This is a genomic window from Gilliamella sp. W8123 (assembly GCF_016101085.1).
Classification (GTDB): Bacteria; Pseudomonadota; Gammaproteobacteria; order Enterobacterales; family Orbaceae; genus Gilliamella; species Gilliamella apis.
In genome coordinates this window covers 172,489-230,159 of record NZ_JACFRE010000005.1, presented here as the reverse complement: position 1 = coordinate 230,159, position 57,671 = coordinate 172,489, and the positions used below count along the sequence as shown (strand labels likewise).

Below are 57,671 nucleotides of genomic sequence, written 5' to 3'. Positions count from 1 at the left end.
CTGATGAAACTGCGCGAATTATTGATGAAGAAGTTAAAAAAATTATCGATCGTAACTTTGAACGAGCACGTAAAATTTTAACTGAAAATATGGACGTACTTCATGCAATGAAAGATGCATTAATGAAATACGAAACCATTGGCGCAAAACAAGTTGCTGATTTGATTGCTCGTAGACCAATTACTGCTCCAGAAGATTGGAGTGAAAGTGATGAACAAGCAGCAAAAGAGATACCAAATGAGGGATCAGATATACCACCTCAATCAGAAAATTAATTACGACTAAATCTAAAACGCGCTTCGGCGCGTTTTTTATCATCCAACCGCAATTAATTTTGTGAAATAATAAACCAGTACTAACAATCATACTTCAGCATTACAACAGTGCAATTAGCATTAAAAATATTAATAAAATAAGGCCTAAAATCATGGAAATTCGTTTTCAAAATCACGTAATGGATCTCTCTTTTCCTCAAGTAATGGGAATTGTTAATATGACGCCAGATTCTTTTTCTGACGGCGGTAATTACAACAATCTTGATGATGCTATGCGGCGAGTTGATAATATGATTCAAGCTGGGGCAACCTTTATTGATGTTGGCGGAGAATCAACTCGATCTGGTGCTGCTGATGTTTCAACCAGTGAAGAACTTGATCGAGTTATACCGCTAGTGGAAAAAATTGCTCGCTATTTTGACGTTTGGATTTCAGTTGATACATCAAAACCAGAAGTCATCACAGAAGCCGCCAAAGCTGGTGCACATTTAATTAATGATATTCGGGCATTAACTTTACCTGGAGCATTAAAAGCAGCACAACAAACTGAATTACCAGTATGTATTATGCATATGCAAGGTGATCCCAAAACGATGCAAAATGCACCTCATTACCAACAAGATATCTATCAAGAAGTCGATTCATTTTTTGCAGAACATATCCAACGATGTGTAACTGCTGGCATTGCTCGGGAAAAAATCATCCTTGATCCAGGCTTCGGGTTTGGTAAAACGTTAGCCCATAACTATCGTCTATTGGCTACACTGGAAAAATTCCATCACTTCAATTTGCCAATTTTGGTTGGCATGTCAAGAAAATCGATGGTCGGGCAAGTGCTAAATGTTCCCCCTAAAGAACGTGTATTAGGTAGTGTTTCTTGTGCAGTTATTGCAGCAATGAAAGGAGCGCAAATTATCCGTGTTCATGATGTCAAAGAAACCTTCGATGCCATGCGAATAGTGCAAGCCACATTAGCAGAACAAAATCTATAAATTAGCTGGTATAGATGTAAAAAATATTAAGGAGTCTATACCATTAACTTGCAAATAATATGTTTGTTTTACTACTAGCAATCGAACAACCTTAAAGGTAGGTAAATGCCTACCTTACCTATATTACAATAGTAATTCTCTTCCGAATGGCGCTGGCAAATTAAATTCAATAATTTAAAAAATTGAGAATAATCTTGTAAAAAATATTGAGGAGTCTATACCACCATTTTACTTTTTTAAGAAGCTACACTTTTACAATTTAAGATATATCGTTTAAAGCAATTAATATCCGCGATGAAAGTTAAATAATGATGGTAAAGGTGTTTTTAACTAACCAAAATCGCTATAAATATAAACAATCCTATATAATTATTATTCATAAACGCTTTAAAACAATTTTTTCTATCACGGTCTTTGATTAACCATTGTTGATAGATAAATAGCAATAAGGCGATGATTAAACCAATATAATAAAATTGCTGAAAATGATTATTTATACCGATCAATGTCAGGCAAACTAAGGTTATGATTTGCAGTAATCCAATAATAAACTTGTCATAGTCACCAAATAGGATAGCTGTGGATTTGATACCTATTTTAAGATCATCATCGCGATCGACCATAGCATATTCGGTATCATAAACTATTGTCCAACATACATTAGCTAGACACAGTAACCAACAAGTTATCGGAAATTGAGCTATTGTTGCCGCATAGGCCATCGGAATTCCCCAGCTAAAGGCAATGCCTAAAGTCACTTGGGGTAAATGTGTGTAACGTTTCATAAATGGATAAATCATTGCCGTGATTAATGCAAAACCAGCCATTAACCAAGTTAATTTATCCAAAGTAAGCAATAAACCAAGCGCAATCAGCAGTAATACGAATAAAGTGTATAAGGCATTTTTTTCGCTCAATGCGCCACGCGCGAGAGGACGATTCTTAGTACGTTCGACTTTACCATCAAAATGCCGATCAGCGTAATCATTAACCACACAACCAGCTGAGCGCATAATAATCACACCAACAACAAACACAACAACAACATGAATAGATGGTGTAGATGTAGCAAGCCAAATCGCCCACAATGTTGGCCAAAGTAGTAGTAAGCAACCAATTGGCTTGTCTAATCGCATCAGTTGTAAATAAGCTAACATAGATTGTCATTGTCCTGAATCATAATAGGCGGATTATACCTGTTCGTTAAAAAGCTGCAAACAACAGCTATCAATGCATATTTTGGCTTAAATAAATGAGCGCTTTATTTGCTATATAGCCAGAGTTATATCATTTGCAAATATTGTTCTGCAATAATCGCTAATGCTTGATAGAATAGACTGACTTGATTTTGTTTTAAGCAATCCAAATACATTGGTGCCCAACTTAAAAGGTATTCGGTCATTAACTGCTGTGCAGCAGCAAATTGCTGCTTTTCTAGTAGTATCGCATATGCCATTAACATCAATCCAAACTGATCTTCTGGCTCATTCATACCCGTATCAAGAGTCAACCCTTGCTGCTGTAAAAATTCCCGATAGCGTTCTTGTGATTCACCCATTAGTAGTTTTTCTTGATCTAAATAGACTGAACCCCATGGTGGCGCCGACATAATGCCCTGCCCTTCAAATAATAGTGAGAATTGATATTCTATTTCTGCATGCTGTACCTGAGTACTCAAGATTTGGCATTGTTCAGTTACTAATTGTTGGTTTGGCCACTTTGCTAACTGATCTAGCTGTAATAATCCATCAATTAAACCAGTGACTTGTTTACTGGTAGGTGGATAATAAAAAAAAGCGCCTAATAATTTCGCCAACGTGATAGAAGTCAGGTTATCCAAATTATTCAATCCTATATTGATTAGCCAATTAATTATGCCATTACCATCAAATTACCGCACAATTAAACGGTTATCATCCACAAATTATAAAAAGTGATACGTCCGCAAATTTCTGCGATAAATACACCAATAAAAGCCAATAGATAAATCATTGTCTGATGTTGATTTCTTAAAATCGCAAATAAAACCAATATGATAGAAATAATTAATAATGCGCACTGTGCTATTATCCAGCAATATTGATTAGAGGTTAAGTCTGGAGCAATTTCACTCATTAGCTTTAAGTAAGGCATTTTTAATAGCAGAATCAGTAAACTACCAAGAAAAAAAGCGCAATAACCTACTCGATATAGTCCTAACCAAGTAACAGCAATTCCTCCCAATACCAACATCGCAGTATACATTTGTATCGCTGTATAACAACTATTCCACGTTTTTATTGTTGCTAACATATAGGTTAATACAATGGTCCAAACAAAAAATAGGCTTAAAATAACCAAGATTATAGCCAATAAATAGTTTAAATGTGGTATACGGTTAATTTTTTGGCACAGAGGTTTGATGATTTGTAATTTGGTACTATTTGGATACAAGACAAAATAGTTAAGCAAGACAAAAGCAAATGTCATAGCAAATAATAAGCCAAAGGTAAAAATTTCATTACTCATTGGTGAACGGCCGATACCAAAAATCACATTGAATGCTCGTAATGGTTGACCTAAGTGAAATGATGCAATCGCCATACCTATCGCCATGAAAATTAACGCTACTGCATTAATTTTTTGAGTGATAGCCAATTTATTTTTTGAACGATAAACAAGATAAAACAAACCACTAAGTAGGATCATTCCTGCGGATAATTGCCCAAATATCGTAAAAAATACCAGTGGAAGTTCATGCATACTAAACCTCCTCTGGATTAAGCACTTTACCAAGTGAGTCACCCGATGCTTTAGCTTGCGCATGTGGCTTTATCACGATACTTGGTTTGGTTAAATCTGAACTAGGTAACGGAGCAATATCGCACTCATCACCATAACGTTGACGCAAGGTATTAATGTCATCAAAATCTAAAGCGCGTTGAGGACAAGACTCAACACATACAGGTTTTAAACCTTGCGCTACACGTTCATAACAACCATCACATTTAGACATTACCTTTTTTTGATGATCATATTGTGGTGCTCCGTAGGGGCAACGCATTTCACAATAGCGACAACCAATACACACATCTTGATTTACTACCACTAACCCATCTTCTTGGCGTTTATGCATAGCACCAGTTGGGCAACCTTGTACACAGGTTGGCTCTTGACAATGATTACAAGAGATCGACAAATAATAGGTAAATGTATCATTTTGCCAACATCCATTTACTTGCTTCCATGTACCACCGCCATATTCATAAACACGGCGGAAATGGACACCAAGCGCATTATCTTTTTCATCTTTACAACTTACTTGGCAAGTTTTGCAACCAGTACATTTGGTAGAATTAATATAAAAACCATATTGCATTTAAACCATCTCCTTCCGATTAAGATGCCGACGGCATAGCTGCTATTGGTTTAATTTCAACCAAATTGGTATGCTGAGGATTAGATTTAGCAAGCACAGAGGGTCGTAAGGAGGTTAAACGATTAATGCAACCACCAATATCAATGCCAGCAGCATTAGTCTTGGCCCATAATCCTTGCGGAAGAGCGATAATTCCCGGTAGTATCCGTGGTGTCACTTTAGCTGGAATGTAAAGTCGACCGCGGTCATTATAAACTTCAACCAATTGACCATGCTTTATCTGTCTTTGTTCTGCGTCCACTGGATTAATCCAGAGACTACTAGCTACCGCTTCTCGCAGTTGCGGAAGATTACTATAACTTGAATGACAATGCCCTTTGATATGAAAACCGATTAATTGTAATGGATATTTCGCTTGTGTTTGCAGGTCTTCACTCCCCTCTATTGCCGGTAAATATGCCGGTATAGGATAAAGTTTATCATCGTCATCAAACTCCCATTCATTGGCAATTTTGGCTAATGCTTCTGAATAAATTTCGATTTTACCTGACGGCGTATTTAATGGATTTTTTATTGGATCATCGCGAAAAGCTTTTAATCCGATCTGTGCATCGCTATCAGCTAATTTACGATCAACAATCCCCATTCCATCTGTTTCGGCAAAAGTCGGTAAATTAGGATTGAGCTTACGCATTTTTTCATAACTATAAGCAATCCAATCGTCTTGACTCCGACCTTCAGTAAATTTATCTTTAACTGCCATTTTCGCTGACAATTCAGTCAAAACCTCATAAGCAGGACGATTTTCCCAAAGTGGTTTTATTGCTCGTTGCAAACGAATAAAATAATGATAAGCACCTGATGCATATGAATTATTGATTAAATCATTACTCTCTACAGATGAAACATCCGGTAACAGTAGATCAGCATATTTTGCTGAAGCAGTCATATGGGTATCCCAAACTAAAATAAATTCACATTTCGATTCGTCTTGTAAAATTTGGTGAGTCCGATTGAGATCGGAGTGTTGATTACCAATAACATTGCTAGCATAGCTCCAGATAAATTTAATACCCACATCTAATTTATCTTTACCTTTTATATAAGAATTTTTCGCAGTCATGCTTAACGGTTCATCAATTGCCTTCGTCCATAAAAAGAAAGGAATACTGGTTTTAACAGGGTTAACCATATTCAAGCCAGGCACAGGATAAGTTACGCTACCACCCCAAGTACCAATGTTAGTACCACGCTTACCAAACTGACCGGTGATAACCGGTAGGATCATAATCGCCCTTGTAGTATGCTCACCATTTTGCCAGCGCTGTGGCCCCCAACCTTGTGAAATCCATGCTGCTTTAGCATTAACAATATCTAATGCCAACTGCCGAATTTGTTTGGCTGGAATGCCGGTTTTTTTAGCTGCCCATTCAGGCGTTTTTGCGGTTCTGTCGTGCCCTAGTCCCAAAATATAAGATTTGTAATCGCTAAAAGGCGGAGCACTATCAGGTAATGTATCAGCATTCCAACCCACACAATATTGGTTAAGCATCGCCTCATCAACACGATCTTCTTCAAGCAAAGCATAAATGATTGCAGCGACTAACGCAGCGTCAGTACCAGGAATAATCGGCAGCCACTCAGCATTATAACCAACCACACTTTCACTACGGCGTGGATCAATAATAATTACCCTTGCTTTACTTTGTGCTAATGCAGTATATAACTCAGCAACCTGCCCACCACCCGACATTCTAGTTTCAGCAACATTATGTCCAAACATCACAACTAGATCAGAATGTTTGATTTGGTCTAGCAACGACTCTTTAGCATTACCATATATAAAAGGTTGAATAGCGGTGATCTGTCCACTTGAATAATCACCATGATAATTAAGGTGACCACCGATACAACTTAAAAATCGCTTACAGGCATTACGACCTGAGATATTTGCCCCTGTCGTACCCGTACCATATTGGTAATAAATAGCTTCATTGCCATAGCGATTAATAGTGTATTTGAGTTTTTCTGCTAATAGATCGATAGCTTCGTCCCACGAGATGCGTTTAAATTTGCCTTCACCCCGTTTACCGATTCGTAGCATTGGATATTTTAGCCGTTCCGGATCATAGGTACGCCAACGCACAGCTCGTCCACGCAGACAAGGACGGATTTGATGTTGACCAAAGACCGCATCATTAATCCCATCTTCAGCAGATATTTTAGTAATAATATCGTTTTTAACATGTACTTTTAACGGGCAACGACTACCACAATTAACTAAACATGCACTATAAAAAATCTTTTCTTGATTCGTTGGATTAGGTACCGAAGTCTTGGCAAGATCTGCCTCTGGCGCGGCATAAGCAAAAGGCAATTGTAAATCATTGGTTAATGCGGCCACACTACCGATTGCCAATGATTTTTGTAAAAAATCGCGCCGAGTTATCTGATTATCTGACTTGCTCATCCTATTCGCTTATTTATATTTGGCATGTCATTATCATAATACTATAGTTAAGATTATAAAACAGAAAAAAGACTAAAATCGAAATTAACTTAAAATAAATTAATGAAATAAGAATTATTATCAATAAAAAAATGGCTTTGTTTTTTATTATAAATTTAATTTCATGCATCTTAAGGAAAGATTGGTATAATAAGCCCATTTAATCGAATAAACAGAAAAGTTATGTCACAATCCACTTATAATGCAGTTGATATTGAGGTCTTAAAAGGGCTCGATCCTGTTCGTCATCGTCCTGGAATGTATACTGACACAGCTCGTCCCAATCATTTAGGGCAAGAGGTGATTGATAATAGTGTCGATGAGGCTATTGCTGGTCATGCTCGCCAAGTGAAAGTTACCCTTTATGAAGACAATTCACTTGAGGTTATTGATGATGGTCGAGGTATGCCTGTTGATATCCATCCTGAAGAAGGCGTACCGGCTATTGAACTATTACTTTGTCGCTTACATGCTGGTGGTAAGTTCTCCAACAAAAATTATCAATTTTCTGGTGGTTTACATGGGGTAGGTATCTCTGTTGTCAATGCCTTATCCAAACGAGTAGAAGTCACTGTAAACCGTGATGGACAAGTTTACCAAATCGCCTTTGAAAATGGTGATAAAGTCGAAGATTTACATGTAATTGGCACCTGTGGCCGACGAAATACTGGTACAAAAGTACGTTTTTGGCCTGATGAAAAATATTTTGATTCTCCTCGCTTCTCAGTACCTCGCTTAACTCATTTGCTTAAAGCGAAAGCTGTACTTTGCCCAGGACTGGAAATCATTTTTAAAGACAAAATTAACAGTACTGAGCAACGCTGGTGTTATCAAGACGGTTTAAAAGATTATCTGATAGAGTCAGTTAGTGGTTACACACTATTACCGGAACAACCATTTACTGGTAGCCATACAGGTGAAACAGAAGCGGTTGAATGGGCATTACTTTGGTTACCAGAAGGTGGCGAACTGTTAACTGAAAGTTACGTTAACTTAATTCCTACTGTACAAGGTGGTACCCATGTCAATGGTTTACGTCAAGGATTGCTTGATGCCATGCGTGAATTTTGTGAGTTTCGTAATTTATTACCACGTGGTTTAAAATTAACCGCCGATGATATTTGGGAACGCTGTGCCTATGTGTTATCAGTAAAAATGCAAGAACCGCAATTTGCCGGTCAGACCAAAGAACGTTTATCATCAAGACAAAGTGCAGCTTTTGTTTCAGCTATTGTTAAAGATGCATTTAGCCTGTGGTTGAATCAAAATGTACAAATTGCCGAATTACTTGCTGAGATGGTAATTTCCAGTGCTCAAAAACGCTTAAGAGCATCCAAAAAAGTCATCCGTAAAAAACTAACCAGTGGTCCAGCTTTACCGGGTAAACTGGCTGACTGTGCATCACAAGATTTAAGTCGTACCGAACTATTTTTAGTCGAAGGTGATTCTGCTGGCGGGTCAGCTAAACAAGCCCGAGATCGTGAATATCAAGCAATTATGCCGTTGAAAGGTAAAATATTAAATACTTGGGAAGTCTCATCTGACGAAGTATTAGGATCGCAAGAAATTCATGATATTTCAGTAGCTATTGGTATTGATCCTGATAGTGATGATTTAAGTCAATTACGCTACGGTAAAATCTGTATTTTAGCCGATGCTGACTCAGATGGATTGCATATTGCCACGTTACTATGCGCACTATTTGTACGTCACTTTCGAGCCATGGTTGAACATGGACATATTTTTGTCGCCATGCCACCACTGTATCGTATCGATTTAGGCAAAGAAGTTCATTACGCCCTTGATGAAGAAGAAAAAGAAGGGATTTTAGATCAGCTTAAACGTAAAAAAGGTAAGCCAAATGTTCAACGTTTCAAAGGGTTGGGTGAAATGAATCCATTACAACTTCGCGAAACCACAATGGATCCTAACACCCGTAGATTAGTTCAGTTATCACTAGATAATGCCGAAGAAACAATGGCATTAATGGATATGTTACTGGCGAAAAAACGTGCCGAAGATCGCCGAGAATGGTTACAAGAAAAAGGTGACCAAGTTGAACTTGATGTCTAATATACAGAATAATTTAGAGGAACAATAATGAGTGAAATAACTCATGACGGAGTAGAAGTTCAGTCGCTACGAACATTTACCGAAAGCGCCTATTTAAACTACTCAATGTATGTCATTATGGATCGCGCATTGCCGTTTATTGGCGATGGCTTAAAACCAGTGCAACGTCGCATTGTTTATGCAATGTCAGAATTAGGGCTAAATGCGCAAGCAAAATTTAAAAAATCAGCCCGTACTGTCGGTGACGTTTTAGGTAAATACCATCCGCATGGTGATAGTGCCTGTTATGAAGCAATGGTATTAATGGCGCAACCGTTTTCTTATCGATATCCGTTAGTTGATGGGCAAGGAAACTGGGGGGCACCCGATGATCCGAAATCATTTGCTGCAATGCGTTATACCGAATCACGTCTATCAAAATATGCCGAATTATTGTTAGGTGAGTTAGGACAAGGCACTGTTGACTATACGCCAAATTTTGATGGTACATTACAAGAGCCAAAAATGTTGCCAGCTCGATTGCCGAATATCTTATTAAACGGTACTACCGGTATTGCGGTAGGTATGGCAACCGATATTCCACCACATAACATTCGTGAAGTGGCGAATGCAGCTATTATGTTAGCTGATAATCCAAAAGCAACACTTAGCGAAGTGATGGATCACATAAAAGGCCCTGACTTCCCAACAGAAGCTGAGATTATCACCTCTCCGGAAGATATCGCCAAAATTTATAAAACTGGCCGTGGATCAATACGTATGCGAGCAGTTTGGAAAAAAGAAGATGGCGACATTGTTATTACTGATCTGCCACATCAAGTTTCTGGTGCTAAAATTTTAGAGCAAATTGCTAGCCAAATGCGCGCTAAAAAACTACCGTTAATTGAAGACTTACGTGACGAATCTGATCACGAAAATCCGACTCGTCTGGTTATTGTGCCACGTTCTAATCGTGTAGATCTAGAGCAAGTAATGAACCATCTATTTGCCACTACTGATCTAGAAAAAAGTTATCGTGTTAATATGAACATGATTGGACTAGATAATCGTCCATCTGTTAAAGGATTGGTTGAGATCCTAACTGAATGGTTAGAATATCGACGTATTACCGTAACTCGTCGCTTAAATTATCGCTTAGATAAAATACTAAAAAGACTACATATTTTAGATGGTTTATTAATTGCCTTTCTAAATATTGATGAAGTGATTGAAATCATTCGTCATGAAGATGACCCAAAAGCAGAATTAATTCAAAGATTTGCCTTAAGCGAAACACAAGCTGAAGCTATCTTAGAATTAAAACTCCGCCATTTAGCTAAGCTAGAAGAAATTCGTATCAAAGGTGAACAAGCCGAACTGGCTAAAGAGCGAGATCAACTGCAAGCATTATTAGCTTCACCAAGAAAGTTAAGTAATTTAATCAAAAAAGAGCTACAAGCTGATGCTGAAAAATATGGTGATGAACGTCGTTCACCAATTGTCGAGCGCAGTGAAGCCAAAGCAATTACTGAACAAGAGTTAATCCCTTCTGAACCAGTTACAATTGTATTATCGGAAATGGGTTGGGTCAGAGCAGCTAAAGGCCATGATATCGATCCTGTCGGATTAAGTTATAAAGCAGGTGATAGTTTTAAAGCCGCAGCAAAAGGTAAAAGTAATCAACCAGTGGTATTTATCGACTCAACAGGTCGCAGTTACGCGATTGAGCCAAGTACATTACCATCAGCTAGAGGACAAGGTGAACCGCTTACCGGTAAACTGGCATTACCAGCTGGAGCAACCGTTGAACATGTATTGATGTCAGGCAATGAACAACAAAAATTCTTACTTGCATCGAGTGCTGGATACGGTTTTATTTGTCAATTTAATGATTTAATTGCACGCAACCGTAATGGTAAAGCAGTGATTAATTTATCTAAAGATGCAGATGCATTAGCACCAATAGAGATTTTATCAGAGCAAAGCTTGCTGTTATCAATTACTAAAGCTGGCAGAATGCTGATATTCCCAGTAAAAGATTTACCAGAATTATCTAAAGGTAAAGGCAATAAAATTATTTCACTCTCTGGTAGCGATGATAGCCTAGCTTATATGATGTTGATAACACCAGAAACATCTATAACTCTATATGTTGGTAAACGCAAACTTACACTTTATCCAGCTGATTTACAAAAATTTAGAGCGGAGCGTGCTCGTAAAGGTACATCATTACCACGTGGATTACAAAAAATAGATCGAATTGAGGTAAACGAATAGTATGTCTTTGATCTGGTCCATTATTACCGGTTTAATACTGAGTTCAGTATTAAAATCTGGATTGGGATTTATACTCGGATTATTTATTGGCCCAATACTATACCAAGCATTTGGCAATAAAATGACTGAGAGAAGGACACAGTCTAATCCAAACTTATACTTAACGGTTGTTTTTGAAGTATTAGGGCATTTAAGTAAAGCTAAAGGGGTGGTTACTCGCGATGATATTAATCTTGCTCGGCAAGTTATGGATCGACTCCAACTTGATGCGACAAGTCGTCAATTAGCCCAAGAATCATTCAATCGTGGTAAAGCGAGTGATTACCCACTTCGATCACGATTAAGTGAGTTATATCACCAATATCGTTATCGACGTAATGTCTTAAATATCTTTTGCGAACAATTAATTCAAGCTGCTTTAGTTGATGGTCATTTAGATGACAAAGAGTCGGAGATTCTTTTCATTGTTGCCGATGAGTTTCGTATTCCACGGCCACAAATGGCAATATATATTCAAATGATGATGGGAAGCTTTCATTTCCGTCAAGAATATCAGTACAATCAACAAAACAGTCAACATCAATATCAACAAAATCATAATTATAGTGGTTACCAAAGCAGTACTAGGCAATCAGATTTAGCAAATGCTTATAAAATATTAGGAATAAATTCATCTGCTGAAATTTCTGAAATTAAAAGAGCATATCGCAAATTAATGAATGAACATCATCCAGACAAATTGGTATCCAAAGGCTTACCAAAAGAGATGTTAGAAGCAGCCAAAAAGCGAGCACAAGAAATTCAAGCTGCTTACGATCTTATAAAATCATCACGTGGCTTTAAATAGAGATTACTATATATGATGCATTGGCGCTCAATTGTAAGAATTATCGGTTTATTAATATCACTATTGTCAGTATTTATGTTAATACCTGCACTAGTGGCGTTAATATATCGTGACGGCGCAGGTGCTATTTTTGTTCGTTCATTTTTTGCAGCATTAATTTTAGGTGTGTTATTGTGGTTTCCTAATCGTCATCAACGCCATGAATTAAGTACTCGAGAAGGCTTTTTCATCGTGGTATTATTTTGGGTCGTTTTAGGCACTATTGGCGCATTCCCGTTCCTATTTGATAATCATATCAATCTTAATTTAACCACAGCTTTTTTTGAGTCTTTTTCTGGATTAACAACCACTGGCGCCACCACTATTGTCAATTTGGATCATTTACCCAAAGCGCTACTTTTCTATCGTCAAATGTTGCAATGGTTAGGTGGTATGGGGATCATCGTACTTGCGGTCGCAATTTTACCACTATTAGGGGTCGGGGGTATGCAGCTCTATCGAGCTGAAATTCCTGGTCCACAAAAAGACAGTAAAATGCGACCACGTATTGCCGAAACAGCAAAAACCCTTTGGTCGATTTACATTTTACTCACTACCTTATGTGCAATAAGTTTGTGGTGTGCGGGGATGGATATCTTTGATGCTATTTCACATAGCTTTTCAACGATATCAATGGGTGGTTTTTCGACCCATGATAACAATTTAGCTTATTTTAATAGTGCAACAATTAACTATATTGTTACCTTATTCCTCATTTTGTCAGGATGTAATTTTGCTCTACATTTTGCCGCATTAAATGGCATTTCACTCAAAGTATATTGGCACGATCAAGAGTTTAGAACGTTTATCTTTATCCTTCTTACTTTAATTGCTATCTGTACCTTTGTTATCTACTTTTATCAACCACAACGAAACCTAAGTATTGATAAAATTGTATTACAAGTGGTATCGGTTTCTGCAACTGTCGGCTTTACCGTTGATGATATTAATACCTGGCCATCCTCATTACCAATTTTTCTATTATGTGCTTCGTTTATTGGTGGCTGTGCGGGTTCAACTGGAGGGGGATTAAAAGTCGTCCGCGTACTACTGTTATTTATGCAAGGCTCGCGGGAGTTAAAACGACTTATTCACCCTAATGCAATTTATACCTTAAAACTCAATAATCGTGTAGTACCAGAACGTATCATTGAAGCAGTATGGGGATTCTTTTCTGCCTATGCATTAGTATTTTTAGTGAGTTTATTTATTATTATGGCAACAGGAATTGATGCAACTGACTCATTTTATATCGTTGCTTCATCGCTAAATAATTTAGGCGTTGGCCTTGGTAGTGTCAGTGATAATTTTGCTCATGTCAGTGATATGGTGAAATGGGTCATGGTCGTTGACATGTTATTTGGTCGACTAGAAATATTTACTTTATTAGTTTTATTCACGCCGACATTCTGGCGAAGTTAATTTTTACGCCTAATAAAGGCTTTTAATCAACAAATTTTGATAAAATAGTCAAAAATTTAAATATTTTATTGATTATTTTGCTAATTACAGACAGAATTACCAAGCAGCATGTGCTGTGATCATTAGAGGTAATCACCTGACATATGGAATGGATCATGGATCCTACAATCTGGATTGGTTTATCCACTCTAGTTGTACTTGAAATCGTCCTTGGCATTGATAACATTGTTTTTATTGCCATTCTTGCCGAGAAACTTCCGCCTCAACAACGAGATAAAGCACGCATTACAGGCCTTGCTTTTGCATTAATAACTCGAATATTGTTATTAATGTTTACTGGCTGGTTAGTTACTCTCACCACCCCACTATTTTCTATATCAGGTATTAGTTTCAATGCTCGGCAATTAATTATGTTGCTTGGCGGAATATTTTTGCTGTTTAAAGCGACAATGGAACTCAATGAGCGTTTAGAAGGTGCATCACACGAAGATGGCAAACCGAAAAAAACCTCACATTTTTGGACTGTTGTTGCGCAAATCGTGGTACTTGATGCCGTATTCTCACTTGATTCAGTCATTACTGCAGTGGGAATGGTTGAGCATATACCCGTTATGATTATCGCAGTTTGTATCGCCATTGCGATTATGATGGTGGCAAGTAAACCATTAGCCTATTTTGTTAACTCCCATCCAACGATTGTTATTTTATGTTTAAGCTTTTTATTGATGATTGGCTTTAGTTTGGTTGCCGAAGGTTTCGGTTTTGTCATTCCAAAAGGCTATTTATATGCAGCTATCGGCTTCTCGATTATGATTGAATTCTTTAATCAACTAGCCATATTTAACCGTCGAAAAGCATTAAACAAAAAACCTCTACGTGAACGTACCGCCGAAGCTATTTTACATTTACTTAAAGGCGATGCTGAAGAAGATCCCGATAGCCATACCATTGATGTGGTATCTGATAATAATAAAAAAACCTCAGTATTTAATCATCAAGAATTAAACATGGTTGAGCGAGTATTAGGGTTAGCTCAACGTTCAGTAAGCAGTATCATGACATCTCGATTAGATGTTGATATGGTCAATATCAATGATGATCGAGAAGTAATATTAAAAGAAATTTTTGACAATCCTCATTCACGTTTAGTAGTGACTGATAATGCTTCAATTGATGAACCATTAGGTATCATTCAAGTTAATGATCTGTTAAAAGATATTTTACAAAATAAACAACCCTTTGATATTAATTCATTAATCAAACAACCATTAATTTTTCCTGAAACAGTATCATTACTTGTAGCGCTGGAACAATTCAAAAAAGCCAAAACTCACTTTGCTTTTGTGGTTGATGAATTTGGATCAATGCAAGGTGTGGTGTCAGTGACCGATGTTATTGAAACCATTGCCGGTGACTTTCCAACTGAAGAAGAAGAGATCGATGCTAAACATGACATCCAATGTTTAGATGATGATAGTTGGATTGCAAATGGCTACATCCCAGTAGAAGAATTAGTAAGATTTGTACCGATTCCGATTGATGATAAGCGAGAATATCATACCCTTGCGGGATTATTGATGGAAAAAGCCCAACATCTTCTCAATGTTGGTGAAACCATACAGATTGGTGACTATCTATTTGAAGTCGCCGAGATTGAAAGTCATCGGATTTTAAAAGTAAAAATTACTAAAAATAAATTAGATATTTTGGCTAACTAATCTATTGATAATCAGCATGTTATCCAGTGTGACATTAAATGGCTAAAAACTATGTTAGCGCTAAGTTATCAGCATGACTGATCACTAATAAAATGCTATTTGTTATTTAGAATAACGCTTGACCAAAATAAATTACTGGCAATAATAGCGCAGTGTTTTTACGTTTTTTAAAGATATGAAGTAATCACTTTATATCTTTTTTATTTTTACCGTAAATTTACTTCGGTAAAAATAAAGATATAAAATTATATCAAAATGGATCACTATCAACCTAAATTGGGCTTTAATTTATGAATTCACTATTCGAAAAAATCTTTCAATTAAAAGAAAAAAAAACCACCCCTGGTACCGAGCTTATCGCTGGTTGCACCACTTTTTTAACCATGGTTTATATTATCTTTGTTAATCCTTCAATCTTATCTGCAACAGGAATGGATAAATCAGCAGTGTTTGTCCTAACTTGTGTTGTCACCGCTTTTGCGACAATTATGATGGGATTATTTGCCAATCTACCGATTGCTTTAGCACCTGCTATGGGGCTAAATGTCTTTTTTGCTTATGGAATATGCGGTGCAATGGGCTATTCTTGGCAAGTTGGGATGGGAGCGATATTTTGGGGCTCATTGGTCTTTTTTGCATTATCACTATTTAAAGTCCGCCATTGGTTAATCGAACATATTCCACAGTGTTTACGCGCCGGTATTAGTGCTGGTATTGGCTTATTTATTGCTTTTATGGGATTCCAAAATATGGGTATTGTGGTCGCATCGCCAGCTACATTACTAACCTTAGGCAATATTTTGTCACTTAAAGTCTTATTAGGTTCGCTTGGATTTTTTATTATCGTTATCCTTGCTACCCGCAATTTTCATGCTGCCGTGTTAGTTTCTATTCTTGTCGTGACCCTACTAGCGCTATGGCTTGATCCAAATATTAGTTATCAAGGAATTGCAGCAGTTCCACCGAGTGTTGGCAGCGTTGTTGGCCATGTTGACCTTGCTGGTTCACTGAATATTGGTATCCTCGGGGTAATCTTTTCAGTAATGATTGTTAGCTTGTTTGATTCATCGGGTACTATTTTAGCTTTAACCGATAAAGCAGGACTTTCTGACGAAAAAGGTCGTTTTCCTAAAATGCGTCAAGCTTTATTAATTGATAGTTTCAGTTCTTCACTTGGTGGGTTATTTGGTACTTCATCTGTATTAACTTATATTGAAAGTTCCGCAGGCATTTCAGTTGGTGGACGTACTGGCTTAACTGCAGTGGTGGTTGGCTTATTATTTTTAATGATGACTTTCTTATCACCTTTAGCACATTTAGTACCACCTTATGCCACATCAGGTGCACTAATTTTTGTTGGTATCTTAATGGTATCAAGTTTAATGAAAGTTAACTGGTCTGATTTAACTGATGCAACACCAGCATTTATTACCGCATTAATGATGCCATTTGCTTTTGCTATTACTGAAGGGGTCGCTCTTGGCTTTATCTCTTATGTGATATTGAAAACATTTACTGGTAAATTTAAAGAATTAAATCTTTGTGTGATAGTTTTTGCACTACTGTTTGCTTTAAAATTCATCTTTATTGATCATCATTAATTTCATCAAACTATTTCTACCATTAACATGGTAGAAATAGCTTCTTCCCCCCCATACAATTATTTCATCTGAAATTTCAAACAGACTACAACAATCATTTCACCTTCTTTTAGCCCTTTATAGAATTTGATCTGCGTCACAAAAAACAAAAAACATAAAATCGCTACAAAATTTAGTAATTGTTGTTGTTGTTAAAACTCATGCATATTGATTACCTGATTTAGCAACGTTTAGTTATCTAGAAAACTTAGTAACCAAAATATAGATTTTAAGTTAATTAATGGTATTTAGAGGTACATTATGAGTCAATATTATGAAAAAATAGAAAGAGTTAAATACGAAGGAACACAAACTAATAATCCTTTTGCGTTCAGACATTACAATCCAGAGCAGATAATTTTGGGAAAAACAATGGCTGAGCACTTACGCTTTTCTATTTGTTATTGGCACACTTTTTGTTGGGCTGGCACCGACATGTTTGGTGCAAATTCATTTAATTATCCGTGGCAAAAGGGGGCTGACCCACTAGCTAATGCCAAGGCAAAAGCAGATATTGCTTTTGAATTTTTTTATAAAATGAATGTGCCTTTTTATGCATTTCATGATGTCGATGTTGCCCCAGAAGGTAATTCAATTCAAGAATATATCTCTAATTTATCCATGATGACGGATATCCTGTTACAAAAGCAACAGGAAACCGGCGTTAATTTATTATGGGGAACCGCTAACTGTTTCACAAATCCAAGATATGCAGCTGGTGCGGCCACCAATCCTGATCCGGAAGTTTTTGCCTGTGCTGCCACTCAAGTTGTCCATGCAATGAATGCTACTCATAAGTTAGGTGGTCAAAATTATGTATTATGGGGTGGCCGGGAAGGTTATGAAACGCTGTTAAATACTAACTTACGCCAAGAACGTGAACAACTTGGTAAATTTATGCAACTAGTTGTCGAAAACAAACACAAGATTGGTTTCAATGGCGCATTATTGATTGAACCAAAACCACAAGAGCCAACCAAACATCAATATGATTATGATGTTGCAACCATTTATGGCTTTTTAAAACAATTCGGCTTAGAAAAAGAAATCAAGGTCAATATTGAAGCAAATCACGCAACACTTGCCGGCCATTCATTTCAACATGAGGTAGCTTCAGCTATTGCCTTAGATATATTTGGTTCACTTGATGCTAATCGGGGTGATCCACAATTGGGATGGGATACAGATCAATTTCCGAATAGTGTCGAGGAAAACGCACTAGTTATGTATGAAATATTAAAAAGTGGCGGATTTACCACTGGTGGACTTAACTTTGATGCCAAAATAAGACGACAAAGCATTGATAAATATGATGTATTTCATGGACATATTGGTGCTATCGATACTATGGCATTATCATTAAAATGTGCAGCGAAAATGATTGAAGATAAACTATTAAATCAAAAAGTAGCTGAGCGTTATGCCGATTGGGACAAAAATTTAGGTAAAGATATTTTACAAGGGAATATGTCCCTACAAGAAATTGCACAATATAGTCTTGTAAATAATCTGCAACCTAAAGCACGTAGCGGAGCACAAGAACAATTAGAAAATATTGTTAATAAATCTATTTTTGGCTAAAAAATCATTGTGTATTTACCTATCAGAACTATTATATTTATAGTTCTGATAGCTGCATAATGGAGGCAGATATGTATATTGGTATTGATTTAGGCACCTCTGGTGTCAAAGTAATTTTAATGGATGAAAAACAACGCATTGTGGCGTCAAATACAAAGTCACTCACCGTATCCCGTCCCCACCCATTATGGTCAGAACAAGATCCCCAGCAATGGTGGCAAGCAACAGATTCAGCACTACAAGAACTTAGCCATCAACATGACTTAACACTAGTCAAAGCAATTGGCTTAAGTGGACAAATGCATGGAGCAGTGCTATTAGATAGTTCATCTCAAGTATTAAGGCCAGCAATTTTATGGAATGATGGTCGTTGTGATATTGAATGTCATGAATTAGAACAATTAGTGCCAAATTCTAGAAAAATTACTGGCAATTTGATGATGGCAGGTTTTACTGCACCCAAAATAAAATGGGTGCAAAAACACGAGCCAGAAATATTTGCCAAAATAGATAAAGTACTTTTACCAAAGGATTATTTACGCTTTAAAATTACAGGCGAATATGCATCAGATATGTCTGATTCTGCTGGCAGCATGTGGTTAGATGTTGAAAAACGAGATTGGAACGATCAATTATTAAATGCTTGCGGTTTAAATCGACGACATATGCCAACCTTATTTGAAGGCAATCAAATAACTGGTTATGTTACTGATGATATTGCTAAACGTTGGAATATAAATTCAATTCCAGTTATTGCCGGTGGTGGCGATAATGCTGCCGGTGCTATCGGTGTTGGTCTTTATCAACCAGGACAAGCAATGCTTTCGCTTGGTACTTCGGGGGTTTATTTCGCCGTTACTGATCGATTTATCAGCCAACCTGAACAGGCAATTCATAGCTTTTGCCATGCATTACCTAATCGCTGGCATCTTATGTCGGTTATGTTAAGTTGTGCTTCATGTCTTGATTGGGGATGCCAATTGTTAGACATTAAAGATGTTGCTACATTATTTAGCTTGATAGAAGAACAACCATCTGACGATAAACCGCCAGTCTATTTTTTACCTTATCTATCAGGTGAAAGAACACCACATAATAACCCTGAAGCTAAAGGTGTATTTTTTGGCTTAACCTATCAACATAATAAAGTCGATTTAGCTAAAGCAATCTTGTTAGGTGTGAGTTATGGCCTAGCAGATGGTATAGATGTGGTAAAACAAACCGGCATTTCACCTGATAAAATTATTGTTATTGGTGGCGGAGCTAGAAGTAAATATTGGCGCCAATTAATTAGCGATATCTCTGGTTATACTATAGTTTATTGTGAGGGTGGCGAAGTTGGTCCCGCTTTAGGCGCCGCTAAACTAGCACAAATCGCTTGTAACCCAGATAGTGATTTAGGGCAATGGTTAGCACCATTACCAACCATTCAAACTCACCAGCCCGATAGGGAAAAACATGAATATTACCAACAACAGCGTGCTATGTTTAGAAACATTTATCAACAATTAAAACCGCTAATGTCTTGATATTAAAAAGCAGAAGATCTTTTGTAACACTCTTCTGCTTTTTAGCGAGTTAATAAATCTATTTTTTAACTTTATGTTAAGTTGATTATAGTAAATTAAGATTGGTAAATTTACTTCTGAAATCCTTCGGAGTCATGCCATATAACTTTTTAAATAAAAAATAAAAATATTGCACTGATGGATAGCCACATTGCTCAGATATTGCTTGAATCGATAATGAGGATTCAATTAATAGATATTTGGCTCGATTAAACTTCTCTTCATGAATGACCGTGTGAATGGTTTTGCCTAATGATGTTTTAAAGCGAAGTTCTAAATTAGAACGAGATATTTGCAATTCCGAAGTTACTTGATCTACTTTAATACCTTTACAAGCATAATCACGGATATAATGAATAGCTTGTATAACATAAGGATCTTGTATTGAACGGTAATCGGTCGAACGACGTTCAATAACTTTTTTCGGTGAAATTAACCGTGGCGAGGTAGAGACCTTTCCTTTATTAAATATTTTTTGCAATAATTTAGCTGCTTCAAATCCCATCTCCTCGGTTCCTTGTTTTACAGTAGATAAGGAAACCATCGATAGATCATTGATTACTTCTTCATTATCTATACCAATTAAGCATAGCTCTTCAGGTATTTTAATTTCAACTCTATCACAAGCTTGTAAAATATGATGGGCTCTAGCATCATTTACGGCAATAATGCCGGTATTAACTGGCAGAGATAATAACCATTTAGAAAGTTTATCTAAGCTATCTTGCCAATTATCAAGAGATGTAGTTGTTCCTTGATAAATAAACCCTTCATAACCCTTTTGACTTACAATTTGCGCAAAAAACTGTTCTCTTACTGCCGCCCAACGACAAGACCGATGTGGTGGTAGACCATAAAAGGCAAATTGATTAATGCCTTTAGAACATAAATGATTAAAAGCACTCTCAATAATCGCAAAATTATCCGCAGCAACATAAGGAACTTTTGGATAACTTGAATTATCATGATGTGAACTACCTACCCCAATTATTGGAATATCAACATTAGTTAGTAGATCTTGAATATCTGGATCATCAAAATTAGCAATAATACCATCGCAATCAAAATGGAAAGCAGTATTGGTGTCATAACGCATGGTTTCGGAAATGTAGATATTCCAGTGAATATTATTCGCTTTTAGAAAATCACCTATTCCTTTAAGGATTTGTCGATCATAAATATTGTTTGCATTAAATAGCAAAACAACTTTGTAACTTTCAACCTGTATATCTTTCATTGTCACATTTATATATTGGTATTAATTTATATCCCATCTATTAGGATAAACTAGTGCGATAAAAAGCACCAATAAAATAAAAAAATGTATTTTTATTTCGCATTTATTCATGCATAAAAATTATTGATAAATAACATAAAGAACCTGTGCTAATACTTGACATTATAGCTATTGAGGTCTAGAATCTTGCGACCCAAAACTTATATAAATAGGCTTTGGGCTACAGTTATTAATTACGTATCTAAAAAGCAATTTTTAAATTTATTTTAATTAATCAGGAGCTTATTAATGGCAACAATTAATCAGCTGGTACGCAAACCAAGAGCACTAAAGGAAGCGAAAAGTAACGTTCCTGCACTTGAAGCATGCCCGCAAAAACGAGGTGTATGTACACGTGTTTACACCACTACACCTAAAAAACCAAACTCAGCATTACGTAAAGTATGCCGTGTACGTTTAACCAACGGTTTTGAAGTAACTTCTTACATCGGTGGTGAAGGTCATAACTTACAAGAACATAGCGTGATTTTAATCCGCGGTGGTCGTGTTAAAGATTTACCTGGTGTTCGTTATCACACTGTTCGTGGTGCATTAGACTGCGCAGGTGTTAAAGATCGCAAACAAAGCCGTTCTAAATACGGTGTGAAACGACCTAAAGCTTAATGGAACTCCGTTAAGTAAGGCCAAACTATATAAATTCCATATAACTCATTTGAGTTTTGGGTAAACCTGAAAATTTGTAACATATAAACGGAGTATTCCAATGCCACGTCGTCATGTTGTCGGTCAAAGAAAAATTTTACCTGATCCGAAATTCGGTTCAGATTTGCTGGCGAAATTTGTAAATATTTTAATGATAGATGGTAAAAAATCTGTCGCAGAATCAATCGTATATTCAGCTCTTGATAAATTAGCTGAGCGTAGTGGAAAAGACCACTTAGCAGCTTTTGAAGTTGCATTAGATAACGTAAGACCAACTGTAGAAGTTAAGTCTCGTCGCGTTGGTGGTTCTACATACCAAGTTCCTGTTGAAGTGCGTCCTGTTCGTCGTAATGCACTTGCAATGCGTTGGATTGTAGATGCTGCACGTAAACGTGGCGATAAATCAATGGCATTACGCCTAGCGAATGAACTTATGGATGCTTTTGAAAACAAAGGTACCGCTGTGAAAAAACGCGAAGATGTTCATCGTATGGCTGAAGCTAATAGAGCGTTTGCACACTATCGTTGGTAATTTAAGCGCTTATATAAGACGCTTGAAATTAGACTGATAATTAATATTTATTATCAGTCCCCAAAAAGATATTTTATAAGCAAACGATTCTAAATAGAGGATTAATATGGCTCGTACAACCCCTATAGCACGCTACCGTAATATCGGTATCAGTGCACACATTGACGCAGGTAAAACTACGACAACTGAACGTATTTTGTTTTACACTGGCGTAAGTCACAAAATTGGTGAGGTTCATGATGGCGCAGCTACCATGGACTGGATGGAACAAGAACAAGAACGTGGTATCACTATCACTTCTGCGGCAACTACTGCATTCTGGTCTGGTATGGGTCAACAATTTGAACCACACCGAATCAATATCATCGACACCCCGGGACACGTTGACTTCACAATCGAAGTTGAACGTTCTATGCGTGTTTTAGATGGTGCGGTAATGGTTTACTGTGCGGTTGGTGGTGTTCAACCTCAATCAGAAACAGTATGGCGTCAAGCAAACAAATATAAAGTTCCACGTATCGCGTTCGTAAACAAAATGGACCGTATGGGTGCTAACTTCTTACGTGTTGTTGATCAAATCAAAACTCGTTTAGCCGCTGTACCAGTTCCATTAGTATTACCTATCGGCGCTGAAGAAGGCTTTACAGGTGTAGTTGATTTACTTAAACGTAAAGCAATTAACTGGAATGATGCTGATCAAGGTGTAAGCTTCACTTATGAAGATGTTCCTGCAGATATGGTTGAGCAAGTCGAAGAATGGCGTGCAAACTTAATGGAAGCAGCAGCTGAAGCAAATGAAGAGTTAATGGAAAAATACCTTGGTGGTGAAGAGTTAACTGAAGAAGAAGTTAAATTAGCATTACGCGAACGTGTGCTTGCTAACGAAATCATCTTAGTAACTTGTGGTAGTGCCTTTAAAAACAAAGGTGTTCAATTCATGCTTGATGCAGTAATTGAATATTTACCAGCACCAACAGATGTTCCAGCAATCAAAGGTGAATTACCAAATGGTGAAGCAGCAGAGCGTCATTCAAGTGATGATGAACCGTTCTCATCATTAGCATTTAAAATTGCAACTGACCCATTTGTTGGTAACTTAACATTCTTCCGTGTTTACTCTGGTGTAGTAAATTCTGGTGATACCGTTCTTAACTCTGTTAAAGATAAAAAAGAACGTTTTGGTCGTATCGTTCAGATGCACGCTAACAAACGTGAAGAAATTAAAGAAGTTCGCGCAGGTGACATTGCAGCAGCTATCGGTCTTAAAGAGGTAACAACTGGTGATACATTATGTGCTGAGAGCGCACCAATCATTCTAGAAAGAATGGAGTTCCCTGAGCCGGTAATTTCTGTTGCTGTTGAACCAAAAACTAAAGCTGACCAAGAAAAAATGGGACTTGCTTTAGGTCGACTAGCACAAGAAGATCCTTCATTCCGTGTTCACACCGATGAAGAATCAGGTCAAACAATTATTTCTGGTATGGGTGAGCTTCACTTAGAAATCATCGTTGACCGTATGAAACGTGAATTTAAAGTGGAAGCAAATGTTGGTAAACCACAAGTTGCTTACCGTGAAACCATTCGCAATGAAGTTGAACAAGAAGGTAAATTTGTTCGTCAGTCTGGTGGTCGTGGTCAATATGGTCATGTATGGTTAAGAATTAAACCATTAGAAGCAGGTGGCGAAGGCTACAAATTCAACAATGAAATTGTTGGTGGTGTAGTTCCTAAAGAATACATCCCTGCAGTTGATAAAGGCTGTCAAGAACAAATGAAAAATGGTGTTCTTGCTGGTTACCCAATTGTTGATGTTGAAGTTACCATCTTTGATGGTTCTTACCATGATGTCGACTCATCAGAAATGGCATTTAAAATTGCCGGTTCAATGGCGTTTAAAGATGGCTTCATGAAAGCTAAACCTGTGCTTTTAGAACCGATCATGAAAGTAGAAGTTGAAACCCCTGAAGATTATATGGGTGACGTTATCGGTGACTTAAACCGTCGTCGTGGTATGATCGAAGGAATGGAAGATACTGCAACTGGTAAAACAGTTAAAGCACAAGTTCCACTTTCAGAAATGTTTGGTTATGCAACTGACCTTCGTTCACAAACCCAAGGTCGTGCTTCTTACTCAATGGAGTTCTTGAAGTACAATGAAGCGCCAACCAATATTGCAACTGCAATTATTGAAGCTCGTAAAGCGAAATAATTATTTATATAAATAAGTAACACTTCCCTATTGTTAGGGAAGTGATTTAATAAAGGAACATTAAGATGTCTAAAGAAAAATTTGAACGTACAAAACCCCACGTTAACGTTGGTACAATCGGCCACGTTGACCATGGTAAAACAACTTTAACTGCAGCGATCACATCAGTATTATCTAAAAAATACGGTGGTCAAGCTCGTGCATTCGATCAAATCGATAACGCACCAGAAGAAAAAGCACGTGGTATCACCATCAATACTTCACACGTTGAATACGATACACCAACTCGTCACTACGCACACGTAGACTGCCCAGGCCATGCTGACTATGTTAAAAACATGATCACTGGTGCGGCACAAATGGACGGTGCTATCTTAGTAGTAGCAGCAACTGATGGTCCAATGCCACAAACTCGTGAGCACATTCTTTTAGGTCGTCAAGTAGGTGTACCTTACATCATCGTATTCTTAAACAAATGTGATATGGTTGATGATGAAGAGTTATTAGAATTAGTTGAAATGGAAGTACGTGAACTTCTATCTCAATACGATTTCCCAGGTGACGATACACCAGTAATTCGTGGTTCAGCGCTTAAAGCGTTAGAAGGTGATGCAGCATGGGAAGACAAAATTGTAGAATTAGCAGAAGCATTAGACAGCTACATTCCAGAACCAGAGCGTGACATTGATAAACCATTCTTATTACCAATCGAAGACGTATTCTCAATCTCAGGCCGTGGTACAGTAGTAACAGGTCGTGTAGAGCGCGGTGTAATCAAAGTTGGTGAAGAAGTTGAAATCGTTGGTATCAAACCAACAACTAAAACAACTTGTACTGGTGTAGAAATGTTCCGTAAATTACTAGACGAAGGTCGTGCTGGTGAGAACGTAGGTGTATTATTACGTGGTACAAAACGTGAAGAAATCGAACGTGGTCAAGTATTAGCAAAACCAGGTTCAATTACTCCACATACAGATTTCGAATCAGAAGTGTATATTCTAAGTAAAGATGAAGGTGGTCGTCATACTCCATTCTTCAAAGGTTACCGTCCACAGTTCTACTTCCGTACAACAGACGTAACAGGTACTATTGAATTACCAGAAGGCGTAGAAATGGTAATGCCAGGTGATAACATCAAAATGACAGTATCATTAATTCACCCAATCGCAATGGCAGACGGTTTACGTTTCGCTATCCGTGAAGGTGGTCGTACTGTTGGTGCTGGTGTTGTTGCTAAAGTTATCAAATAATTTAAGCGTAACTAAAGAGCATGTTAAATGCTCTTATCAGTTCCAAAAAGGTGCACTCTGTGCACCTTTTTTATTGTCCTCAATATTTAACTAAACGAATTAAACAGGTTAATTAACCTATTTAGACCTAGGTATCAAGCTAAAGGCGATATCAGTGAAGATGCAGCTATATATAGCTGCTAAAGGCATTACCAAAACTAAGAAAAAGCAACTAAGAAAAATAATTTATACTATTATTCTTGATTGACAAAAGCCTGAGATAATCTATTCCTTAAACTTTTATTGTTTATTTTTTGTTATATTTGACAAATGTCATAGTGTTTCTTGTTTTTTGTGTAAATAATAATCATTATCATTAAATCGAATGAGAAGTGAGATGTTATGTGCAGAAAAAATAAAGTTATTCAAATAAGTATATTAACCCTATTCTATTCGCCTATGATGTTTAGCGGTTATGCATTAGCCGAGACAAGTCATGATACAATTATTGTTACCCCTAATGATAGTGATAATAGAAAAAATTCATTGTCTCCGACTTTTCAGCAGGAACAAGTTAAACAAAAACAAACTGCTGGGGCAACTAACTTAATCATTCCAGAACAGGAAAATAGATTATCCACACTACAAGATGCGCTTGATTATCAACCTGGAATTATTATTCAAAACTTTTTTGGCGGTACAGATCAACCAAGATTAAACATTCGTGGTTCTGGAGTGCAAAGTGCCCCGCTATCACGAGGTGTCTTACTATTACAAGATGGGCTACCTATCACGGATGCTGATGGTGATTTCCATATTAGTACCTTAGATATGCGTGAAGCTCGGTTAATTTCAGTCTACCGTGGAGCCAATAATACTCATCCTCAAGCTAATAGTTTAGGGGGAGAATTGAATTTCATCTCCTACACAGGAAAAGATGAACTTGGTAGTGCTCGTTATGAATATGGAGCATTTGGTCGAGAAGCCGCGCAAATAGCATTAGGTCATAGCGGTGATGATATGGATGGTCGCATTAGCCTATCTTATGACCATTTTGATGGTTATCGAGATCATTCAACCTCGCAACGGAAAACAGTTCGATCTAACTTTGGTTATAGTAATGAAAACTTTGAAAATAGAACATGGTTAAGTTGGACAGATTTACGTTTTGATATTCCAGGACCTTTATCGCAACGTAAAAGCAAAAGTGATCCAACGAGTATTTTTAAAGTTGTGCAAATGCGAGATCCGCATCGTAATGTTCAACAGGGGCGTATTGCTAACCGCGCAAATTGGACCCTAGATAACCAAGCCATTGAGCTAGGATTATGGTATCAGCGTACACATGATAATTTTGTTACGCCAACCGATTATGTTTTAAGTGATAGTAACACTATTGGTAGTCAATTAACTTATAATATGACCTTTGATAATTTTAGCTATCGATCAGCTCTAGCATGGGATAAAACCAATCTTGATCGTCAATTATTGATGAATCGACGTCATACCAAAATGAATAAACGTTCACTGGGAAAATATGATGCTACCGCAGAAAACGTATATGGATCCATTGGTTCCTCATGGCAAATCAACAATGAATGGCAACTCAATTTAGATACTAAAATTATGCATGCCAAACGAGAGGTTGATGCGCGGCACAATAAAAACGCCCTTGATCAAGCATGGACATTTTGGTCACCTAAATTAGGGGTAATTTGGCATCAAACAAATGATACGCGATTTTATGCCAATTTAAGCACCAGTAACGAACCCGCATCCTTTCGTGAAATTATTACTAGCGATGGCATGAAAGCCAAAATTAACAAATTAAATCGTCAAAAAGGCATTACTGCCGAAATTGGTGGTAATGGAAAGATAACCCAAGAACTAAACTGGGATATTGCTTTATATCGAAGCATCATTAAAGATGAATATATTACCACTTACGACTCAAGTGGAACGGCAATAGGAGTATTTAATTATGGCGCCAAAACACGTCATCAAGGGATAGAAGCAGGCCTAAAAGGACTAATACCTTCAGTTTTTATTTCTGGCGATATTGAATATCGTTTAGCTTGGACGTATAACGATTTTCGTTTTATGGGTGGCGAATATAATCGTAATTATATTGCCGGCATCCCAAGAAATACGATTACTGCAGAAATTTTATATAAATATGATAACTGGACACTTGGCCCAAATATTCACTGGTCCCCAACTAATACGCCGGTTGATCATGCCAATAATATGAATGTTCAATACCGAGATAAATATGTAGCTTTAGGCTTTAAAATTAATTATCAAAATCCTAATGGTTGGTCGGCTTATTTAACTGCAGATAACCTAACCAACAAACATTATGCTACCGCCTCGGTTGCTAATGATGTAGTAAAATCAAAACAGGAAAATACTTTATTCCCAGCTATGGGATTCAATCTCAATAGTGGGCTTGTTTATCACTTCTAAAAAAGTGTATCTGACAGTAATGCTGTCAGATACAGCTACTTAAAATGAACGTTGTGAAGGAAGCGTAAGCTGGTGAAGATAGGTTCTCTTTAAAATTGTTACCTGATTCAATTTAATTTCAATTATTTTTTGTTTACGCCAACTAGAAATTAGTCGGCTTAACGTTTCATAACGGATACCGAGCTTAGTTGCCAATTGACTGCGTGATATTGGTAACACAAAACTTGTATCTTGTTTCGAAGATAACGATAAAATATAAGCAGCTAAACGCTGTTCTGCCGAACTGGATGTTAACCAATCGATGTTATTAATTTGTTCGTATAGTTTAGTACTAAATTGCACTAACAAGCGTTGCATAACAATAGGATTATTCATACAAACTTGTAATACGCTATTTTTTTCAAGTAATAATAATGAGCAATTAGTTTTTGCTCGAATTGTCATGGGAAAGCGATTATGAGGCATAAACACTGCAGCAATGGCAACTAATTCATAAGGCGAAAAAATCCCAAAAACTTTTTCTTCACCTAAATAAGTATTTCTAAATACCTCAACTTTACCAGCAAGAACCAAAGAACAACCAGAAAAAGGCATACCTTCATAACTAATTAGCTCACAGGTACTAAATTCCATATAACTAGCATTTTCAAGGATTGGTATTAATGCATCAGTGGTTAACCCATCAAACATTTTTACATTATTTAACCAAGTTAAAATCTCAGCTTGAGTTGGTATATTTTTGACAAATGTCATAGGGATTGCCTAATAATAACTTTAGAATGACTTCAATATAATTGATAATAATTCTTATTTCAATAAATAAAGCCTTATTATTAATTATCAATAACCATATGAAATATAATGTTTTTTAACAATAATAATTTAACCACTTATAACCTATATCATAAGCATTGACCAAAATAACAATTATATTTTGTTTTGCACTTACTGAAAAACAGGAGCATCTTATGCCAAATAATACTATTCCTCCAGCACAAGAACTAAATTTAGCTTCATTAATTAAACAAACGGAGCAAGGTATTGCTAGTCGAGTATTAGCTAAAACATCTGGTGGTAACTTAACCTTATTTGCTTTTGATAAAGGACAAGGGCTCTCTGAACATAGTGCACCATTTGATGCGATCGTTATGGTCATAGAAGGGCAATTAAATTTAATTATTGATGGCAAACCAGTTAAAGCTGAACCAAGAACGATAGTAAAAATGCCAGCTAATATCCCTCATGCTGTTGAAGCACCAATACCAGCAAAAATGCTATTAATTATGTTGAGAGAAATCACATTAAAGACTAATTAAACTAAGGATAGACAATGGAACAAATTAAAAAAGAAGCCGGCCATAAATTTTTGGCCCGTCTCGGTAAAACACGTTTAAGACCAGGCGGAAAGAAAGCTACAGAATGGTTATTTAAACAAGCAGAATTTACGCCACAAAGCCAAGTGTTAGAGATCGCATGCAATATGGGTACGACCTCTATCGAAATAGCTAAGCGATTTAAATGCCATATTATTGGTATCGACATGGATAAAATGGCATTAGAGAAAGCCAAACAAAATGTTATAAAAAATAATGTTAGTCAGTTAGTCGATATACAACAAGCCGACGCTTCCAAATTACCTTTCGCTGATAACAGCTTTGATATTGTAATTAATGAAGCGATGTTAACCATGTATGCAGACAAAGCGAAAGCTCGCTTACTCAGCGAGTATTTTCGAGTATTAAAACCAGGTGGAAAATTATTAACGCATGACATTATGTTAGTAAATCCAGAAAACTCTCAAGACGTCACGGCACAAATTCATAATGCGATCAATGTTAATGCACAGCCTATGAGTCATGATGAATGGATTAATCTTTTTTCAACTATAGGATTTATCAATATAAAATCAGAACATGCCGCTATGACGTTAATGTCACCACGAGGTATGATTACCGATGAAGGATTTTTTGGTGCAATCAAAATTGTTGGTAATGCATTACATAAACAAAATCGACCACAATTTATCAAAATGTTTAAAACATTTAGAAAAAATAAAAAATACCTTAATTACATTGCTATCTGTAGTGTCAAACCGAAATAATAAAAAACTATTAGGTATAGCTGAATATCATGACTAAATAGTCTTTTTTTGCTATAGTGGACATCATTTTATTTAATTTGGATTAATGAAAAACTATGGAATCTATACCTAATTGCCCGGCTTGCCAATCTGAACACACTTACCACGATGGTACTTTTTATGTTTGTCCGGAATGTGCACACGAATGGGATCCAAATCAAGAAACTTCGACAACCGATGAATTACAAGTTAAAGATAGCAATGGTAATTTGTTAGTTGATGGCGATGATATTATTTTGATTAAAGATTTAAAATTAAAAGGCTCATCAACCGTCCTCAAAAAAGGGGCTAAAGCTAAAGGCATTCGTCTAGTAGACGGTGACCACGAAATTGATTGTAAAATCGATGGCATGAAAGTAATGCTTAAAGCTTGTTTTGTTAAAAAGGCTTAATGATTTAAAGCAACATGCAACTTTTTTAATATAAGCTAATAAATTGACTTTGTTAGCTTATATCGTTATTTTTCCAGACCAAATCCACAACCTTTAATAAAAAACTAATATTTCATCACCTATAAAAATAAATACTTCTGGTAATCTTAATTTAAATGTGGTATAAAACGCGCGCTATATTTCAGATTATTTTTATTGAAAATAATAATGAAACATCAGCATAAAATTTAATAATTAATTAACGTTATAACACACACATATCATTACTCTTTGCCGGGGTGCCTTTTACTTAAAGTAATAAGGTCGGATAAAGCGGATATGTGGAGGCATAACCCCAACGTAAAAATGAGGAAATCATGACTACAGTATCAATGCGCGATATGTTACAAGCAGGTGTACACTTTGGACACCAAACTCGTTATTGGAACCCAAAAATGAAACCATTTATTTTTGGTGCTCGTAACAAAGTTCACATCATCAATCTTGAAAAAACAGTACCAATGTTCAATGAAGCATTAGCTGAATTAAACAAAGTTGCTGCGCGTAAAGGTAAAATTCTATTTGTTGGTACAAAACGTGCTGCAAGTGAAGCAATTAAACAAGCAGCAGAAAGCTGTGGACAATACTACGTTAATCACCGTTGGTTAGGTGGTATGTTGACTAACTGGAAAACAGTACGTCAATCAATCAAACGTTTAAAAGATTTAGAAACACAAGCTAATGATGGTACATTTGATAAATTAACCAAGAAAGAAGCACTTATGCGTGCTCGTGAAATGGCTAAATTAGAAAATAGCTTGGGTGGAATTAAAAATATGGGTGGCTTACCCGATGTGATTTTTGTTATTGGTGCAGACCATGAACATATCGCAATCAAAGAAGCTAACAATTTAGGTATTCCAGTCATTGCTGTTGTTGATACTAACTCAGATCCAGATGGTATTGATTACATTGTTCCTGGTAATGATGACGCAATCCGTGCAATTCAATTATATGCAAATGCAGTTGCTGAAGCAGTACGTTCAGGTCGTGAACAAAACCAATCTCCAGTATCTGAAGAAAGCTTTGTTGAAGAAGCTCCAGCAGCAGAATAATAAACTCAAATATTTTCAGGGTCGATAATATCGTCGACCCATTCTAATGAAAATCATCATAATGGTTAAATAGAGGATTTTAAAATGGCTGAAGTTACCGCTTCTATGGTAAAAGAACTGCGCGAAAGAACTGGCGCAGGTATGATGGAATGTAAAAAAGCATTAGTTGAAGCAAATGGTGATATCGATCTTGCTATCGACAACATGCGTAAATCAGGTCAAGCCAAAGCAGCTAAAAAAGCAGGTCGTGTAGCAGCTGAAGGTGTAATTATTTCTAAAATTTCAGCAGATAAAAAAGTTGGTGTTATTTTAGAAATTAACTGTGAAACTGACTTTGTTGCTAAAGATGCTGGTTTCTTAGAATTCAGTGATAAAGTAGCAACAGCTGCTTTAAATGATAAAATCACTGATATTGCAGCTTTACAAGCAAAATTTGAAGAAGAACGTACTGCATTAGTTGCTAAAATCGGTGAAAACATCGGCATCCGTCGTGTTCAACAAATTACTGGCGATGTAGTTGGTAGTTATCAACACGGTGCACGTATTGGTGTTTTAGTTGCAGCTAACAGTGGTTGTGATGAAGAATTAGTTAAACACATTGCAATGCACATTGCAGCAAGCAAACCAGAATATGTTGACCCTAGCGATGTACCTGCAGATGTGGTTGAGCATGAACGTAATATTCAAATTGATATTGCAATGCAATCTGGTAAACCTCGTGAAATCGCAGAAAAAATGGTTGAAGGCCGTATGCGTAAATTCACTGGTGAAGTATCACTTACTGGTCAACCATTTGTAATGGATCCAAGCAAAACAGTTGGTGATTTACTTACTGAGAAAAAAGCGACTGTTGCATCATTTATCCGCTTTGAAGTGGGTGAAGGTATCGAAAAAGTCGAAGTTGATTTTGCAGCAGAAGTGGCTGCGATGTCGAAACAATCTTAATTGTTTTATCAAAACCGCCTTCATGGCGGTTTTGTTTATCCACAAAATATTTTAAAATGATTGCCGGCTAGTTATGCTAGCTTTTTAAGTAATTAAATAACGAAATAGTGAGACTTCATATGGTAACCCCTTTCTATAAACGTATCCTTCTCAAACTTAGTGGTGAAGCGCTGCAAGGTGATGAAGGTTTTGGTATTGATCCAACCGTTCTTGATCGTATGGCTCAAGAAATTAAAGAACTTATCGACATGGGAGTTCAGGTTGCTGTTGTTATTGGGGGTGGTAATCTATTTCGTGGTGCAGGACTTGCTAAAGCAGGCATGAACCGTGTTGTTGGTGACCATATGGGTATGCTTGCCACAGTAATGAACGGTCTTGCTATGCGTGATGCATTGCACCGAATTGAAGTTAATGCCCGTTTGATGTCGGCAATTCCATTAAACGGCGTTTGTGATGATTATCGCTGGACTGAAGCAATCAGCTTGCTTAAACATGGTAAAGTCGTTATCCTTTCAGCTGGAACCGGTAACCCATTTTTCACAACTGACTCAGCAGCCTGTTTAAGAGGTATTGAAATTGAAGCTGATGTGGTTTTAAAAGCAACCAAAGTTGATGGTGTTTATTCAGCCGATCCGGTAAAAGATCCTAATGCAACACTTTATAAAACACTTAATTACGAGAAAGTGTTAGATGATGAATTAAAAGTGATGGATTTAGCCGCATTTACATTGGCTCGTGATCATAATCTACCAATTTGTGTGTTTAATATGAATAAACCGGGTGCATTACGTCGCGTCATTCTAGGCGAATCAGAAGGAACATTAATCAATAATCAGGCTACAGTTAGCTGCTAGTCTTATTTATTTAAAAAGGTTTTTATTATGCTAAATGAGATTCAAAAAGAAGCGCAAGAGCGCATGGAAAAAAGTATTGATGCGTTTCAGAATCATATTTCTAAAATTAGAACTGGTCGTGCATCGCCAAGTTTATTAGATGGCATTATGGTTGAGTATTATGGTAGCCCAACACCACTTCGTCAATTAGCCAATATAGTTGCTGAAGATGCAAGAACCCTTGCAATTACAGTATTTGATAAATCATTAACACCATTAATTGAAAAAGCAATTTTAACTTCAGATTTAGGATTAAATCCGGCATCAGCGGGTACCGTTATTCGAGTTCCGTTACCACCGCTTACTGAAGAGCGCCGTCGTGATTTAACTAAAATTGTTCGTGGTGAGGCAGAGCAAGGCCGTGTATCGATCCGTAATATCCGTCGTGATGCCAATGATCAAATCAAAGCATTATTGAAAGATAAAGAAATTTCTGAAGATGATGAACGTAAATCACAAGATTTAATTCAAAAAGCTACTGATGCTGCTATTAAAAAATTAGATGCAGTACTTGCTGAGAAAGAGAAAGAATTAATGGAATTCTAATCTATTTCAAAAATTCATAAATACCATTTTGACGCCCAATTTAATAAAATTGGGCGTTTTTATTTATTTCTTTAACATATTAATAGCAGTTGTTATATTTCAAATTCTCACAAATTAGCGATATAATGTTATTAAAGTAACATTATTTGGTTATATTTGTTATTTTTATAACATTACTATTTACAGATTAACAAAATTAACTAGATTTAACATTAATAAAAAATTTAAGGAAACCCTTATGGATTATGCAAAGTATATTGATCATACTTTATTAGCGATGAATGCGACTGAAGATCAGATTCGAAAACTCTGTGATGAAGCAAAAGAATATCATTTTTATTCTGTGTGCGTTAATTCTGGCTATGTACCTTTAGTGGCAGAGTTATTAAAAGGTAGTGATGTAAAAGTATGTTCAGTAGTCGGTTTTCCACTTGGTGCTATGCTTACGTCAGCTAAAGCTTATGAAACAGAAATGGCTGTTAAAGCTGGTGCCGAAGAAATTGACATGGTAATCAATGTCGGTTGGCTAAAAAGCAATAATTGGAATGCAGTTAAAAATGATATCGAAGCGGTATTCAAAGCCTGCGGTTCAGTACCATTAAAAGTTATCTTAGAAACTTGCTTATTAACCAAAGAAGAAATTGTTAAAGTTTGTACAATTTGTAAAGATATTGGCGTTGCTTTTGTCAAAACATCTACTGGCTTTAGTACTTCTGGCGCAACAGTTGAAGATGTAAAATTAATGCGTGAAACGGTCGGTAAAAATATGGGCGTGAAAGCGTCTGGTGGTATTCGTGATCGTATGACTGCCGAAAAAATGGTTCAAGCTGGTGCAAATCGTTTAGGCGCAAGTGCTGGTATTGCAATCGTTTCAGGTAACAGTACATCATCTAGCAATTACTAATCAATCATAACAATAAGTTACATATATATTATGTAGCTTATTGTTATTTAGGAAAAACAATGGAAACTCAACCACAAAAAAGAATAAATGAACTCCTTGAAATCCTAAAAAACACTGACAAGATCCACCTAAAAGCAGCGGCAAAAAAATTAGCAGTGTCAGAAATGACTATCAGGCGTGATCTTAACAATTGCCCCTCCTCATTAATTGTCTTAGGTGGCTATATTGTCAATGAAGACCGTCATTCAATCGCAAAATATTTCGTTTCAGATCAGCAGGATAAGCAAGTTGAAGAAAAAGCTTATATTGCAAAACTTGTTAGTCAATTTATCAATGAAAACGATACAATATTTTTTGATTGTGGCACCACCATGCCTTTTATCATTAATGCAATAGATAATGATATTGCATTTACTGCTATCTGTTATTCATTAAATAGTTTATTGGCACTACAACATAAACCTAAATGTAAGATCATTTTATGCGGTGGTCAATTCCAACCAAATAATGCTATCTTTACAAGTTTACATCAATCCAACCAGTTAGATTCTATCTGTCCGAATAAAGCCTTTATTTCAGCAGCAGGTATTAATTTGCAACAAGGAGTAACTTGTTATCATTTTGAAGAATTAGATATGAAGCAACAAGCAATGAAAAAATCAGCGCAAAAAATATTGATTGCCGATCATACTAAATTTAATCAAATAAAGCCGGCATTTATTAGTGAATTGACTTTGTTCGATCAGATAATTACTGATAAACTGCCCGATGAGCAATTTGTCTCTCTTTTTAATGAAAACAAAATAAGTTTAATTTACTAATATGAAAAATATCACAATTTTAGGTTCAACTGGTTCAATAGGTTGCAGCACTTTGGCCGTTATTCGACAAAATCCAGATTTATTTAAAGCATTTGCTTTAACTGGTGGGCAGAATGTTGGCAAAATGACTGAACAATGTTTGGAATTTAGGCCAAATTATGTCGCAATGGCTGATGAAGAAGCAGCACAGCAACTTAGAAAAAATCTCGTAGACCTAAAATTAAATATTGAAGTATTTCATGGTCAACAAGCTATATGCGATTTAGCAGAGCTTACTGAAGTAGATATGGTTATGGCAGCTATAGTGGGAGCCGCAGGATTAAAACCAACGCTTGCTGCCATAAAGAAAGGCAAACGGATTTTGTTAGCGAATAAAGAATCTTTGGTAACTTGTGGCCATTTATTTATGCAGGCAGTTAAACAATATAGAGCACAATTATTACCAGTTGATAGTGAGCACAATGCAATCTTTCAGAGCCTGCCATCAGAAGTTCAACAAAATTTAGGATTTGCTAATTTAGCCGATTATGGCATCACCAAAATTGTCCTAACCGGTTCTGGAGGACCATTTCGAGATTTACCGTTAAATCAATTAACCACAGTTACGCCTGAACAAGCAGTTGCTCATCCTAATTGGTCAATGGGTAAGAAAATCTCTGTCGATTCTGCTACCATGATGAATAAAGGACTAGAATATATTGAAGCTCGTTGGCTGTTTAATGCCAGTGAAGAAGAGATGGAAATTATCATTCATCCTCAATCAATTATACATTCGATGGTTCGTTACCAAGATGGCAGTGTGATTGCCGAACTCGGCATTCCAGATATGTGTACACCAATTGCTTATGCAATGTCTTATCCTGATAGAATTGCATCAAGCGTGCCGGCATTAGATTTTACGCAAATTTCATCACTGACTTTTTCTCAACCCGATTTTAACCGTTATCCTTGTTTAAAGTTAGCTATTGAGGCATTCAATCAAGGACAAGCAGCAACAACGGCACTCAATGCGGCTAATGAAATGGCGGTAGCGGCATTTTTACAAAATAAAATCGGCTTTATGGATATTGCTAAACAGGTAGCAACAGTTTTAGAAACACTTGATTTTCCTGAACCAACCACAATTGAAGACGTATTTGCTATCGATCTATGGGCAAGACAAACCTGCGCAAACTTATAGCAATCGGCCAAAAAGTTAAGATCATTCCCCTGCTAACTTTTTATGAACTCGGCAGGGACACCCCATAGCAATAACATTGCTAGGTATATCACGATCAACAATGCTTCCGGCAGCAATAACACTATTATCACCAATTGTTACACCCGGTAATACAATAACATTACCGCCAATCCAAACGTTATTACCGATTGTTATTGGTTTGGCAAACTCTAAACCACTACTCCTTGTTTGGCTATCAAGTGGATGACCTGAAGTATAAAAACCGCAATTAGGCGCGACAAGCACATTATCACCAAATGTTACTTTAGCTGCGTCTAATATAATACAATTAAAATTAGCAAAAAAATCCTCGCCGATTTCAATATTATAGCCGTAATCACACTGAAAACCTGGCATTATGGTAAATTTCCGTTTCGTTTTTCCTAATAATGTCTTGAATAATTGTTGCCGTTTATCAATAGCACTTGGCGATAATTGATTTAACTGAAAACAGATATCTTGGGCATAAAGCCGTTCATTTTCAAGTTCATCGATACTAGGATCATAAAGTAGTCCTGTTAGCATTTTTTGTTTTTCTGTCATTATTTACACCATTTGTTTAGCAATTAGCGCTGGGTTATCACTAATAAAGGATTGTAAAAATGCACTATCCGGTAATGCTGTTAATGCGCCTTTTTTAGTAGTAGCCAATGCCCCACAAGCGCTGGCTATCGTCATCATACTTTCTAACATTAATTTATCTTCCGGCATTCCCGATGAAGCAATACTACTAAGTAATCCAGCAACAAACGCATCGCCTGCGCCTGTTGTATCAATACTATTAACGTGGAAAGAGTCAAAACTAAACGTTTTACCTTGCCATAACACAATACTACCGTCTTTACCTTTAGTGATTAATTTAAGTGGTGCATTATAATGTTGTTGCAGTTTATTAAGTGCTACATGCCAATCTTGACTTTCCGTTAACCAGAATAGCTCTTCATCTGAAAGTTTAAGAATATCTGCATCGTGACAAAATTGGGTAATAATAGTGCGCATTTCATTTTTATCCTGCCACATTTGTTCGCGCAAATTAATATCAAAGCTAATTAAGCCATTTTTGGCAGTCAGTTTTTCAATAGCTGTTTTTAATGTTTGTCGACAGGTTGTGCCAACTAACGCCAAAGAACAAAAATGTAAAATGTCCTGATTAAAATCCGGCAATGCTTGTTCAGATAAAAATTGATCAGCTGAAGGCGAAACAAGAAAAGTGAAACTGCGTTCACCATTGTCTCCTAAATCAACTACCACTGTACTCGTTCTATGCTCATCGTCCTTTTCAAGACTTTGACAATCAACATGATGTTCACAAAAAGTTTTTTCCATAAAGTGGCCAAATGGATCATTACCAACTCGACCAATAAAAGCCGATGGTAGCCCTAACTTAGCTATCGCAATGGCAACATTCGCGGGAGCCCCGCCAGCACAAGCTCGATAGTTCATTTCACCAAATGGCAATAAGTCAATAACGGCATCACCAAGAGACCATACTTTTGTATTTTTCATTTTGTCACTCATATTATTGTTAAAAGGGATTGAATGTATGTAACACGATTAATGTTATTGCACTATACTTTTCGATTAAATTAGTTAATTAATGACTAATTAATTGATATGCTGATAATCAATATTAATAATAAACTAAAACATTTATAAAAAAAATCATTGTTAACGTTAAAAATATGTGACTAGTATCACATAAATTAACGTTTATTTTATTATAAGTTAACGTTAACAAATATTTTAAGGTAGTATGTAACTATATTAACTTAACTCAATTTGAACGAAGGTAATGTTATGAATACTGCAATTGATAAAGCAAACCAAGCTGTAGAAAAACTAGAACAACAAATAAATAAACAGTATTTCCCTCATTTTCATTTAGCACCGCAAGCTGGCTGGATGAACGATCCCAATGGTTTAGTTTATTATAAAGGGCAATATCATGCCTTTTACCAACATCATCCTTATGATGAAAATTGGGGGCCGATGCATTGGGGTCATGCGGTAAGTGATGATCTGATTACATGGCGAAGATTACCCATTGCTATTGCACCCGATCATGATTATGACCAAAGCGGCTGTTTCTCTGGCTCTGCCGTAGATAATAATGGTGAACTGTGTTTAATTTACACTGGTCATATCTGGCTAAATGGTCAAGGCAATGATGAACATATTCGTGAAACCCAATGTCTTGCTACCAGTAAAGATGGTGTTCATTTTGAAAAACATGGTACTGTGCTGACACCCAAAGAAGGGATTATGCATTTTCGTGATCCTAAAGTTTGGCAACAACAAGGAAAATGGTGGATGGTGGTTGGGCAACGAGAAGCCAATGACATCGGGCAAGTATTGCTTTATCGCTCAACTGACTTAAAAGATTGGATATTTGATCAAGTACTTATCAGTGATATTGATCCTAATGTTTATATGCTTGAATGTCCTGACTTTTTCCCGTTGGGTGATAAATGGATCTTGATGTTTTCACCACAAGGCATGCACGCTAAAGGTTATCAATATCGTAATCGATTCCAGTCAGGTTATATTGTTGGTGATTGGCAACCTGGTAAACCATTTACCGTCATTAAATCATTCCAAGAGATGGATTTTGGTCATGATTTTTATGCACCACAATCATTTCTTGCCGCTGATGGTCGCCGAATTGTATTTGCATGGATGGATATGTGGGAGTCAAAAATGCCAAGTAAACACGATAAATGGATGGGGGTTTTTACTTTACCACGTGAATTAATACTAGACCGCCAAAACAAAGTTCGTAACCGACCAGTAAAAGAACTTGAAGCTTTGCGAGAAAAACCGCAATTATTAACCAATATCACATTAAATAATGAATTAAAAAATACCGATATCGAGTCAATTAGTTGTGAAGTTAATGTTGAAATTGATTTAGCCAATAGTAATGCCGAACGTTTTGGCTTACAACTCGCTGCCACCTCAGATGGTAAACAAGCTACATTATTGTATATTGACTTGCAATCTAATCGACTGGTTCTTGATCGAAGCCTTTCTGGACTCGATTTAAAAGGTTATCGCAGCGTGCCATTACCAAAAAACAAAAAAGTAACATTGCATATTTTTGTGGATGCATCATCAGTCGAGGTTTTCGTCAACAAAGATTTATATAGTCTTTCAAGCCGTATTTATCCAAAATTACCAGCTACACGTTTAATTAATTTATTTGCTGAAAATGGACAAGCAAGAATTAGCAAATTAGAAAGCTGGCAATTAAAATCTATTTATCAATAATTGACAATAAAAACCACCATATTATGGTGGTTTTTTTACTCTAGACAGATTCTCGTGCTAAATAAGGCGATGGGATATGCGTGACATTTTTTTCGCTTAGGCCATTAATGATATGTAATGCAGCGGCTTGTCCTATTTCGTAATGAGGTAATTGCACGGTAGTCAGTGCAGGATAAAAAAGCTCACCAGTGCCAACCATATTATCATAGCCAAGAACGGCGATATCCTTCGGTATATGAAACCCTTTGCTAAGTAAAAATTGATATGCAACAAAAGCTATGCGATCATTACCGCAGATCAATACGTCAAAATCAGGTTTTTTAATACAATGTTTTGCTAAGATCTCTACCGTCATCATATACTCTAACGCAAGATTATCAGGGGATATAGACGTATGATAGCTTGTGATATCCGCTAAATCATTACCTGCATCTAGCCATGCTTGTTCAACCGCTTTACGTCTAATTTTACCAGCTAAGGTATTTTCTGATAAATAGATGCAGAGTGGTTTTTTATAGCCTTTGTTGATCACGTTTTGCATGGCTTGATACTGACCAGAATAATCATCAGGAATGTAACAAGCAAGTTGTTCTGAATCACTAATACAATTGGCTAATACTAGATTCTTACCTAATAGTTTTTCAGGTAGTTCAACTTTTCTTAATCCCATTGTGGTATAAATAATACCATTAGGCCGATAAGATAAAAGCGTATTAATCGCATGATCAGCATCTTTATCATCAAATAAATTGACAATAAATGTATTCCAACCATGTTGCTGTGCCGTTTTTTCTATTGCCTGAAGTAATTCAACTGAAAATGGTGTCGTTGCCGTTTCTAATGCCAGCACACCAATAGCATGTGGTCCTGAATTATCACCTCGAATTTTACGTGCCGATAAATCGGGCACATAATTCAATTCTTCAATAGCTTTCTTCACTTTTTTATAAGTTTGTTTATTTAATTTTTCAGGATTATTAATCGCTCTAGACACTGTCATCAATGAAACAGATGCCAGTTTAGCCACATCCTTTAGTGAAGCCATAGTTGGATCCTTTTACTCAGCATAAAAATAATTAATATTTAGTTAGTGTGATGATACCACAAATAAAAATGATAAAAAGTGTGAGGAAAGTAACATTTATGAGATCTGATTGTATCTATTTTATTTCAATTATGACCATAATGTTAACATTAACATGTTAACGTTAAACTACCCAATAGAAGAGACTAAAAAATGAATATAGATATGATAAAAAATAAAAATTATTGGTTCTCATCAGGCTATCTTATTACCTTTTATGCTGCATGGTCGCTTTGGTGGTCTTTTTATGCGATTTGGCTTAAAAGCAAAATTGGATTATCCGGAGAACAACTAGGGGTTGTGTATGCAGCTAATTCTGCTGCCGCCATGTTTTTTATGATCTTTTACGGTTTCATTCAAGATAAATTACAGATAGGAAAAGCGGTTGTTACTTTTCAAAGTATCATGATGATACTGATTGGCCCTTTTTTGATTTATGTTTATGAACCTCTATTAAGGCAGGATTTTATATTAGGTGTTTGTATCGGAGCACCGGTATTAAGTGCAGGCTTTATATCTGGCAGTGCCTTAATTGACTCATTTATCGAGCGGATAAGTCGTTTATGTAACTTTGAATTTGGCCCAGCAAGATTTTGGGGCTCATTTGGCTATGCTGCTGCGACTCTTGTTGCTGGTCTTTCATTTGGCATTGATCCACATATTAACTTTTGGCTCGCTTCTGGCGTCGCAGCTATCTATTTCATCATCAATTTATTTTTTAAACCTACACAAAAATTATCGGTAAGCAATAACACACCGCAAATAATAGTACCGAAGCCAAATATTCCTACAATCAGTGAAATATTATCACTTTTTGCTCTTCGTAAATTTTGGCTATTTGTTGTCTTTATTATTGGTACTTTCAGTTTTTATACCATTTATGATCAACAGCTATTTCCGAATTTTTACACCAGTTTTTTCGAAAAAGAGGAAACCGGTTATAAAATTTATGGTTATTTAAATTCATTCCAAGTTTTTCTTGAAGCAAGTTGTATGATTATTGCACCTTATTTTATTAATAAATTGGGAGCTAAAAAATCACTATTAGTGGCGGCATTAGTTATGATTTGTCGAATAGGTTTATCAGCAAGCTTAGATAATGTCTATCTAATCTCTTTGGTCAAACTATTTCATGCAATTGAAATTCCACTATTTATTTTGGCAATGTTCAAATATATTGTAGCTAATTTCGATGCCAGACTTTCAGCAACACTTTATTTGGTTGGTTTTAATATTTCATCAAATTTAGGGGTTATTGTGTTGTCAAAACCTGTGGGTAAATTATTTGATAATCATGGTTATTCAACGACTTTTTATATACTTGCTAGTATCGTGCTAATCATTTCATGCATCGCGATATTTACTTTAAGTGATAATAAACAAGCAAATAATCAATAATAACTCAATAATTGAATAAAAATGGGAACAGTCGGTTCCCATTTCACAAATTATCATCTGTTTGTCTATTAAAGCTTGCGTCTATCCATTGTTTGCGAAACAATACTAAATATTATGACTAATGTTTAAATCTATATAGGTATTTGGCATGAATACAAGCAAAAAATTTGTTAAACCAGCTATGTTGTGGCAAACAATTCGACAAGAAGCATCGAAGCTAGTTGAAAGTGAACCAATGTTAGCGAGTTATTTCCATGCAACGTTACTTAATCATGAAAATCTAGGTAGTGCCTTAAGTTACATTTTAGCCAATAAACTTGCCACCCAAGTTGTACCTGCAATTGAAATCCGCGAGATAGCCAGACAAGCTTATCAGGCTGATGATAATATTATCCATGCCGCCATTACCGATATTCTTGCTGTGTACGTTCGTGACCCAGCCACTAATTACTATTCAACGCCATTGCTCTATTATAAAGGATTCCTTTCATTACAAGCTTATCGAATTGCACACTGGCTTTGGAAACAAGATCGTAAATCATTAGCAACCTTCTTACAGAGCCAAATTGCCATTGTTTTTGGCGTTGATATTCATCCAGCAGCCCAAATTGGTTGTGGTGTTATGTTTGACCATGCAACAGGTATTGTCATTGGTGAAACGGTAGTGATTGAAAATGATGTCTCTATCCTACAATCAGTCACCTTAGGGGGGACAGGTAAAGAAAATGGCGATCGTCATCCGAAAATTCGTGAAGGCGTTATGATTGGTGCCCATTCGACAATATTAGGGAATATTGAAATTGGTAAAGGTGCTAAAATTGGTGCCGGTTCAGTCGTTCTAGAGCCTGTACCAGAACATACTACTGTGGCAGGTGTTCCAGCTAAAATCGTTGGTTGTCCTGACTGTGATAAACCAGCATTAAATATGGATCAAGATATCTAACTGCAAAAAGAAGTGTTGTATTCCGTTGCTAACCAACAACGGAATACCATAGTTGAAAATTATGATTGAGAGTTTACATTTACATCCATAGTTGGATATGGAATGTTAATACCATTTTCAGTTAAGCCATTTTTAATATTTTCAAGCAATTCAGCTTTAACTGGTCCATAATTGGCATTGAGAGTCCAAACTAAAACATTAAAATTCATCGATGAAGCATCCAATAAATCCAAACGGATAATTGTATCTTTACTGGTTAAGATATTATTTGTTTTATTCACTGCTTGATTTAAAACTTGATAAACCTTTTGAATATCTGAATCATAGCCAACATTAACGACTAAATCTAAACGTCTTTCCGGCAAACGGGTATAGTTAATAATATTGGCACTAACTACTTGGCCATTTGGAATAACGACTACTTCATTTGTTGGGGTGACAATAGTGGTTGAAAAGATTTGAATTGAATCAATATCCCCTTTTTGGTTATTAATAACCACGGTTTCCCCAACTTTAAAAGGACGAAAAATAATTAAGATTACACCAGCAGCAAAATTCGACAACGACCCTTGCAAAGCTAAACCTACCGCCAAGCCTGCCGCACCGATTACCGCAACAATTGAAGCGGTTTGCACACCAAGTTGTCCCAATACAGCAACGAAAGTCATCACTATAATGGCGTAATAGGATAAAGAGCTGACAAATTTAACTACGGTTGGATCAACATGACGATTGGTTAATATTCTTCTTAATTGGCGAGCAACAAATTTAGCAATGGTTCGGCCAATAAGAAAAATAAGAATGGCAAAACAAAAATGAGCTACATAACTTAATACTACCCCATCATATTTTTCTATAAAGAATAGAATTTGATTGGTTATATTTTCAAAATTCATGAAATTATCCTCTGTAACAATAACAGAAATAGTTAGAACGATAATTGTTAGTGAGTCGAATTAAACTAACTGTTTTGCTAATAAAGCCCAACGGGTTTCAAAGTTTGTTGTGGGTAAATACTTAAAACCTGAACGAGAATAACGTGCCATCATTCCTTCACAAAATGCAAGTAACTGACCAGCCAAAATACGTTCATCAGTGGTAAAAGCGATACCTTCACGAATTTTTCTTTCTCGTATGACTTGCTTTATCTGGGTTTCGATTCGTTCAAATAATTGACTAATTCGATCTTGCAATTGCTCTTGCTCAAACATTAATGCATGCCCAGTCATGATACGAGTCAGACCAGGGTTCTTTTCAGAAAAACCAAGTATTAAGGCTAAAATAAGTTGCAGTCGAACAAAGGTATTCGGTTCATCTTGCATAATAACATTAATACGAGAAAGCAAAATATCTTCAATATAAACAATTAAGCTCTCAAACATTTTCGTCTTGCTGGGAAAATGTCGATACAATGCAGCTTCAGAAACACCAACTGTTGCAGCTAATTTAGCCGTTGTGATTCGTTGCGTACCTTCATTAGATTCAAGCATAGTTGCCAATGCTTGGAGTATATCTTCTTTACGATTTTTATTTTTGCTACTCACGATTATTTCTTACCTGAATGCCCAAATCCACCTTCACCGCGTGTTGATTCAACAAAATCATCAACAATATTAAATTCAGCTTGCACGACTGGCACAATAATTAATTGCGCAATTCTATCGCCCGGTTCAATAACAAATGGAGTTTGGCTTCGATTCCAAACTGGCACAAATAATTGACCTTGATAATCAGAATCAATTAAACCAACTAAATTACCAAGAACAATACCATTTTTTGAACCAAGTCCTGAACGAGGTAACACTAATGCAGCTAAGCTAGGATCAGCAATATGCATAGATAAACCAGTTGGGGTTAAAATCGTTTCACCAGGTTTAATTTCGGTAGTTTTATCAAACATTGCTCTTAAATCGATACCAGCTGAACCTTCGGTTGCATAAGTTGGTAGTGGAAACTCATTACCTAAACGTTTATCTAATACTTTAATATCAATTTTTCTTTTCATCATGACTCGCTTTATATCGTGTTATAACTGCTTGAAGTAACTGTTTTGCTAATTGTTGTTTACTGCTTAATGGTAACGTTTGTTCGCCATTTTGCCAATAAAGGGTTAATGCATTTTGATCAGAGTTAAAACCTATATTCTGGTCTGACACATCGTTAGCACAAATTAAATCTAAATTTTTTGTGGTCAATTTTTTAAGGGCATAGGCCTTTACATCATTCGTTTCAGCGGCAAAACCAACGACAAATGGACGGTGTTCTTTTAATCTCGCAATACTGGCAACAATATCCGGATTTTTAACTAATTTAATCACAAGCTCATTGCTATCATCAGTTTTTTTAATTTTATTCTTAGCAATAGTCTCAGCCCGATAATCAGCAACAGCCGCACAAGAGATAAAAATCGCAGATTTCTTCGCCAAAACCAATGCCTCATCATACATCTGTTTAGCACTTTTTACATTAATGCGATTAACATTATCAGGTGTTGTTAAATTAACTGGACCGCTAATTAAGTTCACTGTTGCTCCCATTTCGGCCGCTGCTTTTGCAATGGCAAAGCCCATTTTACCAGAACTATAATTACTGATATAACGTACTGGATCAAGCTCTTCAATGGTAGGGCCTGCAGTGATGGTAATGGTAGTTCCAGCAAGTTCGGAATTAGCTTGAAAATAGTTATTAATACTTTCAACGATAGTTGTCGGTTCAACCATGCGACCAGGACCAATATCACCACACGCTTGAAAACCCTCATCTGGACCTAAAATTAACGTATTGCGTGATTCTAATGTCGCTAAATTTTGCTGCGTTGCGGCAGCTTTATACATCTGTTGATTCATTGCTGGTGCGATAACAATTTTGGCTGGCGTCGCAAGGCACATCGTCGATAACAGATCATCGGCAATACCATTTGCCATCTTAGCAATAATATTCGCTGTAGCCGGGGCAATTAATACTAAATCAGCCCATTTAGCTAATTCAATATGGCTCATTGAGAGTTCAGCTGTAGGATCGAATAACTCTTTTGATACTGCATTACCAGATACCGCTTGTAACGTCATCGGTGCGACAAAATGACTAGCGGACTCGGTCAATACAACTCGTACTTGCGCACCAGCCTTTTTTAAATGGCGGACAAGATCTGGACATTTATAAGCAGCAATGCCACCCGTTATGCCTAATAAAATATTTTTACCAGATAAGCTCATGATTCTAGCTATCCTCAGTCCAAAATTAAAGTCGTTATTTTACCATAATTAAATTAGATAATAAGTAACTCTTTCGCATTGGCTAATGTTGCATCTGTGATTTTATCACCGCCCAATAACCTAGCTAGTTCATTTAAACGACCATTTTTATCTAATCTTTGCATATCAGTAGCGGTCTGTTTGCCATTGGTTTGTTTACTTACAAAATAGTGTTGATTAGCTTGACCAGCAACTTGTGGCAAATGTGTCACAGTAATAACTTGAGTTGATTCACCAAGTTGTCTTAATAACTGTCCCACCTTAGCGGCAGTAGGCCCGCTAATACCAACATCAATTTCATCAAAAATCAGTGCCGGTGTGTCCATTTTTTGTGCAGTTAAAACTTGTATAGCTAACGCTATACGAGATAATTCACCACCAGATGCGACTTTAGCTAAAGGTTGTGCAATTTGCCCAGCATTGGTACTAACTAAAAAAGATACCTGATCTGCACCATCTTCACTCAAGCGGTTTTCATCGAATGTTATATCAATACTGAAATCACCATTTGGCATAGATAATTCATGCATAGTAGCCGATACTTTTTTAGCTAATGTTTTGCTAGCTGCTAAGCGTTTTTGGTGTAATTTAGTTGCTAATTCTACGGCAATTTGTTGATATTTTTTGATCTGCTCTTTTAACTGTTCACCCTGTTCATCTTGCTGATTAATCTGTTTAAATTCATTAAGTAAACTCTGATGTAATTCAGGTAATGCTTCCGGTGACACATGGTGCTTACGTGCCAAAGCGATCTGTTTTGATATGCGTTGTTCAAGTTGCATCACTCTTGCCGGATCCAACTCTAAACTTTCACTATAATGACGTAATTCATAGCAAGCTTCTTTAATTTGAATAGTGGCTTCTTCTAGCATTGCTGAAACATTATTTAAAGATGGATCTAACCCAGCTAAATCATTAATAATATGTTTAACACTATTAAGCATATTACTCACATTGTACTCATCAGCTTCGTCGAGTAACATCATCGATTGTTGGCTAAGACTAATTAGCTGTTCACTATTGGCTAACTTTTTATATTCTTCATCAATTTGTTGATATTCTCCTTCAATCGGCGAAAATTCATTTAACTCTTTTAACTGATATTGCAATAATTGAATATGTGCATCGCGCTCTTGTTTTGAGGATTGATATTGTTGATAAGCTTGGCTAGCCGTTTTCCATTGCTTATAGGCCTGTTGCATTTGCGATAATAAGTTCGGTTCATGCATATAGTGATTAAGTAATATTTGTTGATAATCACTTTTTAACAAACGCTGGTGTTCATGTTGGCCATGAATTTGAATTAGCATCTGTCCTAAATCTTTTAATTGTGAAATCGGTACAGCTCGACCATTAATAAATGCTTTAGAACGCCCATCTTGATTGATAACTCGTCGTAAAATACAGTCATTACCTTCATCAAGTTGATTTTCAGTTAACCATGCATATGCCGCTGGTGTGTCATCAAGGACAAAACTAGCTGAAATATCTACTCTTTCCGCACCATTACGAATGGCAGAGGCATCAGAACGATTACCTAAACATAGTCCTAAGGCATCAATCGCAATCGATTTACCGGCCCCAGTTTCCCCTGTAATTGCGGTCATCCCTGTTGTAAAATCAACTAACAACTGATCGACAATAGCAAAATTATTAATAGTAAGTTGAGTTATCATAATAATTAAATAAACACATGCAACTGATTAAAATTAGTACGAGTATATCAACAAAAACACTGTAAATAAATACAGCTTTTTAAATAAAATTACGATTTAATTTTATTATTTTAACTAGAATTACGTTGCTATCTAGATTTTACCTAGTTTTTAAAACGGATCCTTTTGCTTAATAACTGAGCAAATCAATAAAAGTGTGTAATCAATTGATAAGAAAAAATATAAACCATTGATAACAACTGAATCAATGGTTTTGAGCAATCATTAGTTGATATATAAGTTGATATATAGTTAGTTAATATAATGAACTAATCACTTCATAAATTAGTTGTAAATTTAATATCACTAACGAAATAGTTGCTATCCAGCCTAGAATAATAGTTAACTTACTGTTAACAAACTCCTGCATAATTTTTTTATTTGAAGTGACCCAAATTAAAGGCACCATGGATATCGGTAAAGCGATGCTCAAAAATACTTGAGTATAAATTAATAAATTTTCGACAATATTTTCTTTATCTCCCCAAATATAAATACATAAAATAACCGGAGTCACCGCCAATCCACGACTAATTATTCGTCTTGCCCAAAGAGGAATTGATAAATTGATAAATCCCTCCATAACGATTTGCCCCGTCAATGTACCAGTAATTGTTGCATTTTGACCGGATGCCAGTAATGCCACAGCAAATAATGTTGCCATAATCGAACTGGCTACCGGGCCAACCATATGTGGATCTTTCAAAGCATCATATAGCTGTGTAAATCGACCAAGATCATCGGGATTATTGCCGTAAAAAAGGGCGGCACCAAGAATCAATAATAGACAATTGATGATGAACGAAAAGGATAACTGTATATTGGAATCAATGGTGGCATATTTAATTGCATCTTTTAGGCTGGTTCGATTCTTTCTGTCATATTTTCTGGTTTGAACGATTGAAGAGTGTAGATATAAATTATGTGGCATAACAGTCGCACCAACAATACCTAATGCTATAACTAATGCTGAATCATGCCCTTTAATTGAGGCAGTAAAAATATCTGTTCGAGGAATAAAACCATTTATAATGTCACTGAATTCTGGAGATGCCCTTAACACTTCATAAGTGAAGATAATAAATATTGTCGCAATTAAACAAAAAACAATAGCTTCTATTTTTCTAAAACCAAACCGCATTAGAATTAACAAAATAACCACATCAAATACCGTTAATAAAACCCCAATTAATAATGGAATATCAAATAATAGGTTTAAGGCAACAGCACTACCAATTACTTCGGCAATTTCTGTGGCAATAATCGCTAATTCAGTTGATATCCATAAGCAAAATGCTACCTTTCTACCCACCATTGATTTAGTTGCTTGTGCAAGATCCATGCCGGTGACTACGCCAATCTTGACACACATGGCCTGTAATAACATGGCTATCAAGCTAGAAATTAATATCACTGATAGCAACAAATAACTATAAAGAGCTCCACCTTGAATTGAGGTTATCCAATTCCCAGGATCCATATAACCAACCGCTACTAAAGCCCCCGGACCAGAAAAAGCCCACAGTTTTCGAAAAAAACTCGCATTCGGATCGGGAATATGAACAGTATTATTGATCTCTTCTAAACTTACTGTGGATATTTTCAACATAATCAAAACCTCAAAATTGATATATTGCCATTATACATGATAATGAGAATCATTATCAATTAAAATAATCATTTTAGGTGTTTTTAAAAATTATGATCGGGATAATGTGTATTATTTAGATTTAAAAGCGTATATTATTTAACCGTAATTAGTCTATAAATCGGTATGTCGGCATCTATCCATTATGACTGATTAAAGCTATATTAGTCCACCCCAAAAGTAATGCTGAGCAAACAAATTTTGTTTTAAACGAATATACAATAAAACGTCCTACCCAATTTAGGTAGAACTTAGATAGAACACAATTTATTTATATTATTGGCTATTTAATTTCAATTCTATTAAATATAGTAAGGAATAACTTCAATGTTTGGAAATAAAACAAATCGTCAAATTATCATCTGGACAACAATTATTGGTGGTTTTATCAGTTCATTAGTCAAATGGGGATCTGAAGTTAATATGCCTCCTCGAGTTCCCGGTGAAATTTCGCCACCAGCGGCACATATTGATGCTTGGCTTGGTTGGTTAGGCATTAATTCTCATTCTCTTGATTATATTTATCAAGGAACCAATGTTTTGGGTGCAGTCACGCTTTATCATTGGTTATTCAGTTTCGCTTTTGCTTTTGTTTATGTATTTATTGCTTATTTTTGGAATAAAATCCGACTTTGGTATGGGGCATTTTATGGATTAATTATTACCGTTGTCATGCACGGATTTTTTATTCCTTTATTAGGTTTCCGCCATCCTGCTTACGCACCAGAAGGAACAATTGGTTGGTTGTGGAATTTAAATGGCTATGAATTATGGAGTGAAATTTTAGGCCATATTTATTGGGGTGTTTCTATCGAGATCTGTATGATTGCAGTACTAGCGCACTTTTCCAGGCCAATCCGAGGCGAATGGCGAAAATAAATATTGTTTACTCCCCTTCTATCCCAATCAAGGTAGGAGGGTTTTGAATCTTAACTATAAAAATTAATTATTAATCATTTTTGTAAAATATTTAGATTAATCTTCTCTACTCTCTCCGCATTTATATCATTAAGTTGTCGCTCAACCCGGTGCGATCGACGAGCTTCCTTTGTCTTTTCCACCATAAAATTATTTACCGGAATAAAAATAATAACCGCAAACAATAGTCCAACCGCAGTATAATCAAACCAATGTTTACGTGACTTAAATAGGCAATACAGAATATTGACAATGCAGTTAAACAAGAAAAAAACCATAATAAAAAAGTTCAAAATCGACTGAACCGTCATAACACCGCTATGGTCATTACCTAATGATGGACAGATCAATGTAAGTTCAAGAAAGTAAATTAAATAAAGAATAATACACATAGTAACTATTACTGATCATGATCTAGAATTTCTTCTTATCCTATATCCATTTAGTAAATAAATATACTTAATTTTGGGTTTACTGAAAATGCTAGATTATTTTGATATAGTTAAAAGCTATATCAATCCATAAAAAACTGGAATTATTCAATAGCAATTTTTTTTGTTATCTTTTTAGCTACTAAAGAACTGCGATGAAATGAAAGGAAAATAAAATGAATACTGCTGTTATTGGATATCCACGTGTTGGTAAGCTTCGTGAATTAAAATTTGCTACCGAAGCTTATTTTAAAGGAAATAAAACTCAAGCGGAGCTATTAAGTGAAGCAAAAGCGCTACGTGCAGAACATTTAAATCAACAAGCTGCTCAAAAAATAGCATTTATATCATCAAATGACTTCTCATTTTATGATGCAGTTCTAGACACAGCATGTTTACTAAATGTTGTACCAAAACGTTATCAAGATTTAGGTTTACCTGAACTCGATCGTTATTTTGCTATGGCTCGTGGTTATCAAGGCGATAAAGGTGATGTTCGTGCATTAGCTATGAAAAAATGGTTCAATACCAATTATCACTATCTTGTTCCTGAAATCGAAGATTCACTAGAAATAAAAATTGCCAGTAGCAAACCATTTGATGAATACCAAGAAGCCAAAGAACTCGGCATTCAAACGAAACCGGTTATCATTGGTGCTTTAACCTTTTTCAAATTAGCTCAATACTTAGGTAGAAAGCAATTAGTTGATTTTAAAGCTGATATTATTAAAGCTTATCAAGAAATCATTCAAAAATTCACTGCTCTTGGCGCTGATTGGATTCAAATTGACGAGCCAATTTTAGTGACTGATCTTACTCAACAAGATATCGAGTTATTTAACGAAATTTATCAAGCTATTTTATCTGTTAAAGGTAAAACGAAAGTCGTATTACAAACTTATTTTGGTGATGTACGTGACTGTTATAAAGAACTTGTTGCATTACCTTTTGATGGTGTTGGTCTTGATTTTGTTGAAGGTAAACAAACTTTAGCCTTACTTGAAAATAATGGCTTCCCTGCTGAAAAAGTATTATTTGCAGGTGTCGTTAATGGTAAAAATATTTGGAAAAATGATTACAAAAAAACCTTAACATTATTAGCTAAAATTAAACAAAAAGCTGCAAACGTTGTGGTGAATACTTCATGCTCATTATTGCATGTACCTTATACATTACAAAATGAGACTAAATTAACTATTCAACAACGTGCTTATTTTGCTTTCGCTCAAGAAAAACTACAAGAGCTTGCTGAATTAGGCCAATTACTTAATGAAGCAAATCCAGATAATAATGCCGCTTACAAAGCTAACCAAACTCTGTTTACCCGTGAACGTGAAGGGGCTAACCAAACAGTTCGTCAAAAAGTGGCGGCACTGAAAGAGTCTGATTTTACTCGTTTACCTGAATTTTCGGTGCGTGAAGCTGCTCAGAAAAAAGCCTTTAATCTGCCATTATTACCTACTACAACTATTGGTTCATTCCCACAAACACCAGATGTACGTTTAAATCGTGCAAAATTCAAAAAAGGCGAAATTTGCCTAAATGAATACACTGAATTTAATAAGAAAAAAATAGCTGAATGTATCAAACTGCAAGAAGAGATCGGTATTGATGTATTAGTTCACGGTGAATTTGAACGTAATGACATGGTGGAATACTTCGGTGAAAGCTTAAATGGTTTTGTCTTTACTGAAAAAGCATGGGTACAATCTTATGGTACGCGTTGCGTTAAGCCACCAATTGTTTGGGGTGATATTTCCCGTTCTAAACCAATTACGGTTGAATATTCAAAATATGCGCAAAGTTTAACTGATAAACCAGTTAAAGGCATGTTAACCGGCCCTGTGACTATCTTAAACTGGTCATTCCCACGTGAAGATATCTCACAAAAAGAATCAGTATTCCAAATTGGTTTAGCGATCAGTGATGAAGTATTAGATCTTGAAGCGGCTGGCATTAAAGTCATCCAAATTGACGAAGCGGCATTAAAAGAAAAATTACCATTACGTAAAGCTGATTGGAATAGTGAATATCTAGATTGGGCAATTCCAGCATTTAGATTGGTTCACAGCAAAGTACAAGCTGATACCCAAATTCATACTCATATGTGTTATAGCGAATTTGCTGACATCATCAAAGATATCGATGCGATGGATGCTGATGTTATTTCATTTGAAGCATCACGCTCAAATCTACAATTAATTGATGTACTTAAAGCGAATAACTTCAAAACAGAAGTTGGACCAGGTGTATATGATATCCACTCTCCGCGTGTACCACCAGTAGCTGAAATCAAAGCAACCATTGAAAAATTAGTGGCTAAAATTGATAAGCAAAAATTGTGGATTAATCCAGACTGTGGTTTAAAAACTCGCGGTGAAAAAGAAGTAGTTGAAAGCTTAGAACATCTAGTTCAAGCAACCTTAGAAGTGAGAAAGACTCTTAATTAACACTGTTTTTTATAAAGTTAATTAGCTTTGTCTGTCTTAATTACCGCCGCCTTTATAGGCGGCGGTAATGTCAGTAGAGTAAAAAAGATAGCAAGAATGGATGGTACCAATGAAAACAAATTTATTATTTAACCAAAAAACAGTATTTTCCTTTGAGGTTTTTCCACCTAAAAAAACGTCACCATTAGAGACAATTTATAGCACATTACGCGAATTAGGTTATTTTAAACCTGACTTTATTAGTGTCACTTATGGTGCTGGTGGTAGCTTAAATGGCCAAACTACAATTGATATTGCACATTCGGTTAAACATACTTATAGTATTGAAAGTGTCGCCCATTTACCGGGGATCAACTTCGACAAAGCCGAAATGCTAAAAATTCTTCACGACCTCAAATGTGCCGGAATTGATAATGTATTAGCATTACGTGGTGATATCAGCCCCAATGTACCACCAAAAGATGATTTTCGTTTTGCTAGCGAATTAGTCACCTTTATTAAAGAAAACGGCGATTTTAATGTTATTGGCGCATGCTATCCAGAAGGGCATCTTGAAGCAACGACGCTTAAACAAGATTTAATCCATCTAAAAGAAAAAGTAAATGCCGGTACCGATCAGCTAATTTCACAACTATTTTTTGATAATGATTATTTTTATGCCTTTTTAGATAAAGCACATGACATGGATATTAATGTACCAATTGAAGCAGGTATTATGCCAGTTACTAATAAAAATCAGATTGAACGAATGGTTTCAATGTGTGGCGTAAATTTACCTAAAAAGTTCAAACAGATGATGGAAAAATATGAACATCACCCTGATGCATTTCGTGATGCAGGTATTGCTTATGCTATCGATCAGATTGTTGATTTAGTCTCACAAAATGTTGATGGTATCCATTTATATACAATGAACAATAGTTACATTGCTAGACGCATTAGCGAAGCGGTATCAACATTACTTGCGGTGCCAAAATCAGCGTAATTATTTAGTTGTTTGTAAGAATATGAGAAAGGTTTGGTAGAATTGGTTGCGGGGGCTGGATTTGAACCAACGACCTTCGGGTTATGAGCCCGACGAGCTACCAAGCTGCTCCACCCCGCGTCAAAGAGGTGGCTATATTATATCAATAAAATAATAAAGCAATACCTTACTAGTCTAACTGTCTTTTTTTTACACATTCCTTAACAAATAAAGACAATTTATATACTAAATGGAATCTGCTTGTGGATATTTTTTACAAAATTCTACTTAACTAAGTTTACTGATTAGCTTAAATTTAGTGTGATTAAAACGATTAATAAGGCATTATTTATAAATAAAAGTAATTTAAATGCTGAAACGGTATACACTCCTGAATAATTTTTACAAAATCACTTTAATTATTTTTAATCCATTGCTCTATTTCTTTAAAATGATTAATTAAAATGTGTTTCTCATTTTCGATATTCACCATAAATTTGTTGTAGATATCAATTCTGTCATGTGTTGATAGATGTTTTATCTGTTGTTCTATCGAGTCTGTATCATGTTTTATATTGGTAATGATACGACGTAAAAATTCATCCATATATTGTTGAGAAGAAAAATAAGGACCGTAATAAACCATAGAGCCATATAAAATGGGTTCAAATAAACTGTGTCCTTTCAAACTCGGATCAAAAGAGCCAAAAACGATGGTTGCATGAGATAATGAATAAATTTTACTGAGCACACCATAACTTTTTACAAAAGTAATATCCGCAGTGATATTGTCAGCATTATTCCATTGCGTTATAACAGCAAAGCGATTTTGATACGCTTCTTCCAATTTTTTTATCAAATTATCAAATAGATGTATATGTCTAGGTACAAGTATAATTTTATAATCTAATTTAACCAATTTAGCTAACAGCTCAGATACTGTATTAAGTTCTTCAGGATGGAAATTTGAAAGAGTGATTATTTTTCTTTCACTGTTTATATTTTTAATATCTAAAACTGTGGTATTTAAAGGGAGTTTATAACTTGGTGTTACCGAAATAGAAACATTAGGCATTACAGGTAGCATTTTTGTTTTAAGCTCGGCAGTTTGTACAAACACTTTTTTTATCGGAGAAAACAGTAACGCTTGATAATAGCGATTGTTTAAACGATTAATGGTTTTATCTGAAAAATGCCCGTTGAGTAAAATGATTTCCCGGTTAAGTAGATCCATTGTAGCAAGAAAATTAGGCCAAAAATCATGCTCAATAATTATTGCTTTTCTAATATTGAAATGGTGGATAAATAAACTTTGATGAACTAAAGAATCGAAAGGAAAATATACTATTGTTATATCATTTGGTTGGTTAGTTAATTTTTTATAAGCCTGAATTGTTGTGACGGTAAGAATAATTTTTTGTCTAATTTGTGGTTGAAAAGAGTTAATTAAGTTAATTGCAGCGTCTGCTTCACCTAATGAAATAGCATGAATCATAATGCAACTATTTACGTTAGGTTTAGAAAATAGAAATCCTAGAAAATAGTGCTGACCGATATGCCTCAAGTTATCTTTTAAACTCACTTTTTGCCTACATCCTTTGAAAAAAGAGTAAATAGCAATGAGTGGTAACGAGAACAAAATAAGTTGCACGATAGCGAATAAACAAACCTTAAATATTTTTTTCATTTTTGGAGTTAGTTATAAAAAATAACCAATGATAACATTTTATTAAACTTATTAGATTACACTTATTCTTTATTTTACCGATTTATTAGACTGAATATTTTAACAAAATTTTATTTTATGGTTTAATTACCATTATGCTAACATCATTAAAATTACATAATGTTTATTTAACTGGAAAAGGGAAAAAATATGTCTACTCAATATCATGGATCTTGTTTATGCGGTAAAGTTAAATTATCTGTGCCGTTTGCTAATACGGATTTTAGTGCATGCCATTGCCAAACTTGTCGTAAATGGAGTGCTGG

At 35.9% G+C, this 57,671-nt stretch carries 49 protein-coding genes and 1 tRNA gene (2 of these 50 only partly in view); 32 read left to right on the top strand and 18 right to left on the bottom strand.

The features are described from left to right. Positions 1-275, top strand: partial view of an ATP-dependent zinc metalloprotease FtsH gene (gene ftsH, locus H3T56_RS08120; RefSeq protein WP_370545538.1) — the end only. The gene continues 1,606 nt to the left of window position 1, outside the view; 275 of the gene's 1,881 nt are visible here — the last part of the coding sequence; its start codon lies off the left edge, out of view; its stop codon occupies positions 273-275. A gap of 152 nt (positions 276-427) precedes the next feature. Continuing rightward, positions 428-1,267 carry a dihydropteroate synthase gene (gene folP, locus H3T56_RS08115; protein ID WP_198192512.1) on the top strand — a complete coding sequence of 280 codons (840 nt, stop codon included), beginning with the start codon at positions 428-430 and terminating at the stop codon, positions 1,265-1,267. A gap of 326 nt (positions 1,268-1,593) precedes the next feature. On the opposite strand, the gene ubiA is transcribed toward folP, so the two are convergent. The 5 genes from ubiA to H3T56_RS08090 form a co-directional block, all read right to left on the bottom strand. After that, positions 1,594-2,424 (bottom strand): 4-hydroxybenzoate octaprenyltransferase, encoded by an 831-nt coding sequence (ubiA, locus tag H3T56_RS08110; RefSeq protein ID WP_065650723.1) that lies wholly within the window; start codon positions 2,422-2,424, stop codon positions 1,594-1,596. Positions 2,425-2,549: 125 nt separating this feature from the next. Continuing rightward, complete coding sequence (locus tag H3T56_RS08105) at positions 2,550-3,107, bottom strand: molecular chaperone (RefSeq protein ID WP_198192511.1); 558 nt, start codon at positions 3,105-3,107, stop codon at positions 2,550-2,552. A gap of 62 nt (positions 3,108-3,169) precedes the next feature. Next, a complete protein-coding gene (locus H3T56_RS08100; protein ID WP_198192510.1) occupies positions 3,170-4,009 on the bottom strand; it encodes a DmsC/YnfH family molybdoenzyme membrane anchor subunit in 840 nt (279 codons plus the stop codon). Position 4,010: 1 nt separating this feature from the next. Further along, positions 4,011-4,625, bottom strand: coding sequence for a DMSO/selenate family reductase complex B subunit (locus H3T56_RS08095; protein WP_086320149.1), 615 nt, complete (start codon positions 4,623-4,625; stop codon positions 4,011-4,013). 19 nt (positions 4,626-4,644) lie between these two features. Next, on the bottom strand, positions 4,645-7,095 hold the full coding sequence (locus tag H3T56_RS08090; RefSeq protein WP_198192508.1) for a DMSO/selenate family reductase complex A subunit: 2,451 nt from the start codon (positions 7,093-7,095) through the stop codon (positions 4,645-4,647). Positions 7,096-7,317: 222 nt separating this feature from the next. Here H3T56_RS08090 and parE point away from each other — a divergent pair, with 222 nt between their 5' ends. From parE to xylB, 8 genes are all read left to right on the top strand, one after another. After that, the gene (parE, locus tag H3T56_RS08085; RefSeq protein WP_065614146.1) at positions 7,318-9,207 is read left to right on the top strand and encodes a DNA topoisomerase IV subunit B; all 1,890 of its coding nucleotides are present in this window, start codon (positions 7,318-7,320) and stop codon (positions 9,205-9,207) included. Between the two features lie 27 nt (positions 9,208-9,234). Continuing rightward, positions 9,235-11,463 carry a DNA topoisomerase IV subunit A gene (parC, locus tag H3T56_RS08080; RefSeq protein ID WP_198192506.1) on the top strand — a complete coding sequence of 743 codons (2,229 nt, stop codon included), beginning with the start codon at positions 9,235-9,237 and terminating at the stop codon, positions 11,461-11,463. 1 nt (position 11,464) lies between these two features. Next, positions 11,465-12,310 (top strand): co-chaperone DjlA, encoded by an 846-nt coding sequence (djlA, locus tag H3T56_RS08075; RefSeq protein WP_198192505.1) that lies wholly within the window; start codon positions 11,465-11,467, stop codon positions 12,308-12,310. A 15-nt stretch (positions 12,311-12,325) separates the two neighbouring features. Beyond that, the gene (locus H3T56_RS08070; protein WP_198192519.1) at positions 12,326-13,771 is read left to right on the top strand and encodes a TrkH family potassium uptake protein; all 1,446 of its coding nucleotides are present in this window, start codon (positions 12,326-12,328) and stop codon (positions 13,769-13,771) included. 143 nt (positions 13,772-13,914) lie between these two features. Beyond that, positions 13,915-15,489, top strand: a complete 1,575-nt coding sequence (locus H3T56_RS08065; RefSeq protein WP_065650729.1) for a TerC family protein — start codon at positions 13,915-13,917, stop codon at positions 15,487-15,489. A gap of 290 nt (positions 15,490-15,779) precedes the next feature. Continuing rightward, positions 15,780-17,090, top strand: coding sequence for an NCS2 family permease (locus tag H3T56_RS08060; protein ID WP_065578185.1), 1,311 nt, complete (start codon positions 15,780-15,782; stop codon positions 17,088-17,090). A 300-nt stretch (positions 17,091-17,390) separates the two neighbouring features. Continuing rightward, positions 17,391-18,710, top strand: coding sequence for a xylose isomerase (gene xylA / locus H3T56_RS08055; protein ID WP_065650731.1), 1,320 nt, complete (start codon positions 17,391-17,393; stop codon positions 18,708-18,710). A gap of 71 nt (positions 18,711-18,781) precedes the next feature. Beyond that, positions 18,782-20,239 (top strand): xylulokinase, encoded by a 1,458-nt coding sequence (xylB, locus tag H3T56_RS08050; protein ID WP_198192498.1) that lies wholly within the window; start codon positions 18,782-18,784, stop codon positions 20,237-20,239. 85 nt (positions 20,240-20,324) lie between these two features. Here the strand turns inward: xylB and H3T56_RS08045 are convergent, their stop codons facing one another. Next, entirely contained in the window at positions 20,325-21,515 is a 1,191-nt protein-coding gene (locus H3T56_RS08045) for a DNA-binding transcriptional regulator (protein ID WP_232351418.1), read from the bottom strand. Between the two features lie 288 nt (positions 21,516-21,803). Here H3T56_RS08045 and rpsL point away from each other — a divergent pair, with 288 nt between their 5' ends. The 5 genes from rpsL (at position 21,804) to H3T56_RS08020 (ending at position 28,653) form a co-directional block, all read left to right on the top strand. After that, positions 21,804-22,178: a 30S ribosomal protein S12 gene (gene rpsL / locus H3T56_RS08040; RefSeq protein WP_034883792.1), complete on the top strand. Its 375-nt coding sequence runs from the start codon at positions 21,804-21,806 to the stop codon at positions 22,176-22,178. 100 nt (positions 22,179-22,278) lie between these two features. Next, on the top strand, positions 22,279-22,749 hold the full coding sequence (gene rpsG, locus H3T56_RS08035) for a 30S ribosomal protein S7 (protein WP_065578189.1): 471 nt from the start codon (positions 22,279-22,281) through the stop codon (positions 22,747-22,749). Positions 22,750-22,855: 106 nt separating this feature from the next. Then, positions 22,856-24,958 carry an elongation factor G gene (gene fusA / locus H3T56_RS08030; protein ID WP_110448642.1) on the top strand — a complete coding sequence of 701 codons (2,103 nt, stop codon included), beginning with the start codon at positions 22,856-22,858 and terminating at the stop codon, positions 24,956-24,958. 65 nt (positions 24,959-25,023) lie between these two features. Beyond that, the gene (gene tuf, locus H3T56_RS08025) at positions 25,024-26,208 is read left to right on the top strand and encodes an elongation factor Tu (protein ID WP_034900851.1); all 1,185 of its coding nucleotides are present in this window, start codon (positions 25,024-25,026) and stop codon (positions 26,206-26,208) included. Between the two features lie 381 nt (positions 26,209-26,589). Beyond that, positions 26,590-28,653 carry a TonB-dependent receptor domain-containing protein gene (locus tag H3T56_RS08020; RefSeq protein WP_198192496.1) on the top strand — a complete coding sequence of 688 codons (2,064 nt, stop codon included), beginning with the start codon at positions 26,590-26,592 and terminating at the stop codon, positions 28,651-28,653. A 39-nt stretch (positions 28,654-28,692) separates the two neighbouring features. Here the strand turns inward: H3T56_RS08020 and H3T56_RS08015 are convergent, their stop codons facing one another. Then, entirely contained in the window at positions 28,693-29,406 is a 714-nt protein-coding gene (locus tag H3T56_RS08015; RefSeq protein ID WP_198192494.1) for a Crp/Fnr family transcriptional regulator, read from the bottom strand. Positions 29,407-29,621: 215 nt separating this feature from the next. Here H3T56_RS08015 and H3T56_RS08010 point away from each other — a divergent pair, with 215 nt between their 5' ends. From H3T56_RS08010 to ispC, 10 genes are all read left to right on the top strand, one after another. Then, a complete protein-coding gene (locus tag H3T56_RS08010) occupies positions 29,622-29,969 on the top strand; it encodes a cupin domain-containing protein (protein WP_198192493.1) in 348 nt (115 codons plus the stop codon). Between the two features lie 14 nt (positions 29,970-29,983). After that, positions 29,984-30,754, top strand: coding sequence for a class I SAM-dependent methyltransferase (locus tag H3T56_RS08005; protein WP_198192491.1), 771 nt, complete (start codon positions 29,984-29,986; stop codon positions 30,752-30,754). A 95-nt stretch (positions 30,755-30,849) separates the two neighbouring features. Continuing rightward, positions 30,850-31,185 carry a zinc ribbon domain-containing protein YjdM gene (locus tag H3T56_RS08000; protein ID WP_065579134.1) on the top strand — a complete coding sequence of 112 codons (336 nt, stop codon included), beginning with the start codon at positions 30,850-30,852 and terminating at the stop codon, positions 31,183-31,185. Between the two features lie 356 nt (positions 31,186-31,541). Then, the gene (gene rpsB / locus H3T56_RS07995; protein ID WP_065579133.1) at positions 31,542-32,279 is read left to right on the top strand and encodes a 30S ribosomal protein S2; all 738 of its coding nucleotides are present in this window, start codon (positions 31,542-31,544) and stop codon (positions 32,277-32,279) included. An 84-nt stretch (positions 32,280-32,363) separates the two neighbouring features. Further along, entirely contained in the window at positions 32,364-33,224 is an 861-nt protein-coding gene (tsf, locus tag H3T56_RS07990; protein WP_065579132.1) for a translation elongation factor Ts, read from the top strand. Between the two features lie 119 nt (positions 33,225-33,343). Then, positions 33,344-34,078, top strand: coding sequence for a UMP kinase (pyrH, locus tag H3T56_RS07985; RefSeq protein ID WP_065579131.1), 735 nt, complete (start codon positions 33,344-33,346; stop codon positions 34,076-34,078). 27 nt (positions 34,079-34,105) lie between these two features. Beyond that, the gene (frr, locus tag H3T56_RS07980; RefSeq protein WP_065579130.1) at positions 34,106-34,663 is read left to right on the top strand and encodes a ribosome recycling factor; all 558 of its coding nucleotides are present in this window, start codon (positions 34,106-34,108) and stop codon (positions 34,661-34,663) included. Between the two features lie 238 nt (positions 34,664-34,901). Further along, positions 34,902-35,567: a deoxyribose-phosphate aldolase gene (gene deoC / locus H3T56_RS07975; protein ID WP_198192489.1), complete on the top strand. Its 666-nt coding sequence runs from the start codon at positions 34,902-34,904 to the stop codon at positions 35,565-35,567. A 59-nt stretch (positions 35,568-35,626) separates the two neighbouring features. Continuing rightward, a complete protein-coding gene (gene deoR, locus H3T56_RS07970) occupies positions 35,627-36,388 on the top strand; it encodes a DNA-binding transcriptional repressor DeoR (protein ID WP_198192488.1) in 762 nt (253 codons plus the stop codon). Position 36,389: 1 nt separating this feature from the next. Continuing rightward, the gene (gene ispC / locus H3T56_RS07965) at positions 36,390-37,568 is read left to right on the top strand and encodes a 1-deoxy-D-xylulose-5-phosphate reductoisomerase (RefSeq protein ID WP_198192486.1); all 1,179 of its coding nucleotides are present in this window, start codon (positions 36,390-36,392) and stop codon (positions 37,566-37,568) included. Between the two features lie 21 nt (positions 37,569-37,589). Here the strand turns inward: ispC and H3T56_RS07960 are convergent, their stop codons facing one another. After that, entirely contained in the window at positions 37,590-38,153 is a 564-nt protein-coding gene (locus tag H3T56_RS07960; RefSeq protein ID WP_065579126.1) for a sugar O-acetyltransferase, read from the bottom strand. Further along, a complete protein-coding gene (locus tag H3T56_RS07955) occupies positions 38,154-39,113 on the bottom strand; it encodes an aminoimidazole riboside kinase (RefSeq protein WP_065613721.1) in 960 nt (319 codons plus the stop codon). It lies immediately after the preceding gene. Positions 39,114-39,404: 291 nt separating this feature from the next. Here H3T56_RS07955 and H3T56_RS07950 point away from each other — a divergent pair, with 291 nt between their 5' ends. Then, positions 39,405-40,874: a glycoside hydrolase family 32 protein gene (locus H3T56_RS07950; protein ID WP_198192479.1), complete on the top strand. Its 1,470-nt coding sequence runs from the start codon at positions 39,405-39,407 to the stop codon at positions 40,872-40,874. Positions 40,875-40,914: 40 nt separating this feature from the next. Here H3T56_RS07950 and H3T56_RS07945 read toward each other — a convergent pair whose 3' ends face one another. Next, the gene (locus tag H3T56_RS07945; protein WP_086360769.1) at positions 40,915-41,919 is read right to left on the bottom strand and encodes a LacI family DNA-binding transcriptional regulator; all 1,005 of its coding nucleotides are present in this window, start codon (positions 41,917-41,919) and stop codon (positions 40,915-40,917) included. A gap of 192 nt (positions 41,920-42,111) precedes the next feature. Between H3T56_RS07945 and H3T56_RS07940 the strand changes: the two genes are divergently transcribed. Together H3T56_RS07940 and cysE are read left to right on the top strand one after the other, a co-directional pair. Further along, positions 42,112-43,356: an oligosaccharide MFS transporter gene (locus H3T56_RS07940; protein WP_065579122.1), complete on the top strand. Its 1,245-nt coding sequence runs from the start codon at positions 42,112-42,114 to the stop codon at positions 43,354-43,356. Positions 43,357-43,537: 181 nt separating this feature from the next. Then, entirely contained in the window at positions 43,538-44,299 is a 762-nt protein-coding gene (gene cysE, locus H3T56_RS07935) for a serine O-acetyltransferase (protein ID WP_065579143.1), read from the top strand. 59 nt (positions 44,300-44,358) lie between these two features. Here cysE and H3T56_RS07930 read toward each other — a convergent pair whose 3' ends face one another. The 6 genes from H3T56_RS07930 to H3T56_RS07905 form a co-directional block, all read right to left on the bottom strand. Next, a complete protein-coding gene (locus H3T56_RS07930; protein WP_198192477.1) occupies positions 44,359-45,195 on the bottom strand; it encodes a mechanosensitive ion channel domain-containing protein in 837 nt (278 codons plus the stop codon). A 60-nt stretch (positions 45,196-45,255) separates the two neighbouring features. After that, complete coding sequence (gene slmA, locus H3T56_RS07925; protein ID WP_242650638.1) at positions 45,256-45,843, bottom strand: nucleoid occlusion factor SlmA; 588 nt, start codon at positions 45,841-45,843, stop codon at positions 45,256-45,258. Positions 45,844-45,845: 2 nt separating this feature from the next. Then, on the bottom strand, positions 45,846-46,304 hold the full coding sequence (dut, locus tag H3T56_RS07920; RefSeq protein ID WP_065579119.1) for a dUTP diphosphatase: 459 nt from the start codon (positions 46,302-46,304) through the stop codon (positions 45,846-45,848). After that, positions 46,288-47,517, bottom strand: coding sequence for a bifunctional phosphopantothenoylcysteine decarboxylase/phosphopantothenate--cysteine ligase CoaBC (gene coaBC / locus H3T56_RS07915; protein ID WP_370545540.1), 1,230 nt, complete (start codon positions 47,515-47,517; stop codon positions 46,288-46,290). The genes dut and coaBC overlap by 17 nt, the downstream gene beginning before the upstream one ends. Positions 47,518-47,567: 50 nt before the next feature. Then, complete coding sequence (gene recN / locus H3T56_RS07910) at positions 47,568-49,229, bottom strand: DNA repair protein RecN (protein WP_086321059.1); 1,662 nt, start codon at positions 49,227-49,229, stop codon at positions 47,568-47,570. A gap of 295 nt (positions 49,230-49,524) precedes the next feature. After that, entirely contained in the window at positions 49,525-50,877 is a 1,353-nt protein-coding gene (locus H3T56_RS07905; RefSeq protein ID WP_086357116.1) for an Nramp family divalent metal transporter, read from the bottom strand. A 366-nt stretch (positions 50,878-51,243) separates the two neighbouring features. Between H3T56_RS07905 and H3T56_RS07900 the strand changes: the two genes are divergently transcribed. From H3T56_RS07900 to metF, 3 genes are all read left to right on the top strand, one after another. Further along, positions 51,244-51,795: a DUF1440 domain-containing protein gene (locus H3T56_RS07900; RefSeq protein WP_065579115.1), complete on the top strand. Its 552-nt coding sequence runs from the start codon at positions 51,244-51,246 to the stop codon at positions 51,793-51,795. Positions 51,796-52,441: 646 nt separating this feature from the next. Continuing rightward, positions 52,442-54,715, top strand: a complete 2,274-nt coding sequence (gene metE, locus H3T56_RS07895) for a 5-methyltetrahydropteroyltriglutamate--homocysteine S-methyltransferase (protein WP_086357115.1) — start codon at positions 52,442-52,444, stop codon at positions 54,713-54,715. Positions 54,716-54,824: 109 nt separating this feature from the next. Next, positions 54,825-55,700, top strand: a complete 876-nt coding sequence (gene metF, locus H3T56_RS07890; protein ID WP_198192472.1) for a methylenetetrahydrofolate reductase [NAD(P)H] — start codon at positions 54,825-54,827, stop codon at positions 55,698-55,700. 43 nt (positions 55,701-55,743) lie between these two features. Here the strand turns inward: metF and H3T56_RS07885 are convergent. Together H3T56_RS07885 and H3T56_RS07880 are read right to left on the bottom strand one after the other, a co-directional pair. After that, positions 55,744-55,820, bottom strand: a tRNA-Met gene (locus tag H3T56_RS07885). 274 nt (positions 55,821-56,094) lie between these two features. Then, positions 56,095-57,261: a glycosyltransferase N-terminal domain-containing protein gene (locus H3T56_RS07880; protein ID WP_198192470.1), complete on the bottom strand. Its 1,167-nt coding sequence runs from the start codon at positions 57,259-57,261 to the stop codon at positions 56,095-56,097. Between the two features lie 294 nt (positions 57,262-57,555). Here H3T56_RS07880 and H3T56_RS07875 point away from each other — a divergent pair, with 294 nt between their 5' ends. Next, positions 57,556-57,671, top strand: the 5' end (the start) of a protein-coding gene (locus H3T56_RS07875) for a GFA family protein (RefSeq protein ID WP_025316813.1). It continues 304 nt past the right edge of the window; 116 of the gene's 420 nt are visible here — the first part of the coding sequence; the start codon lies at positions 57,556-57,558; its stop codon lies off the right edge, out of view.

Coding starts and splice junctions, on each gene's coding strand:
- folP (WP_198192512.1), top strand. CDS start 428: ATGGAAATTCGTTTTCAAAATCACGTAATGGATCTCTCTTTTCCTCAA.
- ubiA (WP_065650723.1), bottom strand. CDS start 2,424: ATGTTAGCTTATTTACAACTGATGCGATTAGACAAGCCAATTGGTTGC.
- H3T56_RS08100 (WP_198192510.1), bottom strand. CDS start 4,009: ATGCATGAACTTCCACTGGTATTTTTTACGATATTTGGGCAATTATCC.
- H3T56_RS08095 (WP_086320149.1), bottom strand. CDS start 4,625: ATGCAATATGGTTTTTATATTAATTCTACCAAATGTACTGGTTGCAAA.
- H3T56_RS08090 (WP_198192508.1), bottom strand. CDS start 7,095: ATGAGCAAGTCAGATAATCAGATAACTCGGCGCGATTTTTTACAAAAA.
- parE (WP_065614146.1), top strand. CDS start 7,318: ATGTCACAATCCACTTATAATGCAGTTGATATTGAGGTCTTAAAAGGG.
- parC (WP_198192506.1), top strand. CDS start 9,235: ATGAGTGAAATAACTCATGACGGAGTAGAAGTTCAGTCGCTACGAACA.
- djlA (WP_198192505.1), top strand. CDS start 11,465: ATGTCTTTGATCTGGTCCATTATTACCGGTTTAATACTGAGTTCAGTA.
- H3T56_RS08070 (WP_198192519.1), top strand. CDS start 12,326: ATGCATTGGCGCTCAATTGTAAGAATTATCGGTTTATTAATATCACTA.
- H3T56_RS08065 (WP_065650729.1), top strand. CDS start 13,915: ATGGAATGGATCATGGATCCTACAATCTGGATTGGTTTATCCACTCTA.
- H3T56_RS08060 (WP_065578185.1), top strand. CDS start 15,780: ATGAATTCACTATTCGAAAAAATCTTTCAATTAAAAGAAAAAAAAACC.
- xylA (WP_065650731.1), top strand. CDS start 17,391: ATGAGTCAATATTATGAAAAAATAGAAAGAGTTAAATACGAAGGAACA.
- xylB (WP_198192498.1), top strand. CDS start 18,782: ATGTATATTGGTATTGATTTAGGCACCTCTGGTGTCAAAGTAATTTTA.
- H3T56_RS08045 (WP_232351418.1), bottom strand. CDS start 21,515: ATGAAAGATATACAGGTTGAAAGTTACAAAGTTGTTTTGCTATTTAAT.
- rpsL (WP_034883792.1), top strand. CDS start 21,804: ATGGCAACAATTAATCAGCTGGTACGCAAACCAAGAGCACTAAAGGAA.
- rpsG (WP_065578189.1), top strand. CDS start 22,279: ATGCCACGTCGTCATGTTGTCGGTCAAAGAAAAATTTTACCTGATCCG.
- fusA (WP_110448642.1), top strand. CDS start 22,856: ATGGCTCGTACAACCCCTATAGCACGCTACCGTAATATCGGTATCAGT.
- tuf (WP_034900851.1), top strand. CDS start 25,024: ATGTCTAAAGAAAAATTTGAACGTACAAAACCCCACGTTAACGTTGGT.
- H3T56_RS08020 (WP_198192496.1), top strand. CDS start 26,590: ATGTGCAGAAAAAATAAAGTTATTCAAATAAGTATATTAACCCTATTC.
- H3T56_RS08015 (WP_198192494.1), bottom strand. CDS start 29,406: ATGACATTTGTCAAAAATATACCAACTCAAGCTGAGATTTTAACTTGG.
- H3T56_RS08010 (WP_198192493.1), top strand. CDS start 29,622: ATGCCAAATAATACTATTCCTCCAGCACAAGAACTAAATTTAGCTTCA.
- H3T56_RS08005 (WP_198192491.1), top strand. CDS start 29,984: ATGGAACAAATTAAAAAAGAAGCCGGCCATAAATTTTTGGCCCGTCTC.
- H3T56_RS08000 (WP_065579134.1), top strand. CDS start 30,850: ATGGAATCTATACCTAATTGCCCGGCTTGCCAATCTGAACACACTTAC.
- rpsB (WP_065579133.1), top strand. CDS start 31,542: ATGACTACAGTATCAATGCGCGATATGTTACAAGCAGGTGTACACTTT.
- tsf (WP_065579132.1), top strand. CDS start 32,364: ATGGCTGAAGTTACCGCTTCTATGGTAAAAGAACTGCGCGAAAGAACT.
- pyrH (WP_065579131.1), top strand. CDS start 33,344: ATGGTAACCCCTTTCTATAAACGTATCCTTCTCAAACTTAGTGGTGAA.
- frr (WP_065579130.1), top strand. CDS start 34,106: ATGCTAAATGAGATTCAAAAAGAAGCGCAAGAGCGCATGGAAAAAAGT.
- deoC (WP_198192489.1), top strand. CDS start 34,902: ATGGATTATGCAAAGTATATTGATCATACTTTATTAGCGATGAATGCG.
- deoR (WP_198192488.1), top strand. CDS start 35,627: ATGGAAACTCAACCACAAAAAAGAATAAATGAACTCCTTGAAATCCTA.
- ispC (WP_198192486.1), top strand. CDS start 36,390: ATGAAAAATATCACAATTTTAGGTTCAACTGGTTCAATAGGTTGCAGC.
- H3T56_RS07955 (WP_065613721.1), bottom strand. CDS start 39,113: ATGAAAAATACAAAAGTATGGTCTCTTGGTGATGCCGTTATTGACTTA.
- H3T56_RS07950 (WP_198192479.1), top strand. CDS start 39,405: ATGAATACTGCAATTGATAAAGCAAACCAAGCTGTAGAAAAACTAGAA.
- H3T56_RS07945 (WP_086360769.1), bottom strand. CDS start 41,919: ATGGCTTCACTAAAGGATGTGGCTAAACTGGCATCTGTTTCATTGATG.
- H3T56_RS07940 (WP_065579122.1), top strand. CDS start 42,112: ATGAATATAGATATGATAAAAAATAAAAATTATTGGTTCTCATCAGGC.
- cysE (WP_065579143.1), top strand. CDS start 43,538: ATGTTGTGGCAAACAATTCGACAAGAAGCATCGAAGCTAGTTGAAAGT.
- H3T56_RS07930 (WP_198192477.1), bottom strand. CDS start 45,195: ATGAATTTTGAAAATATAACCAATCAAATTCTATTCTTTATAGAAAAA.
- dut (WP_065579119.1), bottom strand. CDS start 46,304: ATGAAAAGAAAAATTGATATTAAAGTATTAGATAAACGTTTAGGTAAT.
- recN (WP_086321059.1), bottom strand. CDS start 49,229: ATGATAACTCAACTTACTATTAATAATTTTGCTATTGTCGATCAGTTG.
- H3T56_RS07905 (WP_086357116.1), bottom strand. CDS start 50,877: ATGTTGAAAATATCCACAGTAAGTTTAGAAGAGATCAATAATACTGTT.
- H3T56_RS07900 (WP_065579115.1), top strand. CDS start 51,244: ATGTTTGGAAATAAAACAAATCGTCAAATTATCATCTGGACAACAATT.
- metE (WP_086357115.1), top strand. CDS start 52,442: ATGAATACTGCTGTTATTGGATATCCACGTGTTGGTAAGCTTCGTGAA.
- metF (WP_198192472.1), top strand. CDS start 54,825: ATGAAAACAAATTTATTATTTAACCAAAAAACAGTATTTTCCTTTGAG.